Consider the following 57671-nt stretch of genomic DNA (forward strand, 5'->3'; position numbering starts at 1 on the left):
AGTGGTAATTTTACTTTCGACTTGAATCAACGCATCGATAACCGTATTCCCTGTCACAAAAACAGAATCCGAAGATATATTCTCTGCCAACAAATTAGCTTCAGCTTTTGGAGTAGGAGCAAAATGCAATTTTGTGAGTGCCCCAGTCAACTTACGGTTAATTTCTTCAGGCCAAGGGCTATAAATATCCCCGGTCCGAAGCCCAGCTTCTACATGACCTACTGGTATGCGTTGATAAAAAGCAGCTAAAGAGGCGGCAAAGGTGGTTGTGGTATCACCATGAACTAAAATAAGGTCGGGTTTAGCTTGACTAAACACATCCCGTAATCCCAACAATGCTCTGGTGGTAATATCATAGAGATCTTGCCCTGGCTGCATTAAATCTAAATCAAAATCAGGGGTAAGTTCAAAAAGCGATAATACTTGATCAAGCATTTGTCGGTGTTGCGCTGTAACACAAACAGAAACATTTAATTCACTGTGCTTTTTAAGTTCAATTGCCAACGGCGCCATTTTAATAGCTTCGGGACGAGTCCCAAACACCAGCATGATATTTTGATATTTCATAATGACTCTTTAGTAATAGGAGAGAATTAAACTTTGGTTTCAACGAATCCGCACAATGCTCCAAAGGTTTCAAATATATCTGCACTTATTTCATCATCATCCACTTCAACACCAAAGGTATCTTCAATAGACGTTAACACTGTTACCACAGCCATCGAATCAAATTCAGGAATTGCTCCCAGTAGAGGTGTATCCTCATCAAATTCAACATCACTAGATAATTGTAAAACATCAATTAAAATTTCTTTCACAGACGCGGCTGTATTCATACTCTCAGTACCTGTATTATTGTATTTTTTAGATAGATCGTACATAAACTTCTATCATCCGTTGATGTATTGTTCCATTATTTAAAGTAATAAGAAATAGTTGCAACCCATAAACAAGAGATTAGTATTAAAAATGGTAACGTTTTTTGATGAGTTAGTATCTGAATCCGCGAAGCAATATGCTCAAAAGTCTGCTTTAATTTTCAAACGAACGAAAATGTCATACGAAGAACTTGAAAGCAATATTTTAAAATTAGCCTCAGGTCTCCAATGCATTGGCGTTAAACGCCATGATCGCGTTGCAGTTTTCTTACCTAAATTACCTGAAACTATTATTAGTCTATTCGCCATAAGTCGAGCAAATGGCGTGTTCGTGCCAGTAAACTCGGTTTTGAAAGGCCCCCAGGTACGACACATCTTAAACGACTGCGACGTGAAAGTTTTAATGACTAGCAGTGATAGGCTCAAATCCCTAGAGCCAGTATTATCAAACTGCCCTGCCCTGCAACGAGTGATTCTAACTGACAAGCTACCCAACTTTAGTATTGAAGGGATAGAATTCAGCCTATTTTCGGATTTAGAAACTAAGCCATTAACGCATGTGCATCGCACTGACAATGATATGGCTGCAATCTTGTATACCTCGGGAAGTACCGGTAGACCTAAAGGGGTTGTATTGTCGCACCGAAATATTGTTGTAGGTGCAATTAGCGTCGCCGAGTATGTTGAGAATGATCAATCAGATGTACTTTTAGCGCTGCTACCTTTGAGTTTTGATTATGGATTAAGCCAGATTACTACCGGCTTTTTGCGTGGCGCAACCGTAGTGTTAATGGACTACTTTTTGGCGGGTGATGTAGTCAAAGCAATGGCCCAACACAAAGTCACCGGACTAGCTGCTGTGCCCCCACTTTGGCAACAATTAATGAAAGCGAAATGGACAACAGAAGCAACTGAAAATTTGCGTTACTTCACTAATTCTGGTGGCGCTATGCCACAAGTAACCTTAAATGTTATTCGTGCTACATTTCCCCAAGCTAAACCATATTTAATGTACGGTTTAACCGAAGCATTTCGCAGTACCTATTTGGATCCTGCCTTAGTCGATGAAAAAATTGGCTCAATGGGCAAAGCCATTCCTAATGCTGAAGTCATGGTTGTGCGTGAAGATGGCACTGAATGTGATGTTGATGAACCAGGTGAATTGGTGCACCGAGGCCCCCATGTTAGTCTAGGATATTGGAATGATCCGGCCAAAACTGCAGAACGATTCAAACCCGTGCCTGCTCAGTTAAACGGATTAGTATTGCAAGAAATGGCTGTTTGGTCGGGAGACACTGTTAAGCGAGACGCTGAAGGTTTCCTATATTTTGTCGGCCGTAAAGATGAAATGATTAAAACCTCAGGCTATCGAGTGAGTCCAATGGAAGTTGAAGAGGCCTGCTATCAAGGATGTAGCGATATTGCTGAGGCTATCGCCAGCGGAGTAAAAGATACAGAATTAGGCCAAGCCATTACACTGCTGCTTGTGCTTAAAGAAAACGTAGAGCGGTCCGAAAAAGAGATTTTAGCTATGTGTAAAAAATCCATGCCTAATTTTATGCATCCTAAATATGTCGAATTCAGAAGCTCCCTTCCACGCAATCCCAATGGGAAGGTTGACCGCAGTTTGCTCACTAAAGAAGTAAAGGAAAAGTACGAAAATGTCTAAGCCAGTTCCTGTACACGCCCCCATGGATCAATTCGACACTAAAGATCAGCACATTTTAGTGGGTGGAAAGAATCTTGACACTATAGAGGCAATACTCGATAAATCAGTGTTTTACGCCTACGATAAAAAAGTTGTAAAAGCACAAATTGACAAATTTAATCAAGCAATTCCCGATGCCATTAAATTGCATTATGCGATTAAAGCCAATCCCTACCCGCCACTAGTGAATGCCATGTGTGAATGGGTTGAAGGGTTTGACGTTGCATCACAAAAAGAAATGCTAATTGCTCTGCAGTCTGGGATGCCTGTTAAAGACATTAGCTTTGCAGGCCCAGCAAAACAAGAAGCTGAAATTAAATCCGCTATCTGTGCAGGAGTTACATTGCATGTGGAATCAGAGCTAGAGCTTTCACGAGCCATTGAGATAGGTCAGCAAGTTGGAATATTGCCTATTATCGCCTTCCGAGTGAATCCTGCTTTTGAATTAAAAGCATCAGGTATGAAAATGGGAGGTGGTCCGAAGCAATTCGGCATTGACGAAGAGCGTCTGTTTGAATTATTGCCCACGTTAGATTACAGCAAAATACAATTTCGCGGCTTCCACATATTTTGGGGCTCTCAAAACCTCAAGCAAGATGCCATTATCGACGCGCACAACAATACGTTTGAATTGGCACAGCGCCTACTTGATGTAACACCCGTTGATGTTGAAACGGTGAATTTGGGTGGTGGCTTCGGTATCCCCTACTTTCCGGGGGAAACAAGGTTAGAACTAGCGTCAATAGGTGATAATCTCGCTGCGCTTTTATCTAAATACCCAAGCCTGGCAAGACTGGAACTGATCATAGAATTAGGCCGCTTTATTGTTGCTGAAGCGGGAATTTACGTGAGTAAAATCACTGATAAAAAGGTCTCACGGGGCCACACCTACCTAATGACCAATGGTGGCCTCCATCATCATCTTTCTAATTCAGGTAATTTTGGTCAAGTAATCCGCAAAAACTATCCAGTCGCAATAGGTAACAAAATGAACCTAGGTAAGGGCACAGAGGCCGTTACCGCCGTTGGCCCTTTGTGTACACCACTGGACACTTTAGCCGATAAAATGATGTTAACCGATCCACAAATAGGTGATTGGTTGGTAGTGTTTCAATCTGGCGCTTATGGACCAACAGCAAGCCCTCAAGACTTCCTTGGACACCCCCATGTAGTCGAAATATTACTTTAAAAACTAATGAACATCATTACATTAGACGTTAGAAAATACGTCATTGCTACAATTTCATTAGTATTTATTGGAACCGTAGCCGCAATTTTATTGCTGCAAACAGACTATGGGAAAGAATTGACGATAAAAGGACGTCAGTATGTGCAGATCAATTTGCATAAAAATTGGGGGGTTAGGCTAAAGATATTACAAAGTGTAGACTTGCTGCTAAATCTCATTCCAAAACCTTCTCTTCTTCCCTATGATAAAGCAGGATCTGCGGTCGGTTTCGATAACAATAAAGCGATTGATTCTCACAGTATTAAGGCAATGTCGCTTTTAGCCTCTCATTTTTATCCGGTGCAGAATGTTGAAGAGTTGCGTGCCGCAATGCTGAAGGCACAAAAAGGAGACGTCATTCTATTGGCCCCTGGCCAATATTCCATTCCCAAACGTCTTGAGGTTAGACACCATGGTACTAGCAATAAGCCAATACGCTTGTTAAGCCGTGTACCAGGTAGCAGTGTATTGAAAATTCAAAATACAGAAGGGATTTACTTAGACAAAAGTAATTGGCAGATCGAAAATATTGTATTTAAAGGAGCCTGTAGAGAACAACGATATTGTGAACACGCAATTCATATGTATGGCAACGCTGACCAAACAAAATTAATTAACAATCAATTTATCGACTTTAACGCCGCTTTAAAAGCCAATGGTAATTATCAACACTCACCTGCAACATTTGCCGATAACGTTTTGGTTCAGCAAAACGACTTTTACAATCAAAGCATACGAAATACCGCAACTCCTGCAACGCCGATCGATATAGTGGGAGGAAATAATTGGCTTATTGATAATAACTTTATTGCGGACTTTGCACGTAAGTCCACTGGAAACATATCCGTAACCTATGGAGGCTTTATGAAAGGCGGAGGCTCTGGCGGGGTATTTAGTAACAATGTAGTGAATTGTGCTTGGCACTTGCCCTATCAATCAAGCATAGATGTCAGAGTGGGACTTTCATTTGGTGACGGTGGAACACAACAACAATTTTGCCAAAATACTGATTGTTTCTATGAGCATTCAAAGGGAAAAATAAAAAACAATTTAGTGCTCAACTGTATCAATGATGTCAGTATCTATTTAAACAAAGCCTCTGAAACAGAAATCTCAGGTAACACCCTATTAAACTCTTTGGGTATCGATGCCCGTTATAAGCAAACTTCAGTGAAAATAAATAACAATAGATTAGAAGGCAGAATAAAAGCTCGGGAGAATGCATTTATAAGTGAGCGTGACAATGTTATGGTTAATTAAACTCTCGCAGCTAATCTAGTCACTATGAAAAATCTATTTGTACCTAGCTTTTTATTAATATTTCTTGCTCTACCTTCTAGTGCAAAATTATTCGACAACAGCGTTAGCTACAATTACGCAAGTAATCTAGCCCATATTTATTGGCCAGAAGGTAATTTTGCGAAGTTTCATAAGCAATACGCCCAATATATAAATAAGTTTGAAGTCCAGGATGTAGACCGCGAGCACACCATTAGCATTGACCTATCGTCAGTTAAACTAACTAACCCTCTGATTCTTACTATTTCAGCGGCCAAAGGAAATAAAGGGGTAGCCGATTTCCACAGTGTTGAAAAAGGGGGTTACAAAGCCCCTCAATTAACCTTTATAGAAGACAATAATAAACGCTTACTATTAGCTGAAATAGATACCTTTGTGGCTAAAAAAAATCGCAAGCCAGTTGGTTCCAAACCAATCATTAAGGCTGGTGGTGGCCATACAGTATTATTAAAATTTCAATTTGAAGAAAATATCGATTTACAAGCTCTTAAAAATCTTAAACTCCTTCTAACTACGACTAACCGTCAATACGGTAAATCTTCTTTGCAAACTCAACAAATAAATTATGCTCAGCCTCCTCGGCAGCCAAATACGGATGGGGTAGCAAGCAAATACACACTAGATAAGGGGATCAAACAAGATAATGCAGTCTACTACGCCGATGATTTTGATGATCAAAATTGGTTAAGCAATATAAAACACAGCATTGGTATCTCTGAAGCTGTGTGGAAAAACACGGGAGAATTGCAATTTGAAGAGCATCAAAAAATCAGACATTTTAGTGGCCAAGCAGGTAATAGCGTCAAGCTTCCGTTTAGGACCTCCCATAACTTAGCAGGTAACCTAGACTACTACTTTGCTGCGCAATCAGGATCTGAACCAGAAGAAGCCTACTTTAGGTATTACTCTATGTTAGCCCCAGGTGCAAAAGTTAGCGGCGGCGGAAAGTTACCAGGATTCGCTGGAACCTATAACAAGGCTGGCTGGGGTGGTCGCGCAAACAATGGTAAAAACGGTTGGTCTGCCCGTGGTTCATTTTTCAAGACGGTAACGCCTTCAAACCCTGATTGGGCCGGACGAATGCCAATTGGTAGCTACTTTTATGAAGTAGACACCAAAAACAAATACGGAAAAACAGTATCTTGGGGCGATGAGTTATCGACTATGCAACCAGGCCGCTGGTATTCCATCGAACAATATATAAAATTAAATTCGCCGGGAAAACAAGATGGTATATTTAGAGCGTGGATTGATGGGATACTCATTTATGAGCGAAAAAATATGTATTATAGAGATACCGATAAACTTAAAATAGAAAAAGTGTGGATGAATTACTATTTTGGTGGAGTCGCTAAGCCTAAACATAATTTCCAGATGTACTTGGATAACATCGTAATTGCATCAAGTTACATTGGTCCAATTAGAAAATAGCCGCCCAAATTGGCGGCCTGCAATTAGAAGTAGAACTCCATACTGAGCTGCACAAAATCGTCACGTCGATATTGATAGATAGGCTCTTCAGGCGAGTTACTAGAGAAAAACCAAGCATCAAGTCGCCATTTCCAGCTGTCACTGATACGACTAGATGCTTCGATAAAACCTGAACGGCTATTGCTTTCATCTAAGTCTTGTATAATACCAAACAAAATTTCAGTGCCATCAATATCATTGTAAACAACACGCGTTCCTAACATTAAATCGTTTTGGGAAGGAGTAAGCAGGGTATTGTCTCGACCGTCATACTGGTATTCCATCAGCCAGCCCAAATCAAATTGGCTATCAAATACACCCACGGTAGTATATTCAAAGCCCCCGACTAAGGCACTGTAATCTTCAGCCGTTGTATTGCGACTTATCCCTTCAAACTTAATTAACCAAGATCCCATCACTGCGAGCAAATCAATACCAGCTTGCTGCATTTGCGGGTAATAAGGTCTAAGCAATGCCGACTCTTCATCTAACTCAGGGACGAGAATAGGTTCCCGAGATGTACCGTCAAAATAGGAAAGGCCTATTTCCCAAATGCCAATTGAATGCTGCCACCGAGCTGCCCAATCGACATTTTTTTCTTCATCACTTGATTCAAATATGGGGTTATCAGTATCAACATTTAAAGCAAACCTAGGTCGCCCATCTATGCCGGCAAAAGTGCGTTCTCGAAAGTAAGGCAGAACAAAAATGGAGGTGGTTCCCCAGTCTTTAATCAACGAAAAGTTAACCATTGGTTGGCCGAGTTTATCTTCTCCATCAATCGCTTCAATTGAATCTGTTTGATTTATAACATCAACCAAATGTAACGATTCAGTCTGCCCCCAAAATACTTTACCAATGCCCGTACGCATTTCCCAACTGTCACCCACGTGTAACCAGATTAGCTCACGAATATCTCCATGAGTACGTTCATCGTCATTTTGATCAATCCGATAAAAAGGCTTGAAAGAGATGCTGTCATCACCATCATTGAATGCCTTATAAATCTCGGCCTCACCGTAAACAGAAAAGTTTGCGCGCTCCTGTTCATCGTAGAGTGCATCTTGCAAAAAATAACGCTGTTCAATCACTGCCGAACCACGAATTTCAATGTCACTGGCAGCAGAGCTTGAGCCGGCGCATAACAATGCCAGCAACGCAAAAGCTGCAGAACTACCTTGCCCGTTTGAGACTATTCTTGTCAAAATCACTGTCCTCTAGTCCAGTTTTAAACTCGATTTCGTGGGTAATGAGCTCTGTACTTTTACCATTTTGCTCATTAAACATTTCAGTACGCATAGCGCGCCAATATTTATCCAAATATAACTCATACTCATCCAATTCAAGGGTTTTTAATAAGCTGTCTTTCTTATCATAATATTCAATTTTATATGGGATATAACGCTCTTGATCTATCCATACTATTTGTTTTGTATAACCAGAGAATTCATCGATTGGCGTTTGCTCAACCACAAACATTTTCCGATTTTTATAGGTGTCATCCTCCAAATATTTAAAGGTGTATTTTTCAACCTCAAAGGCCGTCATATCCTCGTAGGCAAATTCACTCCCCATGAAAGGACCCGACTTATTGCGTGAAGATATACGTTTCACACGTTTCAAAGCTGGCAAATAAATCCACTGTTCGTCTGGCTCTCGTGCATGGGTGAAATTTAGGAATGCGGTTCCTTTAACGTCTTTAGGCTCATCAAAAACAGTCAAAGATTTATCGCCGCCATCTAATATTTCAAGTCCTTGCAAGCGCATCGCTCTCTCAGTTTCCTGACCTTGTGAATTACGCAGAACCATAGTCAGTTCAGCCACAGAATCTTCCCAGCCACGGTCGCGGAGTTTACGCTCTTTGGCGATTTCTAAGCCTTTTTCCTGTGGCGTTTGTGCTAAGCCTTCTTTGCCGATTGTGCACAAAAATAATAGCGTTAAATAAATACTTAGAGATCTAATGTGCATTTGATTAATTTTCATTGCTGGCTTCCTCAGACAAATTTTGTTTGTCAAACATCAGTAGAAACGCGGGTAAAAACAGGAAATCGATGATTAAAGCTACGACAATAATAATACCTGTTAACAGCCCCATATCAGAGTTTAGTGCAAAGCTAGATAAAGTGAGCACTGCAAACCCTAAAGTTAACACCACAGTTGTAACCCAAAGTGCTTTTCCAACACTTCCGAAGGCATATCTTACTGCATTTTCGGCGCTTTCGTTCTGTTGCCGTGCGTGCTGATATTTACTCAAGAAATGAACTGTGTCATCCACTATTATACCTAAAGCCATACTTAATACGACTGACAAGCCCATATTAATTTCACCAGAATATACGCCCCAAATACCAAAACCGATTGCCGCAGGTAACAGATTTGGTATTAAGCTAATGGCTCCCATTTTCCAAGATTTCAGTGCAAACATTAAGATAACGCTAATTAAAACGAGCGCTAAAACTGTACCTTTAAGTAAGCTATTCATATTGGCTTCACCAATATGAGCAAACATTAAATTTTGACTGCCCGCAGTCAGTCGTAATTCTGGCGCATTTTCCTCTATCCACCCATAAGCTTGCTGTTCAAAAGCAGTAATTTCTTTACTGCCTAAGGTTTGCATGGTGACAAAAATACGGGTTCCTGATTTATCAATATTTAACTGGTTGTTTAGGTCTAAATTAAAAGGTAACGACATCTCATATAACAACAAAAACTGTGCTGCCATGGGTTGGCTTTCAGGTAAGCGATAATACGCGGGATCATCACCATGCATATTTTTGTTAAGTCGTAAAAACACATCACTGATAGTAGATACGTTATCGACCTCAGGGCGCGCTTTTAGCCACTGACTAAACTCATGAATGTGTTTCAGACTAGTAGGTTCATTTATCCCCGACTCTTGTTCGGTAAATAGAGCAAAATCTATGGTTGTCATGCCACTTAAAACTTGCTCTTGATAATCTGCTGCAATTTTGAATTCTGCGCTGTCATCAAAATATTCAACGGGAGTATCGTTTATTTTGTTCATAAAAGACGCTCCAACAGCCGCGACAACAACGACGATAGTAAACGGAAGTATGCGTTTATGATGACGAATAACCCACTCACCAATCTTTACAAAGCTATCATTATTGGAGTCTGATTGTTTTGTCTGTTTAAGGGGCAGAAGTCGTAAAATTGAAGGGAGAAAACTGATTGACATGATAAACGCAATCATCACCCCCATTGCGGTCAATGTTCCCAAATCCGCTAATGCGGGAACATCTGAAAAATTTAGGGTCAAAAAACCAATAGCTGTTGTTGCACTGGTGATGAAAATAGGTTTAACGTTTAATAGCATACTGCTTTGTATTGCTTCTACTTTTTCCTTGCCCTGTCGCATCTCATATAACAAGGAAGCAATAACATGAACGCAATCCGCTACGGCAAGGGTCATAACAAGGGTCGGCACATTTACGGTAGCAGTCGTTAAATCAAAGCCTACCCAACCACCCACTCCCATTGTTGCAGCGATTGAGAAAGCGACGACTAATAGTGTCACCAAGGTACCGATAAAAGATCTTAATAACACGCCTAAAACCACTAAGATAACAACAAACATCAATGGTACTAAGGTTGATGCATCACCTTTTGCTGCCGATTCGAAAGCAGCATTCATAAATACGATTCCAGTATGGTGGAATTCGTGATCTGGATATAACGCCTGATATTTGCTGGTTAACTGTGTGAGAAAGTCTACAATTTCGCCGGTTTCTTTGGTTTTATCGCCCTCAGGCAGATTAACAGTTACCGACACTAAGGCAACTTTGCCTTGCTCATCCACTAAACGGTTAAGTAAATTAGGCTCGACTAAAGCAACACGTTTTACACGTTCAACTAATTCGTCATCGATGTTGTCAGAGTCGAGTATAAGTTGTTCAACGATCATGTCGTCTTCTTCAGCCCAAGTGTGCTGAAAGTTAGCAATAGAGTCGACACGGCTAGACAAAGGCGTTTGCCAGGCATCTTCGGTAAAATCAGAAATTAATTTTAATGTAACCGGATTAAAAACACTTCCGCTTTTAGGCGAAATTAAAATGTTTGCATTCTCGTTCTTACTGAAAATAGCCTGCATTTCTTCGAAGGCGATTCGCTGAGGATTATCTTTCTCAAAGTAAACTTTATAATCACCATTGAACGCTAATTTCTGGGCTCCTGTACCACATATAGCAACAAACAAAAGACTTAAGAAAATTGTTAACCAAGGTCTATTTAAAACGATATTCAACCACAAACTGCGCATTTATCATCCTCTAAAGGGGGGTAAGTTGGTCGCTTTGCAAACATACAATATTGGTTGCTAACAATACATCAATATAACGACAAATTCTTGATTCGGTAGATGTATAAGATAATAGTTTACTCCTTCATCAAACACCTAATTTGGCCACCTCAAACGGCATCAATTGCTCGAAAGGGTATTTATTGGTAGTCCCTGCTACGCCAAAAACTCAACTTAAGATATTGTTTATTATGAACTTTACGTTCATCCCCCCCTTTCAAAGACAGTTATTTCAATGATTTTTATTGCAGTTTTTTTTGATCTTTTGTTAAAAACATGTAGTATTAACTTCAACTGGTCAGATGAGCGGATGTGTTAATTATGAGTATTAGAACAAGTTTAAAGAAAGTGTTACCCCCAATTTCAGTAACCGAGCAAGAAGCATTAGATGCTGGAGATGTTTGGATTGAATCTTCAATTTATCAAGGTAAGCCAGATATGCAGGCCTTGAGAGATATTCCGGCAGCGAAGCTAAGTAAAGACGAGCAAGCCTTTTTAGATGGGCCGGTTACAGAACTATTAGGTATGATTGACGATTTTGAATTGCAAAATAGCAAGCATATCCCAGATGAAATACTTACCTTTCTAAAAGTAAATAAATTTTTCGCCTTGATTATTCCTAAGAAGTTTGGAGGATTAGAATTCAGTCCTTATGCAAACTCAACGATAGTGGCGACTATTGCCGCTACCAGTGGTGCGATTGCAGTAACGGTTATGGTACCTAACTCATTAGGCCCTGGTGAGTTATTGATGCACTACGGTACAGAAGCACAACAAAACCATTGGCTACCCAAACTGAGTGTCGGGCAAGATATCCCTTGTTTTGCGTTAACAGGCCCTGAAGCCGGCTCTGATGCGGGTGCAATTCCTGACGCTGCCTACGTCACTAAAGGTACCTGGGAAGGTGAAGAAGTGATTGGCCTTAGCGTTAGTTGGGACAAGCGTTATATTACCTTAGCCCCAATTGCTACCGTACTAGGTTTGGCTTTTAAAGTGTTTGATCCCGACCAACTGTTAGGTGATTCACTTGAATTGGGTATTACCTGCGCATTAATTCCTAAAAGTCATCCCGGTGTTGAACTAGGCAATCGCCATGATCCTATGGGTGTGCGCTTTTATAATGGAACCACCCGCGGTGAAAACGTGTTTATTCCCATGGACTTTATTATTGGTGGCCAAAAAAATATTGGGCGCGGATGGCAAATGTTGGTGGCATGTTTAGGTGCCGGACGCGGAATTTCACTTCCTGCAATGGGTGTAGCTACTGCGCAAACTGCATTTAAATCAACCGCAGAGTACTCCTTTGTTCGTGAGCAATTTGGTGTACCTATTGGACGATTCGAAGGTATTCAGGAAAAGTTAGCGGATATTGCTGGTAAAACTTTTGTTCTAGAAGCTATGCGAGTTTTAACAACTGAAGGACTTGGTTTAGGACTGAAACCTTCTGTCGTTACTGCCATTGCCAAGTATCATATGACAGAATTAGGTCGTGATGTCTTAAACTCTGCCATGGACGTACAGGCAGGAAAAGCGATTCAACGTGGTCCTCAAAATACCCTGGCAAATGGCTATTCTGCTCTTCCAATTGCAATTACAGTTGAGGGTGCAAACATTTTAACTCGCAACCTAATGATTTTTGGCCAAGGGGCAATGCGTTGTCATCCTTACCTTAAAGAAATGGTTGATTTGATCCACAGTGAAGACAATGCCGCTGATGCCGAATTTAATAAAGTGTTAGGAAAAACGGTAAAATTCAGCGTGGCTAATTCTTTCCGTTCTATGTTGAATAGCTATGTACCTTTTGCACGTTCAGCCAAAAGTGCAATGCCGGAAGTGAAAAAATACGAAAAACGCTTAAATGCAATGTCAGCAAAGCTTGCACCACTAGCCGATTTGTCATTACTCGTTTTAGGTGGAGACCTGAAAAAAGCCGAGCTATTATCAGCCCGTCTAGGCGACGTTATGAGCTACACCTATGCAGCAATGGCGGTGATACGTTTCTATGAACAAAAAGTGTCTAATCGTGCTGAAGCATTGCCGTACTTTGAATATGCAATTCAATGGTGTTTACAGCAAGGTGAGCAAGCATTAGTTAATTTCGTAAGTAACTTCCCAAATACCGCAACTCGTGGTTTGATGAGAGTACTCACCAATACTTATAGCACTTCAGTAAAAGGCATTTCTGACGATTTAGTTCGTCAGCTTTCAGCAGCAACTATGCAGCAATCTAGCATTAAGAGCGAGCTTACCCATTTAGTGAAGTCTAATGTAGGTGATGGAAATTATATTAATGAACAAGCATTTGATGCCAAACACGCAGCGATGCCAGTTCTTAAAAAGATTCAAAAACAATTGCGTCAAACTCCAGTTGTACCTGCTTTAACTTTCGAGCATATTGTGAATACTTTTGCTGATAGAGGTTTATTAACTTCAGATGAAGTCACCTTGGTTATGGATTACAACGATAAGCGTAAACTCGCAGTAAGAGTTGACGAATATACCTTTGATTTAGAGTTAGTTGATATTCATAACAGTGCTGAATCGGAGCAAGCTGACGCAGCATAAGTAAATGTGTTGTCACAGGTAGTCCAACGGCTATGACTTTAAAAGCAGATAGAAATATCTGCTTTTTTTTTGCTTAATTTTTTAATTTGCGCCGAGTTTATCTAAAAAATGAAAATCTGATGCAGGATAATTTCGCCATTGATAGCATCAGCCATAAAAAAACGCTACCATCAAGATTAACAGTGAAGAATATTGTTTAGGCAATATTTCAATACTAACCCCATGGAAAAACCCAAGATTTAAAAGGCTGGATGAGACGTAATGGCAAACGAGCGATTAGAAAACGATCTTCCCAACATCGTTCTAGATAAAGAAGATAGAGAAGCTTTTCAGCGCACAAGAGCGAAAGAGAAAACCAAAACCAAAAAGAACAGTAGCCCCGACAAAGAGCCCAAAAGTGGTGTTTCAGGCGCTTGGCTTTTTTTAGTTATGCTTATAGCCTTGGCGGCATGCGGAGCAAGTTATTGGCTTTATCAGCAAAAAATTCAAAGCGATGCAGAACTAGCTAATGCCATCGACCGTGTATCGGAATTAGAAAGACGCTTGTCTGCAACTGGCGAGGAAATGGATCAATCCGCTGGAGCCCTTAGGGTCACAGTGTCTGAACTAACGGAAAAGACAGATGAGTTGTGGGAGCAAATGGATAAGCTTTGGGCGTCCGCTTGGCGCAGAAATCAAACTGACATTAACCAACTTGCTGAAAAGTTAAAACAACAAAATAGTCAAACTCAGAAGACGCTGGGGGTGATGGAGGGTGACTACTCCACGTTAACAACCAATTTGGCTATATTGGAAGAACAGTTATCTCAGCAGGCGAATGAGTTATCCCAATTAAGTACACTGTTAGCCGAAGTGAAATCAACAAGTAACAATAGCGCACGAGAAATCGGCGATATACAGGCCAAATTGGTTGCCCTAGACCAGGTAAATGGAGCATTAACTCGGCGGGTGGCGGAATTAGAAAAATGGCGCAGAGAAGCCGAAGTTACCCCTACCGTTCCCTAACTTTTAATTACCAAGCTAATAGCAAAATTTAAAAGGCTCAATATTTTGAATATTGAGCCTTTCTCGTATCAGACTAATTTTTAACAGCCCCAGCAATACTCACTAGATGACAAAGAGCTACTATTGTCTTTATCCCACGCTTTTCTGCCATCACTATAATAATAAACGTTGCCATCACCAGCTTGCGATGTGCCTGAAACAGGGGTAGCGGTTATCATATAGCTGCTCCCAGATGCTGACACGCTTTCAATAGTGAGATCATATTTTTTATTCGTTGCGGGTTCAGAGGATGGCGAATAACTATGGAAAATGGCAGGTTTACCTGTATCAGCTGCAGATTCTGCTGCGCCTTTGTAACTATAAGTTGATGCCTTATGACGTTCCATGGCCGCAGCTAACGCCATTAAATCAGACTGCGCAGCTCCTCTATTGCTGGTTTTCAAATAACCTTGATAACTTGGATAAGCAATACTGGTAATAATACCGACAATTGCCACCGTTATCATTAATTCAATAAGCGTAAAACCCTTGTTCCAATTACTATGCATCATCATTCCTCTTATTACTCTCGCTCAATTTCAGTTTTCCAACTGTTTTTCAGCACGCGTTCAAAACGCCCATAAATATTTTCAGCTAAACATTCAAATGCGGTTCCACATGCTAGTGGATCGCCATCTTCGTCAACATCAATCACCGCGGAGGTACATTCAGTTCCTAAACACACAACAGGAGTTGTGATATCTTCAATAAGAATTTTTGTTTCCGGGGCAATACCAGTTTGCTGCAATTGCGCATACCTGTCTTCATTAGAGAACTCATCATCATAATTTAAGTCAGTCACTGCATTAGCATTGACCAAATTAACCAGATAGGCGCGGCTATTACCGGTTGGAGGCGCACAGGAACTATCGCTGGCGGTGGCTGGTAGGTAGGTTGTAAAAAACAACTTGTAGTCAATGATCAAAGGGGAGGCCAACACCTTTTCTCCACCGCTTCCTAAGGTCAAATACCAGCCATGTTTACTCGCAAATTCCGATGTAGCAATTTCCTTGGTCGTTTCATCACTTGCGGTCAACGAATGTGCGGTCGCATCGTATAAATCAGAAATAAGATATGGCGAAGCAGGTAGGGTGTAATTACCATCTTCATCAAGGGTAAAGACACCTTCATCCTTGATCATATAAAAATGATCTTGAATAACACTGTTCAGCGGTTTAGCACGATAGCCTGACCCAAGGGCTACCGCATAATAGTGATCATTGCCGAGGTTAATCTCTGAGACATCTGGGCCATAAAAGAAACGTCTATTATCTTCAGCTGTGTCACCGCCAAATTTAGCCATTACCGCACCAGTAACCAGCTCACTAACCCCACTACCATTATGAATATCTAATCTAAATAGCTGGCCACCCATATCGGCAACATACATGTGATCAGCGATACCATCCCCTTCTCTATCAATCACTGAGACTCTAGCAGGGATGCTGTACTGCATATCTGTTAACACCAAATCTGCATCAGAATTACTGGCACTCCACAATAAACTTCCTGTATCTGCATCGACCATATAAACAGCGTTACCGACTGAATCAGCGCTACGTAGTTCTTTATCGTCTTGGGAGTCATCGTAACCACCAGCAAAAATTAGTACATCTTTTGTTGTTGAACCTATTTTAACTTTTGTCACTGTAGGTCTTGACCAGCTTTGTCCTAATTTTTCAAAGCCTGTACTGCCACCACGGATTTCGAATTTTAAAAGTGGTGATGTTTTATTCGTAATATCAAAGGCATAATAATTTCTGCCGCCTCTTCGCATACCAACATAAAGATAGATATCATTATCGGTAGTACGCAAGACCATATCGCCGTCTAAACCGTATATATGATTGTAAGAGGAACCGTCTTTATATAAATCATACTGGTTAGAAAGCAATTCTTTGGGCATAATTGCAAAATTTTCACTGCCAGAAGTTGGGTCGAAAGAGTGCAATAAACCGTGATTAGTCGCCACTAAAATTGCACTATCGGTATCAGAGTAATTAACAATAATAGGCTGAGAATGAATCGGGTCTCCCATGGCTAAGCGAACATCCGTAAAATCTCCATCACCATCTTCATCCCTGACATCGACGCCTCTCACCCATTTAAGAATATCACTGCGTAGTACCCCTGAGTCGGGTAAAGCTGATATTGCCAGGTCGCTTTCAGTAATACTGGTATTACTTTCATGTAATTGATTTGCATCCACGGCAATAGCGCCACTGCCCTCGAAGGCGTATATGTTGCGGGTCAGATTCATTCTGCTGGCGGCACCACCTTCTCTAACATCATTGCCATCAGCCAATACAGACCAGTAGCTATGGGCATTTTCAGAAAAGAACCCAGTGCCTTCATCTACCGCTTCTAAACCATTTTGATCTAAGACTTGATCGCCATCTATACGATAGCGCTTTAAATTTCCTGGCCAAATTGCCCCTTCGGAGGGCTTAAATAAGGCAAAGTAAAGTTCATCATTGTGGGTTAATCGATTTAACTGGTTCACGGCAACCCCTGGAGACACGAACGTAGTATTCACATCTTTAACGGTTTTCAAAATGGATGAAAATGCGGTGACCAGATCTGCGGAATTATCAGCTTCATAAAACCCCCCTCCTCCATTGATGGCGAGCTGATTTAAAAAAGCACTGGCACTGCTGCTAGTTGCAAAGCCGATGGTGTGAGTGATGATCCGCGTATCAATGGCTGAGTCGCCCAAATCGCCGATGTTTTCCACTAAATCAACACCGCATTTTTCCCCTCCACTACCGGTACAGTTCTTACCCAACAACGCCTGAATTTTCGATACACTGTGGTTATAGTTAGCTTCACCATCAGATAATAGAACAATATGATTATTTGTCTGGCATTGCTGATCTTGTATAGGCGTATCATAGACCGCGCCAGAAGGTATGTACTCACTAACACAGTAGCTAGAACTTAAATTATCCTCAGTACAGCCATACGGGAGCACAGAGTTATCACCAATGTAAGATAATCGATGACTGACTCTGGTACTTTTTCGCACAGAGGAAGACACAGAACTTGGGCCACGTTGTAAACCGTAGTCCACGGCTCGCCCACCATAATAATTCGTCGCCTCTAATAGGGTATCAACAATAGGTGTGTAACCGTTTGCTGTTAATTCATCCACTTTACCGATTAAATGCTCCCTGACCGTTGAAGTCGCTCCTGGAGTTGATAACCCTTGATACTCCACCACTAATATCGGAGCGGCCGAAGGCTTCCCTTTGTATGCATAAGCACCTCTATTACCTGTGATATCAGACACCACAAAAGACATATCATTACCCGACTCCCAATCTCCTCGGTCGACTAACTCTTGAACAATTGAAGACAAATCAGGAGTTTCGTAAGTATAGTTTTTATACCAGCTAGGAATGCTTCCCCATGTCACCGATGCGGACGTTTTTGGATCGTCTCTGAGTCTATATCGTGAATAGTATTTAAAATTTCCAGGATCAGCTTGGTTAATCCCTCTGATGACAAAAGATGCACCGCTGCCAGTGCGATTTTGATAAGCCGTAAATCGAATATAAGCGTTTGTGATAACAGCATTTTGTGGCAAAGCTAGGCTTCTAAATCGCATGCCAACATAGGCATTGTAAGATGGATTAAAGGTTAACTCCGTTCCTGTAGATTCATAGCCGTTGGTGCGCTCTTCAGCATTATCATCATTCGAAGCAACTTGGTACGTACTGTTGCCTTTTACACATCCAGCTGCCGAAGAACTATCGTAGGCAACAACGAGTTGCACACCTGAACCCGAACCATCTTCGAAAGATTCAACTTTGCGGTTACTGGAACTATCAACACTTGTCCCTTCAATGATAATGTTCAAGTCATTTTGACCACACCAACTGGATTGATCAATCACTTCTTGTAACACATTGGTTATATCTGGCGAGGGAATGGTTTCCCCCGCTAATGGCCAACTATTATCGCTGCTCCACTCAACCTCGTTGGCAGTAAGAGTACGGTCAGAGATATCGTAATTAGTATCACTGAATTCAGTCGCATCGGACACCAATTCTGCCCGTATATTGAAGGTGGTGGCTGAGGTATTTAACTGGGCAGAAGTAAAGCGCAGATAAGCGCTAGTAATAGTCGCGCCTTGGGGTATATTCAACTCTTGAAAACGAAAGCCGCTGGTAACTACTTCGGTTCCATAGGAAAGTCGTACATCAGAGCTAGTCAGGTTTACGCTGCCCGAAATTTCGTGAGCATCATCATTCCCACCAACAATAGTTTTAGTCAACACAGGTAATACACTAGAATCTATCTGACTTACCGGATACAGCACAGGGCCACCATAATCCGAGAAGCGCATTAGACCAGCATTGATATTAGTAACCGAACCTAAGGTCTCTTTTAACGCATTTTGTACCCGCAACATGCGCGTTTCACCCGTACCGTCTTTAGAGTCCATACTGCCGGATGTATCCATGATAAATAAAACATTTGGATAATATTCAACGGCGGCATCAGAGCTGCCAAGGTAAATTTCTAGATCATCAGCAAAGGCTGAGAACACTATCATGCAGGAAAATAGACAAGCTAAACCGGTATGCAGCGTTTTTTGAATAGACATAAATACAACCTCGCTATTGTGACGCCGGCGCAAAAACCGATGCACTTAACGTGTTAGCTACAGCAAACTTGGATCCTTCCATTCTTCCGCAACCTTTAATAATAAAAACATGACAATTAATGTTACTTCCACCTATCACATTACTGGATCCTAAACATGCGCGTTCTGCAATAAAAGCGGTTCTAGACCAACTGCTAATCGCTGGATTATCATCGTAAAGCCCTTCAGCTACGTGGACAGTATTGGTTGATAATCCATTAGCGGCAGTAACGGCACGGTTGGTCCAGTCTTCATCATTGAAACAACTCATATCATCATTCACTAGGTCCACAGCATCCCCCATTCTGGCTTGGGATAAGGGATCGAGCTTGTCGGGATCAGAAAGCAATACTTCGTCTTCGGATTCAAATACAACACCTGCAATTGCAGATTCAGCAGCATCAAAAGCCAGTGATTGCTTTTCCATTGATACCGCCATTTTATTTTGCATTAAACTACTGGATACTGAAGCCACACCAAGAACGGTTAAACTCATTAGCACCAATAGTGCAAACACCATGACTAAACCTTGTTGTTTCATACTTTTCTACTTCGCATCAAATTCTTCGCATTTCGTAACGTGATTGTGGTTTCAAATAATTTAAATAAGCGTTTATCTGTGGGTGAAATTGCTGTTTCATTCAATAATTTGAAGCTTGGGGTTGAGTTTAATGGTACTTCCGCGTCCCCTTTAAGCAATACAGCTATACGAATTGCGACGACCTGCCCATTATTCGCTAATATTCCAGGCAATTGGTCGGCTGTCACATAGCTAACGGGTCGACCAGAGTTATCTCCCGTTAATAAATTATTGGTGTAGCCATATTGAACTTGAAAATTTTCAACTTCGTCCAGGATAACCGTTGCCGAATGCCCATCGTGTCCTACAGCAACTCGTTGACCACGTAACACGCGTCCATCAAAGCCTCTGCATTTAAGGGTTCTTCCATCCACAAAATACTCATTGACGACGAAAAATTCCTCGCCATCAGCGTAACCTAACTTATAACCCCGACAGTCCGTTTGCGCCTGGAGTGCTATTGCTACCGTATCATTAGCACCATCCACTCCTTGCGCTGATCCTACGTCAGCAAAGGCAGTAAAGTCGCCAGGTAAAATAACCGGATGATTAGTGACGAATGCACTTTCTAAGACCACATCTTGATCGGTATTTAACGCGGGATCTAACACATCATATAAACCCGCCATCAAAAATTCGTTGCGCAATCGCGTGATAATGAAACGACCGCTTTCTTGGGTAGATGACAATGAGCGATTGAGCCTTTCCGTTAAACTGTTGCTCACTAAAACTTGAATGATCCCTGCGGTGATGAGTAACCCCAGGGTCAACGTAATCATAATTTCAACTAAACTAAAGCCACCTTGAAAACGATTGAATGGTTTCATAACAACACATCCAACTTGACGCAATCGCGCGGCTCATCTTCGCTTAAACACTCTTCGTTTAAGGTACGATCAATATTTTTCCAATTTTCTATTGGCCAGGATAAAACAATACTCACCCTGGAACCTGTGCTGCAGAGTTCGCCGTCAACTGCATTGTTATCGTCGCAACTTACACTAAGGGTAACCGTTGGATTGGATGAAACTGCCGAACAAGAAACTTCATATCCATCATAAACAGCAAATTCAGCAGCGCTACATTGACCACCAGCACAATCTGGAATGTCAGCAGGTTTCGATAAACAAAAACAATTGTACTCTGATGCAGTAGAAGCACATGCAAGGTTATCAAAGTTATAAATATCATTATCAAAGTATTTTTCGTCAACGACCAATCCATCGCCAATTAATGACATCCGTGCGCTCGCACGAAGACGCTCGCTTAGTTGTTGTGCAACCATCACCGATTGCGAACGATTTAATGCGTCTGAGTTTGAAAACGAGCTAATAAACTGTAAGGAAGCAACTCCTAATATGCCAATTGACAGTATAAATAGCGTCACTAACACTTCAATCATTCCGACGCCATATTGACGCAGAGATCCGTGTTGATACGTTTTGCTATAGATCACACTCATTCTTCAATTCTCATATTTCGTGTCGTTTTGAGCTATTTTAAGTAACTAATCTCGTTAGTTAACCTGCTTCCTACGGAAAGGCTTTATTGATGGTAGTAAATTTAGCTTAGTTAAGACAGGTTTTGGTTATCTGATGTAGGGCTTAGGTATGAAAATAAGGTGGTTACCCAAAAATAAAGGTAATAGTTAGTTTTCAAGTTACTTGTAACTTAAATAAAATTATTTGCTAAAACAGAGGGTTGCGTTAAAGGTGCTAGCAAGTATAGCAAGGTCGAGACTTGTTTTATTATGCATTCCCATACTTAAAGACTAACGATGATGAATAGAAAAAGACAAATCACCCGCCAAATCAGAGACAGCGGGTGATGTACAGCTATTATAATTGACGCACTCTGAGCTCTTTAGGCACAGCAAACTCGATATTTTCTTCTCGACCTGGACGCTCGTGTGCTTTGCTTGCCCCCCAACTCAATAGCTTATCAATAACTTCTTTAACCAAAACCTCTGGCGCTGATGCTCCTGCGGTTACGCCAATATTTTTTGCGCCATTGAGCCATTCTTTTTGAATACACTCTGCGCTGTCGATTAAATGGGCTTGGGCGCCAATTTTTTCCGCTAACTCGCGAAGGCGGTTTGAGTTGGAACTATTTTGCGCTCCCACAACGAGTAAAACGTCACAGTCAGCTGAAAGCTCTCTCACCGCATCTTGACGATTTTGCGTGGCATAACAAATATCATCCTTACGGGGACCTTCAATGGCTGGAAACTTTTCGCGTAGGGCATCGATAACATCCGCGGTATCATCAACTGACAGTGTAGTTTGGCTGCAATAATATAATTTTTGCGGATTTTTTACCGGCACATTGGCAACATCGTCCACTGACTCCACCAGATAAATGCCACCAGCGTCGTTATTATACTGCCCCATAGTACCTTCTACTTCAGGATGTCCTTGGTGACCGATTAAAATGCATTCCGTTCCCTTTTTACTCGCACGCATTACTTCCATGTGTACCTTGGTCACTAACGGACAAGTAGCGTCAAACACCTTCAAGCCACGGCTATCAGCTTCATTACGCACTGCTTGTGACACACCATGGGCAGAAAATATTACGATACTATCATCAGGAACTTCACTTAGCTCATCAACGAATTTCGCACCTCGTTGTTTTAAACCGTCAACCACAAATTTGTTATGAACCACTTCATGACGCACATAAATTGGCGGAGCAAACATTTCCAACGCTCTTTCAACAATCGTAATAGCGCGGTCAACACCGGCACAGAAACCTCTTGGATTGGCTAAATGAATCTGCATAAATTACTCGCTTAGCTTACGCTAAGGATCTCCACATCAAAAATGACTGTTTGACCGGCCAAGGGGTGATTAAAATCGACGGTGACAGAATCTCCAGCCACATCTCGAATAATCCCTGGAATTTCACTGCCATCAGGCTGACTAAAAGCAATTATAGCGCCGACTTCAATGGGAGTCTCTGCAGAAAATCGGGACTTATCCATATGATGAATATTATCAGGATTAGGCATACCAAAGGCTTCGTCTGCTTGTAAGGTAAATGCTTTCTTATCACCTTCTTTCAAACCCAATAGACAAGATTCAAAATTCGCGGTTAAACTACCATCCCCCATTTGCAATTTAGCGGGTTTATTATTCACTCTAGTACTATCTGCAGCTGAGCCGTCAGATAATTTAAGATCAAAGTGCATTAACACCTCACTGGATTGATTAATTTCCAGCATTATCTGTTTCTCCATCTTTTTCTTTATTTTTAAACATATCAATAATCAATAAGAACGCACCTAAACAGATGGCACTATCCGCGACATTAAATACCGGCCACTCATATTGTTGATAATAAAGGTGTAAAAAGTCGATGACGTAACCATACACAATACGATCATAAACGTTGCCAATTGCGCCGCCTAAAATTAGACAAAAAGCCACAGGCAACATAACTTGAGGTTTTTTAGCGCCTTTTAGCCATCGTAAAATCACCACACTAACTGCTAGCGCAATAGCCGTGAACATCCATCGTTGCCATCCACTCGCGTCATTTAAGAAACTAAATGCGGCACCGTAGTTGCGAGTATGGGTCAAATTAAAAAAAGATGTAATTTGAATTGATTGATATAACTCCATGCCTGCCAGCACGGCATGTTTGCTCCACTGATCTAACACCACAGTCAACACAGCAAGCCATAAAAAGCGTAAACCGGTTTGCGAGATTGAATTAAGCATATTGCCTCGACTCACCGGAACCTTCGACATTGTCTATGCAGCGATGGCACAATTCAGGATGATTCTCATCACTGCCTACATCTTCACGATGATGCCAACAGCGCACACATTTAGCATCCCCAGACTTGACAATGTCTAACCAAAGTTCAGGAATGTCCGTACTAATGGCGTCGTCCGGCTTAGTGCTCACTTCGACAACTTTCGCAGTAGAGGTTATCAAGACAAAGCGCAATTCGTCTTGTAACTGTAACAGTTTATCGGCTAACTCTTTGCTGGCATACAGGGTTACCTGAGCTTCCAGAGAGGCACCTAATTTTCCATCTTTACGTTGTTGCTCCAACGCTCGGTTAACTTGTTCTTTAACAGCAAGTACTTGCAACCAAAATTCATTATCGAATTTACCAGAGGTAGATTGCTTCGGTAATTCATCATACCAAGTACCTGTAAACACAAACTCATCACGTTTGCCTGGCATTTGCTGCCAAAGTTCTTGTGCAGTAAAACTGGTAATAGGTGCCATCCAGCGCACTAGGGCTTCAACAATCCGATATAAGGCTGTTTGACAAGAACGTCTAGCGTGACCGTCAGCCTTAGCTGTGTACTGGCGATCTTTAATGATATCAAGATAAAAACTACCTAGCTCAATGGAGCAAAACTGCATCATTTTCTGACTAACGACCAATAAATCATATTTTTCGTAAGCTTGAATAATGTCCTTTTGAATTTCTGCAGCACGTCCTACAGCCCATTTATCCAGTTCAACTAACTCTTCGAAAGGCACCAAGTCGGTTTCTGGATTAAAGCCGTTTAGATTCGCTAAGAGGAATCTGGCGGTATTACGGATACGGCGATAAGAATCAGCAGAGCGTTTCAGTATCTCGTCCGAAACGGCTATTTCACTTCGATAATCAGTAGATGCTACCCACAGACGCAAAATATCGGCACCTAATTTGTTGATCACTTCTTGAGGAGCAACGGTATTACCAATAGACTTTGACATCTTTTTGCCTTCACCGTCTACGGTGAAGCCATGGGTTAATACTTGCTTATACGGCGCATGCCCTTTTTCGGCCACACTGGTCATCAATGATGACATAAACCATCCACGGTGTTGATCTGAACCTTCAAGATATAAGTCGGCAGAAGCGGGAATATCATCACGACTATCCACCACAAAATGGTGAGTGACCCCGGAGTCAAACCACACATCTAGGGTATCTGGAACTTTTACAAATTCACTTGCGTCATCCCCCAAAAATGCTTGTGTGTCTATATCCCACCACGCCTGAATACCACTTTGTTCGACTAATTTAGCGACTTTTTCCAATAGTTCGTCGGTATTTGGATGTAAATCACCGGTATCTTTATGCACAAATAAAGCAATAGGCACGCCCCAAGTACGTTGGCGAGAAATACACCAATCAGGACGACCTTCCACCATACTTTCTATTCTGTTTTGTCCCCACTCAGGGATCCATTGGGTCTTAGCAATTTCATCTAACGACTGTTGGCGTAAACCATTTTTGTCCATGCTAATAAACCACTGGGGAGTAGCACGGAAAATGATAGGTGTTTTATGACGCCAGCAATGGGGATAACTATGAGTATAAGCATGGTGATGAACAAGGGCTTTGCGCTCAACCAACACGTCAACAATGTGCGAATTGGCTTTTAAAACATGCTCACCTTCGAACAACTCAGTACCCGGTAAATACACACCATTTGCACCGACCGGGTTGGCGACTTCTAGGCCGTACTTAGCACCCACATTAAAATCGTCAACACCGTGCCCCGGCGCAGTATGGACACAACCTGTACCTGACTCGGTAGTGACGTGGTCACCTAAAATCACAGGAACGGTGAAGTCGTAGAAAGGATGCCAAATTTGTTGATTTTCTAATGCGTCACCATGGCAGTAGCCAAGTGCGTGATAATGTTCAAAACCAAATCGATCCATGCAAGCGCTAACCAAGTCAGAGGCGATCACTAACCTTTCTGGGTTATCCCCTTCAACTTGCACTAACGTATATTCAAGTTGTGGGCTCACACATACCGCACGGTTCGCGGGTAAGGTCCAAGGCGTTGTGGTCCAGATAACCACAGATACTGGCCCTTCTCCCACATGATTTTCAGGATGCTTGAAGGCTTCCGCAATAGCTGTTTGATCTTTTGCACTAAAGCGCACATCTATAGATGGTGATTGCTTATCTTGGTACTCAACTTCAGCTTCAGCTAATGCTGAACCACAATCCGTACACCAGTGAACCGGTTTAAAGCCTTTTTCCAAATGTCCCGAACGAACTATCCCGCCTAATGCACGAATAATGTCGGCTTCAGAGGTGAAATCCATGGTTTTATAAGGTTTATCCCATTCACCTAAGACACCTAAACGGATAAAATCACTTTTTTGTCCAGCAATTTGACGCTCAGCGTATTCACGGCATTTTTGTCTAAACTGCGCTGCAGTAACTTTTTTACCAGGTTTGCCAACTTTTTTCTCTACCTGAAGTTCAATAGGCAGTCCATGACAATCCCACCCTGGTACATATGGCGCATCAAAATCAGATAAAGTTTTAGATTTAACAATAATATCTTTAAGAATTTTATTAACCGCATGACCTATATGAATATCCCCATTCGCATAGGGAGGGCCATCGTGCAAAACAAAAGGTGTTTTACCTTTTTTAGCATCGCGAATAGCGTGATAAAGTTTTTTCTGAGTCCACTGCTTCAGCATTTGCGGTTCCCGGTTCGCCAAGTTTCCGCGCATGGGAAATTCGGTTTCGGGTAAATTCAACGTATGTTTATAATCGCTCATTAAGGCTAAAATCCAATTCTTAAATCTATTTTAATCAGCGCACAAAAGCTCGCGAGCTATCTGTGCATCAAACTCTATTTGTTTTTTCAGTAGTTCGAATGACTCGAACTTAATTTCGTCTCTTAATTTTTTAATAAACTCTACTTGAATCAGTTGTCCATAAATTTGCTTATTAAAGTCAAACATATGCACTTCAAGTTGAGAACGCTCGCCGTTGACCGTTGGACGCGTGCCGACATTAGCGACACCATTAAAATAGCCACCAGCAAACCTTACTTTCACAGCAAAAACACCTTGGATAGGTGTTTGACATCGCTTCAATAAAACGTTTGCAGTGGGAAAACCTATGGTTCGTCCACGTTTTGCGCCATGCACCACTTTTCCAGCAATAGCAAAAGGTCGACCTAACATCGCTTCAGCTTCTGCAATATCTCCATTGACTAAAGCAGTGCGTATTTCAGTTGAGCTAATGCGACAATCTTTGCGTAAAAAACTTCGCGTACTGACGACTTTATAACCGTATTCGTCGGCGTTCTGTTGTAACAACTCGAAATCACCCTGCCGTCCTTGACCGAAACGAAAATCATCACCCACTACGAGAAACTTAATACCTAGTTTTTCAATGAGGAGATGTTTAATAAAGTAATTTGCGCTCTGACTTGCAAACTCGCGGTCAAACTTAATACATAACAAACGATCCACACCGATCAACCTAAGTTGTTCGAACTTGTCTCGCAATCTACTAAGCCGAGCAGGCGCATCTTCAGGGCTAAAGACTTCCTCTGGCTGAGGCTCGAATACCATGACAGTGGATGGTAGCCCAAGCGTTTTGGCCTGAAGAACCAAATTTCGCAAAACTGCTTGGTGGCCTAAATGGACACCATCAAATTTGCCTATTGTTAACACGCATCCTTTGTGCTTCTCGCGGATGTTGTGTAAACCTCGGATCAATTCCACTGCTTTCCTCAATTCAAAAAACTAAATTTTCACTTCGTTCAAAGGCGGGAATTATAACGAACTGTGCACGTAAAGAAAGCCTATAGGTGTTATATACTAGCAAAAGTAAGTATTAGTCGATAAAACTCACAAAAATCCGCAAATTTAGTGGTATGAAATCTGACAATTGTGTCACTTAATGGTTCTATCGAACTTTGTGAGTACCAACAAAACTACTCACTCTGACCCCCACCAAAAGTAACGTTACAACAAATGAAAAGAATCCGGATAATATTAACTTAGCTAACTCGAGTGCTTTGGATAAAGTATCCATGCTTCGCCAAACAGCGATATCAGAATTGAAATGCTTTATGACTAACACCATGACTACGCAACCGATTAGAACTTTAAGCAAGAATACTAAGGTATTAGCGGTAATTTGAAACACCCCTAAACGGTGTAACTGCACGTATAATAAGGTTGCATTCATCGTTGCCGACATTGCCGTTGCAATCGCTAGCCCAACATAGCCATAGGGGATGGCCAAGGCAATATTAAAAAATATGTTGGCTACCATACAATAGATGCCGAAGCGTACTGGCGTTTTCAAATCTTGACGAGAGTAGAAACCAGGTGCCAATACTTTTACCAACATAAAGCTCAACAATCCCGTTGAATAAGCCATTAGACTGTAAGAAGCCATAGTTGCATCTTCGGATGTAAAAGCTCCTCCGTAAAAAATGGTCAACAACATAGGTTCAGCTAATACGAACAAGCCCGCTGCGGCCGGTGCGCCCAGTAGACACACGACTTTGATTCCCCACTCCATACTATTGCTAAACGATTGTCGGTCTTTACTCACATATTGCTTGGACAAGGTGGGCAAAATGACGGTTGCGATAGCAATACCAAAAAGTCCTAGAGGAAACTCTAACAATCGGTCAGAGTAATATAACCAACTCACCGAACCGGTCATTAAAGTGGTGGCGATCATTGTATCGATAAGTAAATTAATTTGGCTAACCGAGACGCCAAACAAAGCGGGAATCATCAACATTCTTACTTTGCGAACTTTAGGATCCGACCAAGCCCATTGAGGTTTAACTAATACACCAGCTCGATACAAAAATGGAATTTGAAACATAAGTTGCATCAATCCACCGATGAACACTCCCCATGCTAAAGCAAACTCAGGGTTGTCAAAGTAAGGAGATAGATATAAGGCACAACTGATAATGGCAACATTGAGTAAAACCGGTGTAAACGCAGCAACGGCAAATTTATTAAGGGTATTTAAAATAGCCCCGGATAAGCCCGTTAAAGAAACAAAGAATAAGTAAGGAAAGGTGATTTTTAACATCAACGCAAAGGGTTCGAATTTATCCCCATGAGGACCATCGTTGATATAATCTACAAACCAACCTGCGCCAAAAATCGCGGCAACAACGGGCGAACCTAGTACCCCTAAAATCGTCACTATAGTAACTATTACACCCAAAGTACCTGACACTTTTGCAATAAATAGTCTTAAGTGTGCCTCATCCCCCTCACCCTTTACTTCCGACAACACAGGAATAAATGCTTGCGCAAAGGCCCCTTCGGCAAACAGTCTACGTAAAAAGTTAGGGATTTTATTGGCAACAAGAAACACGTCTGCTGCTGCGCCTGCACCAAGCATGTTGGCAACCACAACATCGCGAATTAGACCAAGTATCCGAGATAAAAAGGTCATGAACGAGACAATAACACCGGATTTAAGCAGTTTTTTTGACAAAAGTGATTCCTTTACACCGTATCCGGTAAAAACTCTGGGGGTAATCTAAAATGGGTGATGATATTATGCGTGATAAAGGTGAACTGAGTCTACACTCAGCCTTTAATCCTCGGGAAATTAGCTTACTTGTTGTAAATATCGATTATTCCGTCAAAACTGTTTGACAAAGCCTTAGCAAATAGGCACAATCTGCGCCCTTGAATTTTGACTAGATTTTTTTCGGGAGTTTCAAATTGGCTAACATTAAGTCTGCTAAGAAACGCGCAATCCAAGCTGAGAAACGTCGCCAGCATAATGCTAGCCGTCGTTCAATGGTTCGTACTTACCTTAAGAAAGTAATCGCTGCCATTGCTGCTGGTGATAAAGAAGCTGCTACAGCTGCTTACACTACAGCTACTCCTTTGCTTGACCGTATGGCAACCAAAGGTTTGATCCACAAAAACAAAGCTGCTCGTCATAAGAGCCGCCTTGCTTCACAGATCAAAGCTCTATAATTACGCGTTTTAAGTAATACATTAGAAAAAGCGCTTATGGCGCTTTTTTTATGCCTGTTTTTCTACTCATTGTGCTGTACTCATATAGCTATACTTATCGAATTGTAACTATCACTTACCTCAATATTGCTCAATCTGTCATCATTTATTCAAATAAACGTCACTATTCTGTCAATCCCTTGGGTTAACTTTCAAACCCCATAAACAAACTTAAATTTCTTGTTAGTTGAAATAACTGCAAGAAACTTATTTTGGCTGGTTTTTACTTCACGTTTATGGTGCGCCCATGAAAAAACAATACAAAACAGTTTGGTTGTCAGATATCCATTTAGGTTGCAAAGACTGCAAAGCAGAATATTTACTCGACTTCCTAAGTAACCACCAATTCGAAACTATTTATTTGGTGGGAGACATTATTGATATGTGGGCGATGAGCAAGCAATTTCGATGGCCAGACAGCCACAACCAGGTGTTACACAAAATTTGGCAGTTGTCGCGGACAGAAACCAATGTCATATACCTACCTGGAAACCATGACCAACCATTACAAAAGTACAACGGTATGGAGTTTGGTCATATCAAAGTCCTACGTGAGACCATACATGTCACCCAAGATGACAAGAAACTGCTGGTATTGCATGGTGACCAGTTCGATGAAGAAGTATGTTTTGGTCCATTTCACGCCTGGATTGGCGACAAAGCATATGACTTGTTGTTATTTATAAATCGATGGTTCAATCGCATCCAAACTCTACGTGGAAAACCTTATTGGTCTCTCGCAGGGCATATTAAGAAGCATATTAAAGGGGCAAATTTAGCCATAGATAGATATAAACAAGCCTGTTGTAACCGAGCCAAAAGTCGGGGACTAGATGGCGTCATCTGCGGCCATATTCATCACCCAGAAATATGTTCAAAACGGCAGGTTACTTATTTCAACGATGGTGATTGGATTGAAAACTGTTCTGCCCTCACTGAAAATGAAGAGGGTCACTTAGAATTAGTGTATTGGACGAAATTAGCTGAAAGCGCCAACGTAATACCGATTAAATCTAGTGATAAACCCAAAGATTCACAAGCTGCCTAATTCCTTCCACAGAAAATTTAACGTCACAAATTTGCAAGAAATGTGGCGTTAAATTGTCATATTTCCAACGTAACATCCGCAAAAATGCAGATATATTAAGGTTTGAATATGTTCACTGTTGAAGAAGTCATTAAAAAACATTACCCACAAGCAGAAAACAACCCTTGGCTTTCGAAACCCCTGCAATTCGCTTTAAGACACTTACTTCATGAAAAAGAAATGTTGGAATTTGGACAAACCTATCCAAATATCCAGGGCATAGATTTTATAGAACAAGTTTTAGAATATTTTAATATCAGTTACTCAGTTAGAGATATTGAAAAAGAACGTATCCCAAGTTCCGGACGGGTTGTGGTGATTGCCAACCATCCCATAGGTTCGTTAGATGCATTAGCATTGTTAAAGCTATTATGTGAAATTAGGCAAGATGTAAAAGTCGTCGCCAATCAGATGCTAATGACTTTAGATCCCCTACAAGACATGTTGTTACCGGTCAATAATATGCAAGGCGGCACCCCCAAAGAACACCTGCAAAATATACATCAACACCTAAAAGAAGAAGGTGCAGTGTTAATTTTTCCAGCCGGAGAAGTATCACGCCTGCGTCCGCAAGGGGTAAGGGATACTCGTTGGAATTCTGGTTTTCTAAAAATTGCCCGATCTACCAATTCACCTATCCTTCCAACTTTTATTGATGCTAAAAATTCGCCTCTATTCTACGGGGTATCAATGTTGTATAAACCACTGGCCACTGCGTTACTAGTAAAAGAAATGTTTAAACAAAAGCGTAAACACCTGCCCATTAGAATCGGTGAAATCGTGCCCGTTGAGTCCTACAATCACAACACTTTGTCGCGCACTCAACATGTCAAATTGTTTAAAAAACACTTATATAAAATCGCATCGGGTAAACGTGGCGTGTATAAAACACAAACGGCCATTGCCATGCCGGAGGATCGTAAAACATTATCCAAAGCCATCAAATCAGAATGCGAATTGTTGGGTGAAACGGGTGATGGCAAGCTGATATATTTATATCAGTACAAAAAATCGTCGCCCATAATGCGTGAAATAGGACGCCTAAGAGAAGTTGCTTTTCGTGCGGTAGGAGAAGGTAGTAATCGCCGCAGAGATATTGACAGATTTGACAACCACTACTTACAACTTATCTTGTGGGATAGCGATGATTTAGAAATTGCTGGTGCTTATCGCATAGGTGACGCAAAAAGAATTATCGAGAAATACGGTGTAGACGGTCTGTATTCGAGTACGCTATTTAATTATAACGACAGCATGCAACCTTATTTCGAACAAGGTTTGGAATTAGGTCGCAGCTTTGTGCAACCTCGCTATTGGGGTAGACGTAGCTTAGATTATCTATGGTATGGAATTGGCGCTTTTATTCAGAAAAATCCGCAATACCGGTATCTATTCGGCCCTGTGAGTTTAAGCAATTCATATCCAAGTGCTGCTAAAAGTGTAATTGTGCAGTTTTATCAGTTGTACTTTCCCGCACAAGCCAACTTAGCGAGTTCGAAGCTCCCCTTTGAAATGAGCGAACAATTCAGCTCACCATTTACCGGTGATAACTACAAACAAGATTTCACTACCCTAAAACACCTTTTGGCGAATATGGGCATGCTGGTGCCAACCCTGTATAAACAATATTCTGAGACCTACGACGATAACGGGCTACAATTTTTAGATTTTAATATCGACCCTGATTTCAACGATTGCATTGATGGGTTAGCATTAGGAGACATTTCGAAAATGAAATCTAAAAAACAAAAGCGTTATTTACAGCAAGATATCAAAAAAGCAAGCTAAGCAAGCACTAACAATCAAGGATCAGAAAACCCGATAGCAGCAACTTCTAATAAACCATCTAGCACCTTAGCAACGGATATTAGCGATTCACCATTGACTATTGCAACTGAATCGCTATATCGTTGCTGCTAAGCATATTACTTATATCCTGAGTAAATCTACGCTGATGCTAGGAGAAAAACGTTGCTTCGCTTCTTATTTTTAATACCTATTGCACTATTTCTAATCTGGATAGTTTACCTAAAAACCCATGGTTACAGCTTGGATGATGGTAAAAAGGGATTTATTAAAATTCTCGTCATTTCATTAGGAATTGCCCTTACATACCTAGTGTTAATGTGGCTCTTATGACAGTAGGGCTTACCCAACAACGCTTGTTTTTATAATATGCTGGTATTTACTCTGCCCTTACCTGTGCAGTTTACCAGCATGCCTTAGGCTCACGCTGCATGGATTGATTAATGGTCAAGGTGCTACAAGCTGAGTCTTTTTTCTGATTATTTTGTGCCTTTGCGGTTAAGGTAAAGGTTATCCCACCTTTGTTTTTTGTACTGAAAATGTAGTGTTCAGAGTTTTTTAAACCCAATTCCTCAGCATTGGCATAACGACCGTGGGTTAGCCGAAACTGTCCCTGCATAAGGGTGTTTTCAACTAGCTCATTCTGCGCCTGTTGCCTGCGGGACTTTAAAATATTGCCGCTAAACACATTACCCGATAGCGCCACCAGAATGGCAATCATTGCCAAGGTGACCATTAATTCAATTAAGCTAACTCCCTTGCTCATAAAACTGTACTCCCTCTTTTTTAAATTTTCATATACTCAATATCAGTAAAGCACATGGAAAATTTCAAAGGGTATTGAAAGTGCAAAAATACAAACGAAGACATCAAACAAGTTATTCTCAAGGGTTCACGATTTTGGAGGTCATGGTTGTGCTTTCCATTATTGCCTTACTTAGCGCAATTGGCGCCCCGTCAATCATGCAAACCCTGCGGCATCAGCAATTAAAGGGTTCATTGCAAACCAGTTACTTTTTGTTGCAGCAAGCCAAATCAACGGCGATAACGAAAAACAAAAAAATAACAGTTCAGTTTAAAAAAGGGGATAACTGGTGCATAGCACTCAGTGATGCCGGCCCTTGTGATTGCCAATCGAAATCAATGTGTAGTGTGGATGAAATTGAATATCGTGTATCAGCTGAAGACTTTCCCAATATCTCATTCTCAAATGTCACCATGGGAAAAGATCAAGCCATTACATTTGATGGCGTGCGAGGCACCGCTATTGGTAATGCTGGCTCTGGTTTGTTTAGCAACGGTAGTGAAGCTGCCAAGCTAATTATTAGCAACTTGGGGCGGGTGAGAATTTGCATGCAATCTGGGCAACTTGGCGCATTCCAGCCATGTTAAGTTCAGGTCCAAAATCCTTTGGTTTCTCACTAGTTGAACTACTCATTGCTATGACTATTGGCTTATCTGCAGTGGCAAGCTTAGCTGGATTTGTCGGTAATAGCGCCGCAATAAACAGTAAATATCTAATGTTAATGCGCTTGAATGAAGAGCTTAATACCGTTGCAGATCTGATCGCAGCAGATTTACAACGAGCAGGCTTTAATGCCGATATTAGCAAGGCAATAGAAGACCCAGATATTTACCTAAGTCAATTTTATTACCCTGTTGTGATAGACAAACATCCGAAAGAAAACAGTCATAGCTGCATTTTATATGCATACGATAAAGACAAGAATGGTGTTATCAATGTTGAAGGAAGTAGCGAGGATTACGGATTCAGGCTGCATAATAATGCCGTAGAAATGCGACAAGATGGTGCCAATTGTACAGCAGGTGGCTGGCAAGACCTTACCGACACAAGTGTAACTAAGGTGGAAGATTTACAATTTACTATTATTTTTAGCTCTCAATCAAGCATGGCTATTCGAATACATCTCTCTGCTTCAGTGAAAAAGCATAGCAGCATAAGCCAACAGATTGTTCGAGATGTATTTCTCCAGAGTCAATACGATGTGTAACTCCTCCCCTAACCATCAATTAGGAGCGATAGTGTTAACCACAGTAACATTATTGCTTCTGCTTAGCTCAATAGTCTTAGTTTATACAGCGAGAGTCAGCATGGTAAAGAACAGAATTAGCTTAAATACACAAAATAAAGTCACCGCACAAAATATGGCTGCAATAGGCAACGTCCAATTGCTATCGCAAATTAGCAGACAACCTCAAGAAAAAATAACGACTCAAACCATAAACATAGAAGGCCAGGGAGAATATACAATTGACACGCAAAGCACTCAAACCAAGCGATTTAATGGGCACATGCGCGTTATTGAAATTAATTCCACGGGCACATCGGAAGATAAATTAGCCAGTGTAAATCTAACCCAATTTGTCATTTCCTATCCCTTACTTCGCGCGCTACCTAAAGCCCCCCTTATTGTTAGAAAGTCTTTGGCTATCGACAACACATTAACCTTGGTGGCTAACCCTAACGGCGCAGGCGAAGGCTTACCATTGTCTCTATGGACAGGTAACACGGTTGACACCACTACCTTAGGGCTATTGACCTGTCAATTGTATGAGTACTTAAATGACTATTGTGAATTATCCCCCTTGAGTGGAAAAGCGAATAAAAGTGCCGACATAATTGATAACCCCGATGCTTTCCCTAATGACATATTTGCTTACCTAACCAACCTACCAGAGAAAAACAGAGCGCAGCTATTAGACGACGCCGATAGTGTCATTTCCCACTGTGAAAGCCTCAACCATATAAGTCATGGCTTAGTGTGGGTAAAAGGCAATTGCGAGCTCACAAAAGACACCTCCGTCGGCACAACAGCAAACCCTGTGATGTTAGTCATTGATGAAGGGAGTTTGACCTTTTCTGAGAACTCAAAGATCACCGGTTTAGTGATTATGTTGATGCCATTTGACTCTATTATAGCCGCCAAAATCAATGTCAATGGGCCTGCTGCCATTGAAGGAGCCCTAATTGCTAGTGAGTCGGTTGCATTTCACAAACTGCCACTGACAATCAAATATGATACAGAAATCATAAACAATTTTCTTCAAAACCCTGGGAATTGGCGAGTTGCTCGAGTGCCCAATAGCTGGCGGAATTTCTGATGCCTTACCGACACCAGAAAGACCTTACCATTAGCCATGGGTTCTCACTTATAGAAGTGATGATCGCCTCTTTAATACTGGTTGTGGGAGTAACCGGATTTGCCACAATGCAAAACCACGTAATGAGCCATAAACAAGCTACTGATCTCCACGCTATCGCTGTCCAAGTAGCAAAACAAAAAATGATAGAACTACGACATTTCGAACAAAACAGAACGTCCGAAGATAAACTAAACTTTCAATCTATCGCCGATGACCAAGGCGGTGCTTCTGATCCCGGTGAGATTGAAGTAGTCAAAAATACTCACACTGAAAATACCCATACATTTAACCTGCATTGGGAAGTCAGCGAACAATATTTCGTTGACTCAGATGACGATGGAAAAGCTGATAAATGGGTTACTAAGGAGTTTGAAGGGTTACCCTTACCTGTGCCAGATTTGCCCCCGAGGAAAGAAGCAAAAGTGCAGGTTAGTTGGATAAACGCAGAAGGTGAAGCAAAGAAATACGAGTTAAGTAGTTTTATTGCTCCCATTCCCGCCCATAGAAGTTTTCACGCTTTTAATAAGATTTCAGATATAGAGCTGACTCCTAACACCCAACTCATGTTAGCCCCTCATCACCAGCCGATTTTGCATGAACTGAATAAGAACACCCTGCAAACCAGTTCTCCTATGAAATACGATAGTAAAACCCAAGTCACCCAACTGAGTTCTTTTCAGCTAACTTACAACGAAGATCCTAAACTCGCAATTGTACAACAACAAAGGGAATTCGCCTTTACACAATGTCGCTGTAGATTATCAGTAGAAAGCAACGCCAAAACACCGGCTCAGATAACCCTAAATGGAAATCAGCTAGCAATATTGACAGGTAAATGGATCAATAAGCTTACTGGTACCGCTGAACCAGAACAGTCGCCCTTGTGCTCTACCTGTTGCCGAGACCACCACGATACTGAGGAAATGATGAAAGCTCAGAATTACTATCGAAAAGAGTCTGATTCTCCTCATACCCATTTCCAACGCAAGGACGACGGCAAATACATCAAGGCAAGCAAGTTGGATGATCAATATGACGAGGTATGCCGATTTCAGCGGGTAAATGGTGAGTATGAATTACTGCCAGATTTACAGGCCCTGCAAACACTCTCATTCCCTAAGACGCAAATGACAAAAACGTTCAATGTGCAATATCAAAAGCAGGTTAGCAACTTACTGAAAGCACATATTTTAGGCAAGGAGCTACCTTTATCTACACTAAATACCGATGTGACAGTTGCGCCGTCAGCAAGCCAACTCCAATTACAAAGTATTTATATGGAAAGGCTAAAGGAAGAGGACATGGAAACGCTTCAAGAAATGATCCTAAAAGACTCCCCAGATTGGTTAAAACTAACACCGTTTTTAGATATTGAATTGACCCTCCATGGTAGTTGGAAAAGCAGTGATACAAGCATTGCATACATAAGTAATCAAGCTAAACAAACTACGTTTTCTCCCAAAGAGCAACAATACGCTTCCTATAGTAGAGGCCGATTAGTTGCACTGACAGCCGGAGATGCTCATTTATCTCATAGTCTAAACCCAGGGAATGAGGGAATAATCGACTCACCTGCGATTTCCGTTTTTAATCAAGAGCAAATTATCTTTAGCCCGCCATTGCAGTTGAAGGTGTTAGGAACCAAATTTCATGGCCTAGCTGGGGATATATATTGTGTCTCTTCCGTAGACGACATAGAGCAACCCTGCTCAGATAATCAATTCAAAAAACTTGATACGTTAAAAATTTACCCAGAAAAAGGCAAGTTTAGCTGCACCATTGAAGAACTGACGAAACCTAATACGAGCTTTTTCAGTTGCTCGAATATACCGAATGGCTGGTTGGGTAAAATCACTATTGATAGTTCAAAGTTAGAGGCAGAGGCGAATTTTTATTTCAAGTATCCGAGCGACAAGATCAGCAAAGGCAAAAAACTAACCTTAATTGAGCCTGTAGAGAAAACATCAAACTCTGAGTATTGGCTGATTGTTGAATTTACAAGTTAATTAAAAACTGGCGTAAAGATAACTTGCAACTTTTTACGATAAAGGCGATGAGGCTAGCTTAAGACAGCAAGTAGCAATTATCTTCTATAATAGGCTCCAACTCGATCTTTAAAAGCCAGAAGACCATAAATTTAAATTAATAAAAAGGCCAGTACGAGACTGGCCTTCTTGAAACTTACTTTAGAGACTGTAATTTATTGAATATACACTTCAATGTCGGCATCCACTTTCAACGCTTCAATGAGGTTGGTAATCTCTATTTGTGACTGCATTTGTCCCAATTGTCTTTGCATTGCAGATACTTGTTCAGCTGGCAATACGTGTGAGCTGTTAACATGGTTTAGTTGAACAACGCTAATGTCACCATTGGCTTGTACAACCACCGCTCTATTTTGCTCAGGGTTAGGAGACAATTGAAATACTTTGTTTACAATATCGCCAGGTACTTCGCTGCCAAACCGAGTAATATCACCTTGCAATTCCCAGCCAGTATTCTTTTCAGTTAGTTTATCCGTGATGTCAGAGCCATTCTCTAACTCTGCTAACACTGACTCTGCCCATGCTTTAGCCGCTTCCTGTGCTTTTTGAGCAGTCAGCTGAACAACAATTTCTGATTTAACTTCTTCCAATGACTTAGTGCGCTCAGGTTCGTGCTCTTTAACACGAATAATCATGACGTTATTTTCACCAATTGAAATCACTTCACTATTGACTCGATCACTTATTAGCTCATCGGAGAACGCTTGATTAACAACCAGTGGACTTGATACTTCTGCTGGAGGTGCACTTTGCGTAAACAGTGGAGTAGTTTTCACTTCAGTGTCTAAGGCGTCTGCAACTTCTATTAGATCATTTGGCATCTCAAACGCTAATTCGGCTGCTGTATTTTGCAGTATAAAAAATTCCTCAATCGCTTTTTCGCGTTTTACTTGCTCAGTCAATGTCTCTTTCACCTCAGCAAAAGGAGTGACTTGCTGATCTTTGATATCAGTAAGCTTAATGATTTGTAAACCGAAGTCTGATTCTACTATGTCGGTGATATCACCCACATTTGCTAAATTAAACGCAGCCTCTTCAAACTCTTCATCCATATCACCGCGAGCGATATAATCAAGGTCGCCGCCGTTTTCCGCAGAAAACGCGTCATCAGACACTTCAGCTGCCACTTTAGCAAAATCTTCACCACCACGTAGACGTGTTAACGTAGTTTCTGCTTTAGCTCTTGCTGCATCTTCATCTTCGCCAAACTCGATAAGGATGAGGGAAAGTCTTCTCTGTTCTTCTGATTGAAAATCATTAGAAGAACGATTGTATAGCTCTTCTACTTCTTCATCTGTAACTTCAATTCCCGCCATCAAGTCATCTGCATTGAGTTCAATATATTCTAGACTCACTTTTTCTTGGGTATCAAATGCCGCAATATTTTGCTGATAAAAAATTTCTATTTCTTCATCGTTAATTTCTACTGAATCTGAAAAACCCTTTGATGGCACGGTAAAATATTGAATATCACGGGTCTGCAATTGCAAGGCAAGAATTCTTGATGCTTCAGACGGCAAACTAAATTCACTGCCGAGCATCGCACTAACGAATTGTTGGCGCGTCATTTCGCTACGTAAGTAGTCTTTAAATGTACTAGGCTGGAAACCAACTTGACGCAAGGTTGCTTTAAAACGCTCATTATCGAATGATTGACCTACCTGAAACTCAGGCATATTCACGATACTTTTACGAACTTGCTCTTCACTTACGCGCAAACCAATCTCTTCGGCTGCTTGTTCCATCAATTTATCGGCAATCAGTCTATCGAGAACGTTTTTGCGAAACTGGCTCAAATAACCACTATCAGCAGCAAGTATGCTAAAGCTTTCTCCGTACTGTGCTTCCATTCGTGCACGTTCATTTTGATACGCTCTATCGAATGTGGTTTGGGAAATTTCACTTCCATTCACTGATGCAGCCGCATTACTTGATGAAGATACATAACCACCCACGCCCGCAAAGACGAAACTTAAAATAACTAAACCTAGGATCACAACAGCCCAAGTGCCTTGGGATCCTTCTCTGATTTTTTCCAACATATGCGTCTTTTATCTCCGACGGACTAATGAACTCAACCGTATTAAGGTTTTTAAAACGGTAATAAAGCGGCAGGATTATAACGTGAAAATTGGTTTGATCACCAGTGATATACCCAAGTAAAGGAGATTCAATAGCTGTTTATAATGATCCCTTGTGAATAATCTGGATCTTCAGCCTATTTATCTTATCTATCTCTATTAAAATACTCGACTTTGCACGTTTCAGAATTGCGATATTACACATACAAAAAGGGCGATGATCACTCATCGCCCTTTTTCAAAAGACTAAAATTCTTAGTTACAAGAATCTTTAAGAGCTTTACCTGCTTTGAAAGAAGGTACTTTCGCTGCAGCAATCTGGATAGTTTGACCAGTTTGCGGGTTACGACCACTTCGAGCTGCGCGCTCACGAACTGAGAATGTACCAAAGCCAACTAGCGCTACTTGATCGCCGTCTTTAAGAGCTGCAGTAACTGCATCGGTAAATGAATCAAGAGCACGACCAGCAGCTGCTTTAGAAATATCTGCACCAGCAGCAATACTATCGATTAGTTGAGACTTGTTCACAATAGATCCCCTTCATTTGTTTTTATTTATTGTTCCGTAAATTTTTTTAGTACGGTCACGTTATAGCAAGCTTAATTTTTAATTTCAAGCATTGATTTACAATTTATTTACACTTAATGAATCGTCTCAATCCCTTTTGTGATAAGGCTTCTGACGAATCTGTGCTAAAGGCTACCATATCTTTTAACTTAGTGAAGCCCTAAAATTCAAAAAATATAAAAAAAATAGCCGTTATTGGCTATTTTTTCTTCGATTGCACTTTTTCAGTGCTAAAACCCTCTGGGTTTTCCTGTAATGCTAAGTTCAAAACTTCATCAATCCATTGAACTGCATGGATATCTAAGTCTTGTTTTACATTATCAGGGATTTCTTCAAGGTCACGTTCATTATCTTTTGGAATGACCACGGTTTTAATTCCACCACGGTGGGCAGCAAGTAATTTTTCTTTCAAACCACCAATGGCGAGTACTTCTCCACGAAGTGTAATTTCACCTGTCATTGCCACTTCTGCTTTCACCGGATTACCCGTTAGCGAAGAAACTAACGCAGTACACATGGCAATACCCGCACTAGGGCCATCTTTTGGTGTAGCGCCTTCTGGAACGTGCACATGGATATCACGTTTTTCATGAAAGTCTTCGTTAATGCGTAATTTTTCAGCTCGACTACGAACCACAGTCATTGCCGTTTTAATTGATTCGAGCATTACGTCACCTAAAGATCCAGTAAAGGTTGTTTTGCCTTTACCAGGAACAGAGGTCGTTTCTATTGTAAGCAAGTCCCCGCCGACCGAAGTCCACGCCAAACCGGTAACTTGACCTATCTGATTACTTCCTTCAGCTTTACCATAATCAAAACGTTGAACACCCAAGAAATCTTTTAGGTTTTCTTGATTCGCAACGACTTGTTTCAAGGATTTGTCGAGTAAGATATTTTTCACCGCTTTGCGGCAAATTTTAGAAATTTCTCGCTCTAAACTACGTACACCCGCTTCCCGCGTGTAATAACGAATAATACCTATGATGGCAGAGTCTTCGATTACCAACTCACCTTTTTTAAGTCCATTTCGAGACATTTGCTTTTCAACAAGGTGACGGGTAGCAATGTTTAGCTTTTCATCTTCGGTGTAGCCGGATAACCGAATCACTTCCATACGGTCTAATAATGGACCTGGAATGTTCATACTATTCGAAGTGGCAACGAACATGACATCGGATAAATCGTAATCCACTTCCAAGTAGTGGTCACTGAAGGCTCCGTTTTGCTCGGGATCGAGTACTTCAAGTAAGGCTGAAGACGGATCACCTCGCATGTCCGAAGACATTTTGTCAATTTCATCAAGTAAAAATAGCGGGTTTTTAACCCCTACTTTCGCCATTTTTTGAATTAGCTTGCCTGGCATTGAGCCAATATAGGTGCGTCTATGACCTCGAATTTCAGCTTCATCGCGCACACCGCCAAGGGCCATTCTTACGTACTTACGGCCAGTAGCTTTAGCAATTGACTGCCCAAGCGAGGTTTTCCCCACACCAGGCGGTCCCACCAAACACAAAATCGGTCCTTTGAGTTTTTTCACGCGCTGTTGAACCGCTAAATACTCAAGGATTCTTTCCTTCACTTTTTCCAAACCATAATGATCGGAATCAAGAATATCATCGGCTTTGGCTAAATCTTTTTTCACTGCACTACGTTTATGCCAAGGCACATTCGCGAGCCAGTCAATATAACTTCTCACCACGGTAGCTTCAGCTGACATAGGTGACATCATTTTAAGCTTGCGTAGTTCAGCGGTAGCCTTATCCTTTGCCTCTTGAGGCATTTTGGCATCTTCGATTTTCTTGGCTAAAGCCTCAAATTCATCAGGTGTCTCATCAAGCTCACCCAACTCTTTTTGAATTGCCTTCATTTGCTCGTTTAGGTAGTACTCTCGTTGACTCTTTTCCATTTGCTTCTTAACGCGAGTACGGATTTTTTTCTCTACCTGAAGCAAATCAATTTCATTTTCCATGAGAGCCATTAAATACTCTAAACGTTCATTAACGCCTTCCATTTCGAGTACTTTCTGCTTTTCAGACAATTTCAGCGGCATGTGCGCTGCCATTGTATCAGCCAAGCGTGCCGCTTCTTCAATGCCGCTCAAGGAGGTCAGCACCTCTGGCGGGATCTTTTTATTCAGTTTAACGTAACCTTCGAACTGCGAAATTGCAGAGCGTATCAATACTTCCTGCTCGTTTTCTGCAACATCTTCATCTTCTTTACGCACAACTTCTGCTACAAAGAATTCATCAGTTTGTAAAAAGGTTTGAATTTGACCTCTAACGTTACCTTCAACCAACACTTTCACAGTGCCATCAGGTAGTTTTAGAAGTTGTAAAATAGTGGCAATGGTACCTACTTGATACACATCATCGGTTTCTGGTTCATCTACACCAGCGTCTTTTTGGGCAACCAAGAAAATCTGCTTATCTTTGTCCATTGCTGCTTCTAAACAACGAATAGATTTTTCCCTGCCAACGAATAATGGAATAACCATGTGGGGATACACCACCACATCACGCAATGCCAATACTGGCATTTCAATGCGATCAACTCGCTCATCTGTCATGCTACATCTCGTTTTAGTTAACTGCTAGAAAGGTAATGATTATGTATATGGGGTTAACACAGTAAAGTTCAATTAAATAACATTACGATACTATTAAATCTTATTCAATTTAAATTTTTATCTTTAAAAATCAAAATGTTAAATAAACTCATAATATGAAATAAATTAATTATTTATTTACCAATAGACTTACTTTGAAGAATGAGTAAAAGATCAGCTGGACCAAAATATTTTAGACAGCACAAATAATAACAAAGGCTCCGAAGAGCCTTTAGTATTAAAATAACGTTATTCTGATGCAGCTTTCTTATCGCCGCCACTGTCGTAGATAAGAATCGGTTTAGATTCGCCTTTGATCACCGTTTCATCGATAACGACTTTACTAACACCTGTCATCGACGGTAAATCATACATGGTTTCTAACAACACTCCCTCAACGATAGAGCGTAAACCACGTGCACCTGTTTTCCGTTGCATTGCTTTGTTAGCGATGGCATGCAAGGCATCTTCACGAAACTCTAGTTCAGTATCTTCCATTGCGAACAACGCACCATATTGCTTAGTTAGCGCGTTTTTAGGCTCTTGAAGAATTTGAATTAAGGCTTCTTCGTTTAACTCTTCTAAACTGGTTAGTACAGGTAAACGACCAATAAATTCCGGGATCAGTCCGTATTTAACTAAATCTTCAGGTTCTACTTTTTTGAACAGTTCGCTGGCTGCTTTTTTGTCGTCTTTATTTTTGACTGTCGCGCCAAAACCAATGCCTGAACCCACAGCTGCTCGCTGTTCAATCACTTTGTCTAGACCTGCAAAAGCACCACCACAGATAAATAAGATTTTTGAAGTATCCACTTGCAAAAACTCTTGTTGTGGATGCTTACGTCCACCTTGAGGCGGAACGGAAGCAATTGTACCTTCAATTAGTTTTAACAATGCCTGTTGAACACCTTCCCCTGACACATCACGGGTAATCGAAGGATTATCAGACTTACGAGATATTTTATCTATTTCATCAATGTAAACGATGCCACGTTGGGCTTTTTCCACGTCGTAATCACACTTCTGCAATAACTTTTGGATAATGTTTTCAACATCTTCGCCCACATAACCAGCTTCAGTTAGGGTAGTCGCATCAGCCATAGTAAACGGCACGTCTAATAGTCTTGCTAGTGTTTCAGCAAGCAGCGTTTTTCCGCTACCTGTTGGCCCGATAAGCAAGATATTACTCTTACTTAACTCGATGCCATTGTGAACATCACCACTTCGCAGTCGTTTATAGTGATTATAAACAGCAACCGATAACACCTTTTTAGCATGTTCCTGACCAATTACATATTCATCCAGATGAGTATGTATCTCTTTTGGTTTAGGTAGTGCGTCTTGCTTTTTCTTAGGTGAAATTTCTTTAATTTCTTCACGAATAATATCGTTACAAAGCTCGACACACTCGTCACAAATGAACACCGAAGGTCCGGCGATAAGTTTACGCACTTCGTGCTGACTCTTACCGCAGAACGAGCAATACAATAGCTTGTTGTCGCCGTCTGTGTTTTGCTTATCACTCATTTAACAATTGCCCCTTCCATTTCGTCTTATCGTTTCATGTTTCACTAACGAGCCTATATTGACGATACAGGCTAAACGATATACTACTTAATTTACTATTTGGTATTTAGCGCATCTGTTCGATTTGTCAACACTTGGTCGATCAAACCGTACTCTTTAGCTTCAGAAGCACTCAAAAAGTTGTCACGATCTGTATCTTGCGATACTTTTTCATAATCCTGACCAGTATGTTCAGACATTAAACGATTCAACTTCTCTTTAATAGACAGGATTTCTTTAGCATGTATTTCAAAATCAGATGCTTGTCCTTGGAAACCACCCAATGGTTGATGAATCATCACCCTTGAATTTGGCAAACAATAACGCTTACCTTTAGCTCCACCTGATAATAAGAATGCACCCATACTAGCAGCCTGTCCTACACATACAGTGCTTACATCAGGTTTTATAAAGTTCATAGTATCATATATGGCCATTCCTGCCGTAACAGAACCACCTGGAGAGTTAATATATAAAAATATATCTTTCTCTGGGTTTTCAGCTTCTAAAAACAACATCTGCGCTACGATTAGGTTAGCCATATGATCTTCAACTTGACCGACCAAGAAAATAACATTCTCTTTTAACAGTCTAGAATATATATCGTAAGAACGCTCACCCTTTGCAGTTTGTTCTACTACCATTGGGACAAGTGCATTGAGTGGATCGATTGGATTATTCAACATAAAATTAATTCTTCAAAAATAAAAATGCTCGGTAATTACCGAGCATTTAATCAGGTGCTGACTATTGAAGTCAATTACCAAAGGCCTAAATTACTGCTGTTTGTTCATGATATCGTCAAAAGCGGTGTCAACTTCTTTAACTTTAGCCTGACTCAGAACCAATTCAACGGCTTGCTCTTCAAGGGCAACGTTTTGAATTTGCTGAAGTAATTCGTTATTTGTTTTGTAGTACTCAATAACTTCTGATGGATCTTCGTATGCAGAAGCAGTCGTTTCAATTAACTGCTCAACTTTAGCGTCATCCACCTTAATTTCGTTGGTTTTGATAATTTCGCCTAAAATTAGACCAATTGAAACGCGACGTTTAGCATTTTCTTCAAACAAATCAGCCGGTAGTTCAGGCATGTTTGCACTGTTGCCGCCAGATTGTTGTTGGAAACGCTGCTTCGCCTGTTCACGCAAAGCGTCAACTTCTTGGTCAAGAAGCGCTTTAGGCACATCAATACTATTTTGCTCAAGCAAACCAGAAATCACATCTTCTTTTAACTTAGCTTTAAGGGTCTGATCAAGTTCACGTTGCATATTTTTGCGAACTTCAACTTGAAGGGCTTCAATACTGCCATCTTCAATACCAAATAACTTAGCAAACTCTTCGTCTACTTTAGGTAGTTCTAAGCCTTCAACCTTAGTCACAGTGATAGTAAACTCAGCGTCTTTACCTTTAAGGTTTTCTGCATGGTAATCTTCAGGGAAAGTAACGTTAGAAACAACTTCTTCGCCCTTCTTCGCGCCAACCAATGGCTTTTCAAAACCAGGGATCATTCGATCTTTACCAAGCTCTAACGGAAAGTCTTCAGCTTTGCCACCATCGAATTCTTCGCCGTCGATAGTACCTACAAAGTTAATTGTTACGCGATCGTCTTTTTTCGCTTTACGCTTAACTTCTTTCCAATCAGCATGTTGCTTACGCAACGTTTCCATCATGTTTTCAAGATCTTTGTCGTTAATTTCAACAACTGGCTTTTCAATTTCAATTTTATCAATACCTTGAACTTCTAGTTCAGGATAAACTTCAAAAGACGCGACAAATTCTAAATCTTCACCGTCTACATCTTTTTTCAATTCAAAGCTAGGCATACCCGCTGGGTTCAATTTTTCTTGTACCACTGCTTCATAGAAGTTACGTTGCATGGCTTCGCCAGCTACTTCTTGACGAACCGCTTGGCCGAAGCGCTTTTTAATTACGGTGACGGGCACTTTACCTGGGCGGAAACCATTAATACGTTGGGTTTTAGCCAACTGCTGTAAACGTGACTTTACTGCTGAATCAATAGAATCAGCAGGAACAGATATGGTTAAACGGCGTTCTAGGCCTTGAGTCGTCTCGACTGACACTTGCATTATTATTCCTCAACTATGCGTCACACAACGCGTAATTCGAACTCGCAGCAACTGATAAATAACCTATTAATTTAATGTGTTTATTTAATGTAAAAATAACAGGTTACTTTAGATACCAATACTGCCGCATTTTGCGGACCTAGTTGGTCCACCTCGGTTAAAAAAGACGCGACAGTATACAGGCTGTGCGTTGTATAGTCGAGGGTAAAAATTAATTTAAATGCGCTCATTGGCATATGTGTTGAATTTATTTACAAAAGGGGCCTTTTTCCTCAGCAAAGGCTTTATTTCAAGGGGAACACCTCCTTGATTGCATAACGTCTTAATATGTGGAATATTATTTTCAAGAAAGTGACTATACTTCGAGCCGAATTTGAATCCCAAAGATATGCTATTGCATCATTTACGATGCATATTAACGATTACCGAAGCACAACATATTAGTATGTTTCACCCCCAATTTAATTGGAAATCAGATCGCATATCAGCAGATTCAATTGAACCTACCTCTCCTCTTTCAAACGCTGAAGTTGGTTTATTTAACGATATTGACACACTGCCATCATCTAAAAACAACGAACTGCAGTTCAAACAGTTAGATCAAACTAGCTTATTAATTCAAGTTTCCGACCTTGTTATTTCAGATATAAGTAGTTTCGGTAGTAACAACGATGCTGACACAAACTCAACGAAACCAACACACTCGCGTCGTGCACCTTTACGAGCATTAAATAGTGAACAATATTATTTTATAAAAATAGAATTTCGGCAAAGATTACCTAGCTGGTTGAGCCGAACAGATAACCATTTTGATAAATCGAATTATAGATTTACGGCTTTGCAGCAACTGATTGTAGCAGCAGGTATGCAAAGTAAATTAATGAGTGATTACTTATATTTGTTATCAGACCCCCTAACGAGCTTATGCTCGAGGCCGGTTTTACAAAACAAAATTGCCCAGCTGAGTCAATCCTATTCAGTTGGTTTAGTGATGGTTCACTGTATCGATTTCCATCAAATCAACAAAAAATTTGGACACCAATTTGGCGATAATGTCATTCAGGAAATTGCCAGTAACCTTAAAGATGTTACACGCGAAGAAGACATCTTATGCCGTTTTGGTGGTGCGCTATTTGGCGTTGCATTTCCCGTTAATGAGCACACAGATGTTGCCAGTCTGGCAAAAAAGTTACAGAACTCTTTACAACAAAAACAATATTTAGAAGGAGCAATCAACTTACTTTTCGATTTAGGTGCTGCAATTGTCGAGCACAAACAAGAACAAAACGATGAAAATGAGAACGCCAACACTTTGATAAATCGAGCAGATCAGGCACTGAAAGTTGCACAGCAAGAAAATCAACCATCCATCATTACCTGGCACAAAGATGATTTCAATTTGTATCAGCAGCAGTTTAATTACCTCGGCGGTATTTTTACCGCAGACACAGTAACCGACTACCGTAACATGTTGTTATTGTGGGATATATCTTCATTAATTGCAGATAAATACAATTTTTCCCAATTGTGTCAAAGCGTTGTTCAGCGCTTAGCGCAAACTTTCGATTTTATGTGTGCCGGCATTGTTAGCACACCAGAGCAAGACCAAGATGAATATAAGTATTCAATAAATTCTGACGATAACGCAATTTCCTTAAGCAACAAGGATCGCGCATTTTTAGCTGAAATCAAACAGATGCAAAAAGTCGCTATAGAAAGTCGAAAACCGTCTGAGCGATATATGGGCAACGCACTTTTATTAGTTTTACCCCTAGAAATCGAAACGCAAGATTGCTTTTTCATATGCGGAAATGCACAACGATTTGAAGTTAAACACGATACTAAAGTGCTCTTGTCGGGGTTAACTCGGCAACTTGGAAAAGCGTTGCGCAGAAGCCGTTTGGAAGAGGAACTCAATCGAAAACTCGAAACTCAAAATGAACAACTTCAAAATGAATTAGCCCAACTTAAAGAAGGTCTGCAGGTTAGTAGTATTATTTATCGCTCTCAAGCCATGGAAAACCTGATGCGCCATGCAAAACGCGCAGCGACAACGGACACAACTGTGTTAGTCACTGGCGAAAGTGGTACGGGTAAAGAGCGGCTCATTAATGCGCTACACCAAATGGGAAACCGTAAAGATAAAGCGTTAGTGATAGTAGATTGTGGCTCAATTCCTGAAACCTTGATTGAGTCTGAGTTATTTGGTCACGTAAAAGGGGCCTTTACCGGTGCTCAAAATACCACATCAGGAAAGGTTCTAGATGCCAACGGGGGGGTATTGGTGTTAGATGAAATTGGTGAACTCCCTCTCAATATGCAAACTAAGCTGTTACGTTTTGTGCAAGAAAAGCACTTCACCCCAGTTGGTGGAAATAAAGTCATCAATGTTGATGTGAAAATTATTGCGGTTACTAATCGAGATTTGGCACAGGAAGTGGAGCTAGGTCACTTCCGAAAAGATTTGTACTATCGATTAAATGTGCTGACCTTGCACAATCCTCCACTGCGAGAAAGAGTTGAAGATATCGCCTTGTTAGCATCACACTTTTTAAAGAAATTTGCTGAACAATTTAAGGTGGAAAAACGCACCCTGGCTCCTGCAACACTCGAAAAAATGATACATTACCCTTGGCCAGGCAATATTCGCGAGCTAGAAAATCGCTTGATGCAAGCAACATTGCTTAGTGAAAACAGTACAATTGATTGGGAACTATTGAATATCCATGAAAATGGACATGCCGTTTCTGCCACTCATGCTGTTATGCCTGAAAATAAACTTCCCCCCCAAGAACAGCAAACCTCGTTTGCGTCCCATTTCCCGAACAAATCAAGCATAACCTCAGCTGCTGTTGAGCAATCGGCTTACGTTTCAACACAAACAACCTCGGCTTTGCAGCAGAGCGATAGTTTCGATTCGAAAAACCTTACCCCCGAACTGTATCTTTCGGAATTATTAGAAATAGTCAAACACCTGCTTACGACCTCAGGGCAGCATCCTCAATTTTTCAATGCGCCCTACGGAATTTGGATTGAAGATGAATTGATATTGAAAACCTATCTGGCAACGGATCGTAAGATGCGACTGACCGCAGCCAGGTTATCCATATCGCAAAGTACGGCGCGTAGAAAAGTAGATAGAATTCTAAAGGACATGAATAATGGCTCATTAGAACGTCCGCCAAAGTGGGAGCAGTTAAGTGAAGTGCTGATGCCCATTGCCACAGGAGAAATTCACATTGCCAATTGCGTAGCTAAGATAAAGCTGCTTGTTTTAGAAGCCATTTTGCACACCCCTGTTTATAACATGGCACAAGCCGCGGAAATGCTAGGGGTAAGCGAACCCACTTTTTATAAACTGAAACGGGAATTAGACAGTAGTCATTAAAAATGTCTAATCTTCAACTGACATTTTGAATGTCGCAACGGGCTTAACCTGCTCACAAGGTTAACTTGAAGCCAACCTTGGTATAGTTCAGAGCTTACAAATACTAAGTTGGCAAGGAAGTTTTATCTGCGCCGAGATTTAATATCTAAAATTTTGGAATCTTTCGTAAGGTTGGCTTGTACAATTCGCACATAGCCTTCATCAATTACATTCTCGATATTTTGGGTCAGAGTATTCATAATTCCAACTGGTGGCATTTCTTTAGATTGTATAATTCCTGTCCATTGATTGCGCCCAGATTCTTTAGACTTATATAAAGCATTATCTGCCAGTAAATGCACCTGCTCCCAACCTAAAGAGTCGGGGTAATGATGTGAAAATGGATAAGTGCTATACCCTATAGAACAAGATAGATGCATTTTCTGCTTAAGGTCAATGTCAAAACCATAATCAGCAATTTTTGTTCTTAAACGCTCAGCTAAAAGCTCAATTTCCTTTATCTCTTCAACTCTGCCCATTACTAAAAACTCGTCTCCACCCCACCGTATTACAGTATCAGATTTGCGACAAACAGCTTTTAATAATTCACTCACCTGACAAATGACTTTATCTCCAGCATCATGCCCATAGGTGTCATTGATAGGTTTGAATCCGTCTAAATCAAACATAAGGAAAAACAGCCTTGGTCCACTGTCTGCGTCGAATTTCCCAGCGCTGAGAGCTTGCTCAAAATCACGAAAAACACTAGCGCATTGTTGTTCAACAATACTATTTAAATAACGTCTGTTATGCAGCCCAGTTAATTGGTCGGTGACGCTCGCACTGAGCAACTGTTCATTAACTTCGCGTAACTCAGCAGTTCTACTTTTTACCTCTAATTCAAGTTCGTGACGGTAGTTTGCTTCTTTGGCTAACTTGTTGATGTACCAACGATAGACAAGGTATAAACTTCCCAAAACCAACAAACCATAAATGGTATAAGCCCACCATGAATACCATGGCGCGGGTAACACAGTTAGTGCCACATTAGCACCTTGTTCATTCCAAATACCGTCATTATTGGATGCTTTGACTCGAAATATATAACTGCCAGCCGGCAGGTTGGTATATGTCGCTTTGCGAATATCCCCCGCTTCTATCCAGTTATTATCGAAGCCTTCCAATTTATACAAATAACGATTATTCGTTGGAGAGGCGAAATCCAGCCCAGCAAACTCAAAAGCAATCAAATAATCTTTGTGAGAAATTTGTATGTGGTTACTTTTTTGTCCAGAAGAGTCTAGTGAAAAGACCTCATTTAACTTCTGAAACTTGGTTAATACAACGGGAGGAACATGTTGATTAGGCGCGATTTGTGACGGATAAAATGAAGTTGCCCCGTTAGTTCCGCCGAAATAAAGCTTGCCACTTTTCGAACGATAATAGGCACCATTATTGAATTCATTACCTTGAAGTCCGTGGGAACTATCATAATTTAATAATTCAAATGTTTCTGGATTTAGCTTACTAATACCTCGATTGGTACTTAACCATAGGAATCCAGATTCGTCCTCAAGAATGCCAAAGACACTGCTACTTGGAAGACCTTCGTATCGAGAGATCCGTTCGAACTCAAATTTTCCTAATTTACGATTCTCTGCAGAAAGTTTTGCGACACCAGCGCCCCTTGTTCCAATCCACATGTTTTCCTGAGAATCTTCAAAAATCGTCCACACTTCTTGGCTGCCTAAGGATGCGGGATCATCAACATCGTTTGGTATCCGCATAGCGGTGCCAGTTGTAGGGTTGAATATATTTAAACCTGCTCCCCAGGTACCAATCCATAACAAACCATTATTCGCTTTGTGAACGCTCATCAAACTATTACTGCTTAACGTTTGTAGGTCTGTATCATCTGACAAATAGCGAGTAAAAGTTTGGTTTTTAATGTCGAATAAATTTAAGCCACCAGAGAAAGTAGTGATCCAAAGTTTATTATTGCCTGCCGATTTAATCGCTGTAACACCCGGTGCTGAAAGGGCATTGGGGTTTGTTTTATCTGCTGGGTAATGGGTAAACGTCATTGTGGAAGTATCAAGTTTGCTCATACCTTGGTCTTGATAGCCAATGTAAAGCTCATTACCATTTTCCGAGTAAAGTGACATAACGGTATTGCTACGCAAAGTGTTGTCATCTTCTTCATTGGCAACAAAATGTTGAATATCCCCAGTCTCCACATTTAACCTATCTAGGCCCCCAATTGACCCTATCCATATCTCATTGTCTTTACCATCAACGAACGAATTGATATAACTTCCACTTAGGCTTTTCGACTTATCCGCTCCTTCACGAATATGATCAAAATTAGACGTCGCCGTATTCCACTTATTTAAGCCTTTAATACTACCAACCCAAAACACCTTGCCGCGGTCTTGAAATAAATACGTCAACTTGCCATCAGAAAGACTGTAAGGATTTTGCTTTTCTGGTTTGATATGTAAAAACGTTCGTTTGTCATTTTCCAGCCTAAATAGCCCATCTGAGGTTGCATACCAAATTCGATCATTGCGATCTTGGTATATATGGCTGACTTTTTGATCCGATAAGGCTTCAGGTCGCCACACCTCAGGTGCTTCACCCTCTAATTGCGAAAACGTGATCGCCGTCACGCCGTTATCACCGCCAAGCCAAATTCTTTGTTGATGATCCACGGTGAGAGTTTTAATCTGCGAAGATTGAATACTAGTAATATTGTTCATTTCCGTGGCATCAATTAAAACTTGGTAGCTATTGGGATCAAGTTTTACGACGCCTAAACCCGAGGCTGCAATCCACAAATAACCTTGCTGATCTTCGGCAATACTTTGGATTACAACCTGTTTTGATTGATCAGAGGTAATTGGCACATTTGTAAAATCATCGGTTGCGGGATTGTATATATTTAACCCTTTGTCACTGCCCAGCCATATTTGATTTTTTGATGAGTGAAACAGTACTCTTACTGTATCAGAGTTTATACTGCTGTTATCACCTGCTCGATATCGATAGTGACTGAAGGATTGCGTACCCTTATTAAAAACGTTAACGCCATTGCGCGTCCCTATCCACAGCATATTTTCCTGGGGTTCAATTATCGAGTAGATCCAATCAGAACTTAACGACTCTTTACTTCTTGGACTATAAGTGAATACTTTAAATTGGTAACCGTCATATCGATTTAGTCCTTCTTGAGTACCAAACCACATATAACCTTCGGAATCTTGAAACGCGGTTAGGATATTTTCTTGGGATAGCCCCTGATCTAGAGTAATGCGCTGAAATTTAATGTTTTCATTGTCTGCTACCGCATTAAACGTGCTGACTAGAGCAATTAAAGCGAGCATTGTTTGCAATGTTAAAAGTTTAACTAGCATCAATGACTTCATGAACTCATATTATCCTAATTGATTAAGGCTGAAGCATTTTAGATGTCCAAATTTACTTGAGCAACTAAATTTAACACTCTTTGTCTAAAACAGCTAAGCTGCATTCAAAGAATGCAGCTTAGCTTTGGTTGTTAATTATAGATTTAGGGACAGATTAGATTAATCCAGCTCAACTTCTAGAAGCTTGTTGGTCTCTTCATCATCGTTTACCACTGATTCATCTAACAACGCTTGATCTACAGACTCAATAGACATGTTGCCATCCCAAATTGAACCTTCAATGGAAGTTAATGCATCCCAAATGGAACCTTCAATCGATGATAAACCATCCCAAAGTGAACCTTCAATCGCTGTAGTACCATCCCATATGGACCCTTCAAGACTGGATAAGCCATCCCAAATCGATCCCTCAAGTGAGGTTGTTCCATCCCAAATCGAACCTTCTAACACTGAGAATCCGTCCCAGATGGAACCTTCGAGAATTGTCGAACCATCCCAGATTGAACCTTCAATAGCTGTAGTTCCGTCCCAAATTGAACCTTGAATTGAAGTAGAACCATCCCAAATCGAACCCTGAAGAGCTGTTTTTCCATCCCAGAGTGATCCTTCAATTGAACTTAACCCGTCCCAAATTGAACCTTCAATTCTACTAGTAGAGTCCCAAATTGAACCTTCTATTGTACTGCTACCGTCCCAAATAGACCCTTCTGCTACAAATTCACCATTGTTAAGGGCTAATAACAACTGACCTTGCTCAGTCACACGAGCTGGGCCTTTGAAGTGTGCCACTCCATTGAGATCCGCTTCAAGATCTAAACCAACGTTGGCGCAACCAAAAGCGTCACTGGTCACCGCTTCATAGGCATTAATTAAGCCAGCACCTTGAGTGAAAGGTCCGTAATTTTCACCCGTAGAAGGGTCTATTACCGCTGTAGCGGAATCAATTAAGCGACATTTCACATCATCAGGGGACAAACGAGAGTTGTACTGCAGCATAAGTGCAATCGTACCCGTTACCACAGCTGCGGCTTGTGAAGTACCAGACACCAGGTGGTAATCCTCACCTGTTTCAGACTCTACAAAATTTTTGTTTTTCAACAAGCTTTTGTTCATTTTAGAAGCGATATGCCCACCAAAAGCAACAATTTCAGGTTTAACAAAGCCTTCTACTGAGGGGCCTTTTGATGAGAAGGTAGTCATACGATCATCGCTATAATCTTCAGGTGTATAACTATCTGTTAGTGCGCCAACAGTAATAATGTAAGGATTATTTCCAGGTACGGTCACAGTCGCATAATCCGAGCCTGTATTACCTACTGAAGTTACAACAACAATACCTGCGTCCCATAAGCGCATTACTGCTTGGTTAATCGGGTCATTCCAATAGTTTGATTGTACACTTGCCCCCATAGATAAATTCAATACACGGATACGATAGCGATTACGGTTCTGATAAATATAGTTTAATCCATCTAACACATCGGTATAGCTACCATTACCTGAAGCATCAAAGGCTTTAACTGACAACAAATACACATCCGGAGCAATACCGTTAAATTTACCTTCATCCGTTTTGAGACTACTGGCAATAATACCCGTAACATGGCTTCCGTGACCATTTTGATCATCGTTTAAAGCCCGTGTCTTTTTACTTTTAATTGCATCATACTTATAAAACGCGCGTGAACGTTCATATTGATTCTGTAATAGGTATTTACCTTGTTCGCCGCCCATTAACGTGCCACTGTCTAAAACAGCAACTGTTACGCCCTTTCCAGTAATTCCCTTTTCATGTAATAAATCTGCCTGTGTTTGAGTTGCAATATTATTGTCGATAGCGAATTTTTTTAATTGACCTGCAGCATTGGCTGAATTGCCATTCCCCATAGTCATCACGTTTCTATCTGCAGTAACCTGTATACCAGAAATACTGGCTAGTTCATCGGCCTGCTTAACAGATAAGTAGGCACTAATAGCATTGATAATTGGAAATTCTCGCGAAACTGCACCGCCGACGCGCTCAACTGCGGATACCAAAGCATCACGGCCCAACCCTTGTAATATGTAGGCTTGTTCTTTTGCTACGTTTTGGCTTACTACCATTTGTGGTGTACTGCCTGATTCAGTAAAGAAAGGCACACTGCTACTATTGGCTTGAGTTGTCAGCATCACTGCTGAAACACTGCTGATGAAGGAAAGGGCTCCAACTAACAATGTTTTCTTATCTGTAAAAAAACTCATTTTATCACTCCACTTCGGATAAATTTTAATCTCTCCACACCTAAATGCACAATGTGTGCCAACTCTTAATTTCAAATTAACTTGTTGTATTTAAATGATTTTTACAATCATCGACCAAAGACGACTTAAAATATGAATAACCAACTTAAAATATGAATTAAAATAAAAACCAATGGTCATAATTTAAGTCACATATATTAGTCTAATTAAATTACCTTTTCATTTTAGAAACTCAAAGTAACCTATGTTGTTTTGCGTAAACCTAGGTAGTGCGGTCAAACAAGATTGAAACTATCCATGACTTAGCTAAATATCAGCAAAACCTGCTAGGTTGAGTGGTTTTAAGAAAAGAGCAGAAATGAACGTTAGTGGATTAAAACGAGGATTAAATTAAGCATTGAGAACAGGGCTAGTGATGGGTATCCTGCTGATATGACACAATATCAAACTCACGAGCTGACCCCATGAGTAATAGTAAATTAATCCTCTCTTTCCTTTGCATTGCAATAGCCGTGTTGTGCTATGTCATGTTTGGTCCATCTGATCACGAACCAGTTGAACTTTCAGAGGAAGTCAAAGGTGAGTTGTTAAATACATCTGACAACTCCGATATGGAGCAGTTACCCAATGCTGAGACAGCAACACCCGAAGTCGATTTGCAAGGCTTACCAGCCAGTCCTCTGAATATTTCTTTAATAGGAGTTGTGGCAAGTGATGAGGAAATGGAGGCCTCAGCAACCATCCAATCTCGTTTACAAGTTCGTACTTATTTTGTTAATGATCAAATCGCATACACTAACGCAGTAATACAAGAAATTAGAAACGATAGGGTTATATTGTTAAATGAAGGGCAGCGAGAAGTATTATTACTCAGGGGCACGGTATCTGAAGAAAATAATCTAGCAGCAAACACAAGCAAGAATCTGACTGAAGGATATGATCAAAATACTCACCCTCAGGACGTTGCCAAATCCATTGGTAACCGACCTAAACTACTGGAGCATATCATCACTATTTCACCTTTTGATCGCAATGACCCATCTGCTGGTTTTAATGTGCTCCCAGGTTTGAATCCTAAACTATATCGAAACGCAAAATTTAAAGAAGGCGACGTACTACAAAAGATTAACGGTAACGATATTACCACTGATGAGGGGCTGGAGGCCGTTCAAACCTTATTACCCACAGCTCAAACACTCATGTTTAGTGTATTGCGGGGTGGTCAGGTGATTAGTTTGTATTTAGATATTCCCTCAGAAAACTTAAATATACAAAGAAATTAGAAGTTAAGGCTTATCCCCCCCGTTAATGGGATAGAGCCCACACCTGTAGCACGGTCTTTAGGCCGTGAATTTGATATCAATAAATGCAGGGCTAAAGCCACCGCCTACAGACCGTGGATGTTTTGAATTTGGTTACTTAGGAATTTAACTTTGAAGATAGAGCCTCAATAGAACGAGATGAAGGCTGATCCCCCGTTAATGGGATAGAGCCTACTATTTGAATAATACTGGGAGATAGATGACTAACAATGGTGCGGAAGGAGAGACTTGAACTCTCACGCCGTGAAGCACTGGAACCTAAATCCAGCGTGTCTACCAATTCCACCACTTCCGCAAGTGGGGTGGACGATGGGGTTTGAACCCACGACCACCGGAATCACAATCCGGGGCTCTACCAACTGAGCTACGTCCACCACTGTGTTACTCTTTTTACACTAAATTATTTTTACTTGCCAGATAAATAACTATCTGCTTACTCTTTTCTACTTTTCTCAAATACACATTATTGAAAAGTATTCCCAGATATCAAATCCATATCCAACCGTTCCGCTGGCGCGTCCGGCAGGATTCGAACCTGCGACCACCCGCTTAGAAGGCGGGTGCTCTATCCAGCTGAGCTACGGACGCTCTACGAATCTGAACAAGTAAAAAATGGTCGGTGAGACAGGATTCGAACCTGCGACCCCTTGGACCCAAACCAAGTGCGCTACCAAGCTGCGCTACTCACCGAACAATCGTTGCGATAAAACCTCATCGCTTCGAGGGGGCGCATATTACCCACTTGCCCCAACCTCGTCAAATACTTTTTTAGAGATTTTTTCTAAC

40 protein-coding genes and 4 tRNA genes (1 of these 44 cut by a window edge) are annotated in these 57671 nt (G+C 41.0%); 15 read left to right on the forward strand and 29 right to left on the reverse strand.

Features of this window, described 5'->3' with window-relative positions; all coding sequences use genetic code 11:
• Nucleotides 1-567: the 5' portion of a non-hydrolyzing UDP-N-acetylglucosamine 2-epimerase gene (gene wecB, locus Q4574_RS12030; protein WP_303474390.1), read on the reverse strand. It extends 558 nt beyond the left edge of the window; only the first 567 of its 1125 coding nucleotides appear in the window; its start codon is at nt 565-567; the stop codon falls past the left edge of the window.
• Between the two features lie 26 nt (nt 568-593).
• A complete protein-coding gene (locus Q4574_RS12035; RefSeq protein ID WP_303474391.1) occupies nt 594-881 on the reverse strand; it encodes an acyl carrier protein in 288 nt (95 codons plus the stop codon).
• Between the two features lie 88 nt (nt 882-969).
• Here Q4574_RS12035 and Q4574_RS12040 point away from each other — a divergent pair, with 88 nt between their 5' ends.
• From Q4574_RS12040 to Q4574_RS12055, 4 genes are read left to right on the forward strand one after another with little or no spacing between them, the layout of a single operon-like run.
• Complete coding sequence (locus Q4574_RS12040; protein WP_303474392.1) at nt 970-2547, forward strand: acyl-CoA ligase (AMP-forming), exosortase A system-associated; 1578 nt, start codon at nt 970-972, stop codon at nt 2545-2547.
• A complete protein-coding gene (locus tag Q4574_RS12045; protein WP_303474393.1) occupies nt 2540-3775 on the forward strand; it encodes a pyridoxal-dependent decarboxylase, exosortase A system-associated in 1236 nt (411 codons plus the stop codon). The genes Q4574_RS12040 and Q4574_RS12045 overlap by 8 nt, the downstream gene beginning before the upstream one ends.
• Before the next feature lie 6 nt (nt 3776-3781).
• Nucleotides 3782-5074: a chondroitinase-B domain-containing protein gene (locus Q4574_RS12050; RefSeq protein WP_303474394.1), complete on the forward strand. Its 1293-nt coding sequence runs from the start codon at nt 3782-3784 to the stop codon at nt 5072-5074.
• 24 nt (nt 5075-5098) lie between these two features.
• Nucleotides 5099-6544, forward strand: a complete 1446-nt coding sequence (locus tag Q4574_RS12055) for a polysaccharide lyase (RefSeq protein ID WP_303474395.1) — start codon at nt 5099-5101, stop codon at nt 6542-6544.
• A 23-nt stretch (nt 6545-6567) separates the two neighbouring features.
• On the opposite strand, the gene Q4574_RS12060 is transcribed toward Q4574_RS12055, so the two are convergent.
• Genes Q4574_RS12060 through Q4574_RS12070 form a run of 3 tightly spaced genes read right to left on the reverse strand, consistent with a single transcriptional unit; the run spans nt 6568 to nt 10862 of the window.
• Nucleotides 6568-7788: a hypothetical protein gene (locus tag Q4574_RS12060; RefSeq protein WP_303474396.1), complete on the reverse strand. Its 1221-nt coding sequence runs from the start codon at nt 7786-7788 to the stop codon at nt 6568-6570.
• A complete protein-coding gene (locus Q4574_RS12065) occupies nt 7757-8566 on the reverse strand; it encodes an outer membrane lipoprotein-sorting protein (RefSeq protein ID WP_303474397.1) in 810 nt (269 codons plus the stop codon). The genes Q4574_RS12060 and Q4574_RS12065 overlap by 32 nt, the downstream gene beginning before the upstream one ends.
• Entirely contained in the window at nt 8556-10862 is a 2307-nt protein-coding gene (locus Q4574_RS12070; RefSeq protein ID WP_303474398.1) for an RND family transporter, read from the reverse strand. Before Q4574_RS12070 ends, Q4574_RS12065 begins: the two co-directional genes overlap by 11 nt.
• Nucleotides 10863-11222: 360 nt before the next feature.
• Between Q4574_RS12070 and Q4574_RS12075 the strand changes: the two genes are divergently transcribed.
• Both Q4574_RS12075 and Q4574_RS12080 read left to right on the forward strand, forming a co-directional pair.
• Nucleotides 11223-13466 carry an acyl-CoA dehydrogenase gene (locus Q4574_RS12075; protein ID WP_303474399.1) on the forward strand — a complete coding sequence of 748 codons (2244 nt, stop codon included), beginning with the start codon at nt 11223-11225 and terminating at the stop codon, nt 13464-13466.
• 261 nt (nt 13467-13727) lie between these two features.
• Nucleotides 13728-14471, forward strand: a complete 744-nt coding sequence (locus Q4574_RS12080) for a hypothetical protein (RefSeq protein WP_303474400.1) — start codon at nt 13728-13730, stop codon at nt 14469-14471.
• An 80-nt stretch (nt 14472-14551) separates the two neighbouring features.
• On the opposite strand, the gene Q4574_RS12085 is transcribed toward Q4574_RS12080, so the two are convergent.
• The 11 genes from Q4574_RS12085 to murJ all read right to left on the reverse strand — a co-directional run bounded on the left by Q4574_RS12085 (nt 14552) and on the right by murJ (nt 28988).
• Entirely contained in the window at nt 14552-15022 is a 471-nt protein-coding gene (locus Q4574_RS12085) for a type IV pilin protein (RefSeq protein ID WP_303474401.1), read from the reverse strand.
• 11 nt (nt 15023-15033) lie between these two features.
• Complete coding sequence (locus Q4574_RS12090; protein ID WP_303474402.1) at nt 15034-19119, reverse strand: PilC/PilY family type IV pilus protein; 4086 nt, start codon at nt 19117-19119, stop codon at nt 15034-15036.
• A gap of 13 nt (nt 19120-19132) precedes the next feature.
• The gene (locus Q4574_RS12095; protein WP_303474403.1) at nt 19133-19699 is read right to left on the reverse strand and encodes a PilX N-terminal domain-containing pilus assembly protein; all 567 of its coding nucleotides are present in this window, start codon (nt 19697-19699) and stop codon (nt 19133-19135) included.
• Entirely contained in the window at nt 19696-20565 is an 870-nt protein-coding gene (locus Q4574_RS12100; protein WP_303474404.1) for a PilW family protein, read from the reverse strand. Before Q4574_RS12100 ends, Q4574_RS12095 begins: the two co-directional genes overlap by 4 nt.
• Complete coding sequence (gene pilV / locus Q4574_RS12105) at nt 20562-21200, reverse strand: type IV pilus modification protein PilV (RefSeq protein WP_303474405.1); 639 nt, start codon at nt 21198-21200, stop codon at nt 20562-20564. Before pilV ends, Q4574_RS12100 begins: the two co-directional genes overlap by 4 nt.
• Nucleotides 21201-21576: 376 nt before the next feature.
• On the reverse strand, nt 21577-22518 hold the full coding sequence (gene ispH / locus Q4574_RS12110) for a 4-hydroxy-3-methylbut-2-enyl diphosphate reductase (protein WP_303474406.1): 942 nt from the start codon (nt 22516-22518) through the stop codon (nt 21577-21579).
• 11 nt (nt 22519-22529) lie between these two features.
• Entirely contained in the window at nt 22530-22961 is a 432-nt protein-coding gene (gene fkpB / locus Q4574_RS12115) for an FKBP-type peptidyl-prolyl cis-trans isomerase (protein ID WP_216049974.1), read from the reverse strand.
• Nucleotides 22948-23460, reverse strand: coding sequence for a signal peptidase II (lspA, locus tag Q4574_RS12120; protein WP_303474407.1), 513 nt, complete (start codon nt 23458-23460; stop codon nt 22948-22950). The genes fkpB and lspA overlap by 14 nt, the downstream gene beginning before the upstream one ends.
• Nucleotides 23453-26278, reverse strand: coding sequence for an isoleucine--tRNA ligase (gene ileS / locus Q4574_RS12125; protein WP_303474408.1), 2826 nt, complete (start codon nt 26276-26278; stop codon nt 23453-23455). The genes lspA and ileS overlap by 8 nt, the downstream gene beginning before the upstream one ends.
• Nucleotides 26279-26308: 30 nt before the next feature.
• Nucleotides 26309-27235 (reverse strand): bifunctional riboflavin kinase/FAD synthetase, encoded by a 927-nt coding sequence (gene ribF / locus Q4574_RS12130; protein WP_303474409.1) that lies wholly within the window; start codon nt 27233-27235, stop codon nt 26309-26311.
• Between the two features lie 184 nt (nt 27236-27419).
• Nucleotides 27420-28988, reverse strand: a complete 1569-nt coding sequence (murJ, locus tag Q4574_RS12135; RefSeq protein ID WP_303474410.1) for a murein biosynthesis integral membrane protein MurJ — start codon at nt 28986-28988, stop codon at nt 27420-27422.
• Between the two features lie 233 nt (nt 28989-29221).
• Between murJ and rpsT the strand changes: the two genes are divergently transcribed.
• The 3 genes from rpsT to Q4574_RS12150 all read left to right on the forward strand — a co-directional run bounded on the left by rpsT (nt 29222) and on the right by Q4574_RS12150 (nt 32396).
• A complete protein-coding gene (gene rpsT, locus Q4574_RS12140; protein ID WP_303474411.1) occupies nt 29222-29482 on the forward strand; it encodes a 30S ribosomal protein S20 in 261 nt (86 codons plus the stop codon).
• A gap of 286 nt (nt 29483-29768) precedes the next feature.
• Complete coding sequence (locus Q4574_RS12145) at nt 29769-30569, forward strand: UDP-2,3-diacylglucosamine diphosphatase (RefSeq protein ID WP_303474412.1); 801 nt, start codon at nt 29769-29771, stop codon at nt 30567-30569.
• 108 nt (nt 30570-30677) lie between these two features.
• Nucleotides 30678-32396: a lysophospholipid acyltransferase family protein gene (locus Q4574_RS12150; protein WP_303474413.1), complete on the forward strand. Its 1719-nt coding sequence runs from the start codon at nt 30678-30680 to the stop codon at nt 32394-32396.
• A 421-nt stretch (nt 32397-32817) separates the two neighbouring features.
• Here the strand turns inward: Q4574_RS12150 and Q4574_RS12155 are convergent, their stop codons facing one another.
• Nucleotides 32818-33180: a type IV pilin protein gene (locus Q4574_RS12155; RefSeq protein ID WP_303474414.1), complete on the reverse strand. Its 363-nt coding sequence runs from the start codon at nt 33178-33180 to the stop codon at nt 32818-32820.
• A gap of 80 nt (nt 33181-33260) precedes the next feature.
• On the opposite strand from Q4574_RS12155, the gene Q4574_RS12160 reads away from it, so the two are divergent.
• The 4 genes from Q4574_RS12160 (at nt 33261) to Q4574_RS12175 (ending at nt 37585) form a co-directional block, all read left to right on the forward strand.
• On the forward strand, nt 33261-33806 hold the full coding sequence (locus Q4574_RS12160; RefSeq protein ID WP_303474415.1) for a GspH/FimT family pseudopilin: 546 nt from the start codon (nt 33261-33263) through the stop codon (nt 33804-33806).
• Nucleotides 33764-34426 (forward strand): prepilin-type N-terminal cleavage/methylation domain-containing protein, encoded by a 663-nt coding sequence (locus Q4574_RS12165; protein ID WP_303474416.1) that lies wholly within the window; start codon nt 33764-33766, stop codon nt 34424-34426. Before Q4574_RS12160 ends, Q4574_RS12165 begins: the two co-directional genes overlap by 43 nt.
• 100 nt (nt 34427-34526) lie before the next feature.
• Nucleotides 34527-35537, forward strand: coding sequence for a hypothetical protein (locus Q4574_RS12170; RefSeq protein ID WP_303474417.1), 1011 nt, complete (start codon nt 34527-34529; stop codon nt 35535-35537).
• Nucleotides 35537-37585 (forward strand): prepilin-type N-terminal cleavage/methylation domain-containing protein, encoded by a 2049-nt coding sequence (locus Q4574_RS12175; protein ID WP_303474418.1) that lies wholly within the window; start codon nt 35537-35539, stop codon nt 37583-37585. Before Q4574_RS12170 ends, Q4574_RS12175 begins: the two co-directional genes overlap by 1 nt.
• Before the next feature lie 194 nt (nt 37586-37779).
• Here the strand turns inward: Q4574_RS12175 and Q4574_RS12180 are convergent, their stop codons facing one another.
• From Q4574_RS12180 to tig, 6 genes are all read right to left on the reverse strand, one after another.
• Nucleotides 37780-39666, reverse strand: coding sequence for a SurA N-terminal domain-containing protein (locus tag Q4574_RS12180; RefSeq protein WP_303474419.1), 1887 nt, complete (start codon nt 39664-39666; stop codon nt 37780-37782).
• Between the two features lie 294 nt (nt 39667-39960).
• Nucleotides 39961-40233 carry a nucleoid-associated protein HU-beta gene (gene hupB / locus Q4574_RS12185; protein ID WP_303474420.1) on the reverse strand — a complete coding sequence of 91 codons (273 nt, stop codon included), beginning with the start codon at nt 40231-40233 and terminating at the stop codon, nt 39961-39963.
• 238 nt (nt 40234-40471) lie between these two features.
• Nucleotides 40472-42838 (reverse strand): endopeptidase La, encoded by a 2367-nt coding sequence (lon, locus tag Q4574_RS12190; protein WP_303474421.1) that lies wholly within the window; start codon nt 42836-42838, stop codon nt 40472-40474.
• A 288-nt stretch (nt 42839-43126) separates the two neighbouring features.
• Entirely contained in the window at nt 43127-44404 is a 1278-nt protein-coding gene (gene clpX / locus Q4574_RS12195) for an ATP-dependent protease ATP-binding subunit ClpX (protein ID WP_303474422.1), read from the reverse strand.
• Nucleotides 44405-44499: 95 nt separating this feature from the next.
• Nucleotides 44500-45129, reverse strand: a complete 630-nt coding sequence (gene clpP, locus Q4574_RS12200) for an ATP-dependent Clp endopeptidase proteolytic subunit ClpP (RefSeq protein ID WP_303474423.1) — start codon at nt 45127-45129, stop codon at nt 44500-44502.
• Nucleotides 45130-45219: 90 nt separating this feature from the next.
• The gene (tig, locus tag Q4574_RS12205) at nt 45220-46530 is read right to left on the reverse strand and encodes a trigger factor (protein ID WP_303474424.1); all 1311 of its coding nucleotides are present in this window, start codon (nt 46528-46530) and stop codon (nt 45220-45222) included.
• Between the two features lie 394 nt (nt 46531-46924).
• Here tig and Q4574_RS12210 point away from each other — a divergent pair, with 394 nt between their 5' ends.
• Entirely contained in the window at nt 46925-49918 is a 2994-nt protein-coding gene (locus Q4574_RS12210) for a sigma 54-interacting transcriptional regulator (protein WP_303474425.1), read from the forward strand.
• A gap of 122 nt (nt 49919-50040) precedes the next feature.
• Here Q4574_RS12210 and Q4574_RS12215 read toward each other — a convergent pair whose 3' ends face one another.
• Both Q4574_RS12215 and Q4574_RS12220 read right to left on the reverse strand, forming a co-directional pair.
• A complete protein-coding gene (locus Q4574_RS12215; RefSeq protein ID WP_303474426.1) occupies nt 50041-53310 on the reverse strand; it encodes a ligand-binding sensor domain-containing diguanylate cyclase in 3270 nt (1089 codons plus the stop codon).
• 171 nt (nt 53311-53481) lie between these two features.
• The gene (locus tag Q4574_RS12220) at nt 53482-55563 is read right to left on the reverse strand and encodes a S8 family peptidase (RefSeq protein ID WP_303474427.1); all 2082 of its coding nucleotides are present in this window, start codon (nt 55561-55563) and stop codon (nt 53482-53484) included.
• Between the two features lie 464 nt (nt 55564-56027).
• Here Q4574_RS12220 and gspC point away from each other — a divergent pair, with 464 nt between their 5' ends.
• Complete coding sequence (gene gspC, locus Q4574_RS12225; RefSeq protein WP_303474428.1) at nt 56028-56846, forward strand: type II secretion system protein GspC; 819 nt, start codon at nt 56028-56030, stop codon at nt 56844-56846.
• Nucleotides 56847-57095: 249 nt separating this feature from the next.
• Here gspC and Q4574_RS12230 read toward each other — a convergent pair.
• The 4 genes from Q4574_RS12230 to Q4574_RS12245 all read right to left on the reverse strand — a co-directional run bounded on the left by Q4574_RS12230 (nt 57096) and on the right by Q4574_RS12245 (nt 57575).
• Nucleotides 57096-57180, reverse strand: a tRNA-Leu gene (locus Q4574_RS12230).
• Between the two features lie 3 nt (nt 57181-57183).
• Nucleotides 57184-57259, reverse strand: a tRNA-His gene (locus Q4574_RS12235).
• Between the two features lie 137 nt (nt 57260-57396).
• A tRNA-Arg gene (locus Q4574_RS12240) sits at nt 57397-57473 on the reverse strand.
• A gap of 25 nt (nt 57474-57498) precedes the next feature.
• A tRNA-Pro gene (locus Q4574_RS12245) sits at nt 57499-57575 on the reverse strand.
• Nucleotides 57576-57671: the final 96 nt, after the last annotated feature.

Origin of the sequence: Aliiglaciecola sp. 3_MG-2023 (genome assembly GCF_030548205.1) — a bacterium.
GTDB lineage: Bacteria > Pseudomonadota > Gammaproteobacteria > Enterobacterales > Alteromonadaceae > Aliiglaciecola.

Coding starts and splice junctions, on each gene's coding strand:
- Q4574_RS12075 (WP_303474399.1), top strand. CDS start 11,223: ATGAGTATTAGAACAAGTTTAAAGAAAGTGTTACCCCCAATTTCAGTA.
- Q4574_RS12220 (WP_303474427.1), bottom strand. CDS start 55,563: ATGAGTTTTTTTACAGATAAGAAAACATTGTTAGTTGGAGCCCTTTCC.
- Q4574_RS12175 (WP_303474418.1), top strand. CDS start 35,537: ATGCCTTACCGACACCAGAAAGACCTTACCATTAGCCATGGGTTCTCA.
- Q4574_RS12040 (WP_303474392.1), top strand. CDS start 970: ATGGTAACGTTTTTTGATGAGTTAGTATCTGAATCCGCGAAGCAATAT.
- Q4574_RS12180 (WP_303474419.1), bottom strand. CDS start 39,666: ATGTTGGAAAAAATCAGAGAAGGATCCCAAGGCACTTGGGCTGTTGTG.
- lon (WP_303474421.1), bottom strand. CDS start 42,838: ATGACAGATGAGCGAGTTGATCGCATTGAAATGCCAGTATTGGCATTG.
- ispH (WP_303474406.1), bottom strand. CDS start 22,518: ATGCAGATTCATTTAGCCAATCCAAGAGGTTTCTGTGCCGGTGTTGAC.
- tig (WP_303474424.1), bottom strand. CDS start 46,530: ATGCAAGTGTCAGTCGAGACGACTCAAGGCCTAGAACGCCGTTTAACC.
- ileS (WP_303474408.1), bottom strand. CDS start 26,278: ATGAGCGATTATAAACATACGTTGAATTTACCCGAAACCGAATTTCCC.
- Q4574_RS12150 (WP_303474413.1), top strand. CDS start 30,678: ATGTTCACTGTTGAAGAAGTCATTAAAAAACATTACCCACAAGCAGAA.
- pilV (WP_303474405.1), bottom strand. CDS start 21,200: ATGAGTGTGATCTATAGCAAAACGTATCAACACGGATCTCTGCGTCAA.
- Q4574_RS12215 (WP_303474426.1), bottom strand. CDS start 53,310: ATGCTAGTTAAACTTTTAACATTGCAAACAATGCTCGCTTTAATTGCT.
- Q4574_RS12170 (WP_303474417.1), top strand. CDS start 34,527: ATGGTAAAGAACAGAATTAGCTTAAATACACAAAATAAAGTCACCGCA.
- Q4574_RS12050 (WP_303474394.1), top strand. CDS start 3,782: ATGAACATCATTACATTAGACGTTAGAAAATACGTCATTGCTACAATT.
- lspA (WP_303474407.1), bottom strand. CDS start 23,460: ATGCTTAATTCAATCTCGCAAACCGGTTTACGCTTTTTATGGCTTGCT.
- Q4574_RS12095 (WP_303474403.1), bottom strand. CDS start 19,699: ATGAAACAACAAGGTTTAGTCATGGTGTTTGCACTATTGGTGCTAATG.
- clpP (WP_303474423.1), bottom strand. CDS start 45,129: ATGTTGAATAATCCAATCGATCCACTCAATGCACTTGTCCCAATGGTA.
- Q4574_RS12085 (WP_303474401.1), bottom strand. CDS start 15,022: ATGATGCATAGTAATTGGAACAAGGGTTTTACGCTTATTGAATTAATG.
- Q4574_RS12055 (WP_303474395.1), top strand. CDS start 5,099: ATGAAAAATCTATTTGTACCTAGCTTTTTATTAATATTTCTTGCTCTA.
- Q4574_RS12145 (WP_303474412.1), top strand. CDS start 29,769: ATGAAAAAACAATACAAAACAGTTTGGTTGTCAGATATCCATTTAGGT.
- gspC (WP_303474428.1), top strand. CDS start 56,028: ATGAGTAATAGTAAATTAATCCTCTCTTTCCTTTGCATTGCAATAGCC.
- fkpB (WP_216049974.1), bottom strand. CDS start 22,961: ATGCTGGAAATTAATCAATCCAGTGAGGTGTTAATGCACTTTGATCTT.
- Q4574_RS12045 (WP_303474393.1), top strand. CDS start 2,540: ATGTCTAAGCCAGTTCCTGTACACGCCCCCATGGATCAATTCGACACT.
- Q4574_RS12035 (WP_303474391.1), bottom strand. CDS start 881: ATGTACGATCTATCTAAAAAATACAATAATACAGGTACTGAGAGTATG.
- Q4574_RS12080 (WP_303474400.1), top strand. CDS start 13,728: ATGGCAAACGAGCGATTAGAAAACGATCTTCCCAACATCGTTCTAGAT.
- Q4574_RS12100 (WP_303474404.1), bottom strand. CDS start 20,565: ATGAAACCATTCAATCGTTTTCAAGGTGGCTTTAGTTTAGTTGAAATT.
- Q4574_RS12070 (WP_303474398.1), bottom strand. CDS start 10,862: ATGCGCAGTTTGTGGTTGAATATCGTTTTAAATAGACCTTGGTTAACA.
- Q4574_RS12090 (WP_303474402.1), bottom strand. CDS start 19,119: ATGTCTATTCAAAAAACGCTGCATACCGGTTTAGCTTGTCTATTTTCC.
- clpX (WP_303474422.1), bottom strand. CDS start 44,404: ATGAGTGATAAGCAAAACACAGACGGCGACAACAAGCTATTGTATTGC.
- Q4574_RS12065 (WP_303474397.1), bottom strand. CDS start 8,566: ATGAAAATTAATCAAATGCACATTAGATCTCTAAGTATTTATTTAACG.
- Q4574_RS12155 (WP_303474414.1), bottom strand. CDS start 33,180: ATGAGCAAGGGAGTTAGCTTAATTGAATTAATGGTCACCTTGGCAATG.